Annotated in this window: 52 protein-coding genes and 1 tRNA gene (2 of these 53 only partly in view); 21 read left to right on the top strand and 32 right to left on the bottom strand. The window is 64.4% G+C overall.

The features are described from left to right. On the top strand, positions 1-609 hold the 3' portion of the coding sequence (locus AC1DF4_RS06010) for a toll/interleukin-1 receptor domain-containing protein (protein WP_476912021.1). It extends 96 nt beyond the left edge of the window; 609 of the gene's 705 nt are visible here — the last part of the coding sequence; its start codon lies beyond the left edge, outside the window; it ends in the stop codon at positions 607-609. 127 nt (positions 610-736) lie between these two features. On the opposite strand, the gene AC1DF4_RS06005 is transcribed toward AC1DF4_RS06010, so the two are convergent. Further along, positions 737-1,387 (bottom strand): helicase associated domain-containing protein, encoded by a 651-nt coding sequence (locus AC1DF4_RS06005; protein ID WP_476912020.1) that lies wholly within the window; start codon positions 1,385-1,387, stop codon positions 737-739. A 1,153-nt stretch (positions 1,388-2,540) separates the two neighbouring features. Between AC1DF4_RS06005 and AC1DF4_RS06000 the strand changes: the two genes are divergently transcribed. After that, positions 2,541-3,296 carry a hypothetical protein gene (locus AC1DF4_RS06000; protein WP_476912019.1) on the top strand — a complete coding sequence of 252 codons (756 nt, stop codon included), beginning with the start codon at positions 2,541-2,543 and terminating at the stop codon, positions 3,294-3,296. Between the two features lie 175 nt (positions 3,297-3,471). Here AC1DF4_RS06000 and AC1DF4_RS05995 read toward each other — a convergent pair whose 3' ends face one another. After that, positions 3,472-4,365 (bottom strand): DNA/RNA non-specific endonuclease, encoded by an 894-nt coding sequence (locus AC1DF4_RS05995; protein ID WP_476912018.1) that lies wholly within the window; start codon positions 4,363-4,365, stop codon positions 3,472-3,474. 112 nt (positions 4,366-4,477) lie between these two features. Further along, on the bottom strand, positions 4,478-4,699 hold the full coding sequence (locus AC1DF4_RS05990) for a helicase associated domain-containing protein (RefSeq protein ID WP_476912017.1): 222 nt from the start codon (positions 4,697-4,699) through the stop codon (positions 4,478-4,480). A gap of 788 nt (positions 4,700-5,487) precedes the next feature. Here AC1DF4_RS05990 and AC1DF4_RS05985 point away from each other — a divergent pair. The 4 genes from AC1DF4_RS05985 to AC1DF4_RS05970 all read left to right on the top strand — a co-directional run bounded on the left by AC1DF4_RS05985 (position 5,488) and on the right by AC1DF4_RS05970 (position 12,439). After that, positions 5,488-7,428, top strand: coding sequence for a type I restriction-modification system subunit M (locus AC1DF4_RS05985; RefSeq protein WP_476912016.1), 1,941 nt, complete (start codon positions 5,488-5,490; stop codon positions 7,426-7,428). After that, positions 7,425-8,684 (top strand): restriction endonuclease subunit S, encoded by a 1,260-nt coding sequence (locus AC1DF4_RS05980; protein WP_476912015.1) that lies wholly within the window; start codon positions 7,425-7,427, stop codon positions 8,682-8,684. Before AC1DF4_RS05985 ends, AC1DF4_RS05980 begins: the two co-directional genes overlap by 4 nt. Then, positions 8,681-11,620: a type I restriction endonuclease subunit R gene (locus tag AC1DF4_RS05975; RefSeq protein WP_476912014.1), complete on the top strand. Its 2,940-nt coding sequence runs from the start codon at positions 8,681-8,683 to the stop codon at positions 11,618-11,620. Before AC1DF4_RS05980 ends, AC1DF4_RS05975 begins: the two co-directional genes overlap by 4 nt. Before the next feature lie 108 nt (positions 11,621-11,728). Beyond that, positions 11,729-12,439, top strand: coding sequence for a hypothetical protein (locus AC1DF4_RS05970; RefSeq protein ID WP_476912013.1), 711 nt, complete (start codon positions 11,729-11,731; stop codon positions 12,437-12,439). A gap of 193 nt (positions 12,440-12,632) precedes the next feature. Here AC1DF4_RS05970 and AC1DF4_RS05965 read toward each other — a convergent pair whose 3' ends face one another. The 6 genes from AC1DF4_RS05965 to AC1DF4_RS05940 all read right to left on the bottom strand — a co-directional run bounded on the left by AC1DF4_RS05965 (position 12,633) and on the right by AC1DF4_RS05940 (position 17,741). Further along, positions 12,633-13,307 (bottom strand): recombinase family protein, encoded by a 675-nt coding sequence (locus tag AC1DF4_RS05965; RefSeq protein ID WP_476912012.1) that lies wholly within the window; start codon positions 13,305-13,307, stop codon positions 12,633-12,635. A 26-nt stretch (positions 13,308-13,333) separates the two neighbouring features. Beyond that, positions 13,334-14,653 carry a hypothetical protein gene (locus tag AC1DF4_RS05960; RefSeq protein WP_476912011.1) on the bottom strand — a complete coding sequence of 440 codons (1,320 nt, stop codon included), beginning with the start codon at positions 14,651-14,653 and terminating at the stop codon, positions 13,334-13,336. A 374-nt stretch (positions 14,654-15,027) separates the two neighbouring features. Continuing rightward, positions 15,028-15,543 carry a hypothetical protein gene (locus tag AC1DF4_RS05955; protein ID WP_476912010.1) on the bottom strand — a complete coding sequence of 172 codons (516 nt, stop codon included), beginning with the start codon at positions 15,541-15,543 and terminating at the stop codon, positions 15,028-15,030. Beyond that, the gene (locus AC1DF4_RS05950) at positions 15,527-16,687 is read right to left on the bottom strand and encodes a relaxase/mobilization nuclease domain-containing protein (RefSeq protein WP_476912009.1); all 1,161 of its coding nucleotides are present in this window, start codon (positions 16,685-16,687) and stop codon (positions 15,527-15,529) included. The genes AC1DF4_RS05955 and AC1DF4_RS05950 overlap by 17 nt, the downstream gene beginning before the upstream one ends. Before the next feature lie 41 nt (positions 16,688-16,728). After that, positions 16,729-17,358 carry a plasmid mobilization protein gene (locus AC1DF4_RS05945; RefSeq protein WP_476912008.1) on the bottom strand — a complete coding sequence of 210 codons (630 nt, stop codon included), beginning with the start codon at positions 17,356-17,358 and terminating at the stop codon, positions 16,729-16,731. 74 nt (positions 17,359-17,432) lie between these two features. Then, positions 17,433-17,741, bottom strand: coding sequence for a helix-turn-helix domain-containing protein (locus AC1DF4_RS05940; RefSeq protein WP_476912007.1), 309 nt, complete (start codon positions 17,739-17,741; stop codon positions 17,433-17,435). Between the two features lie 205 nt (positions 17,742-17,946). Here AC1DF4_RS05940 and AC1DF4_RS05935 point away from each other — a divergent pair, with 205 nt between their 5' ends. Both AC1DF4_RS05935 and AC1DF4_RS05930 read left to right on the top strand, forming a co-directional pair. Next, positions 17,947-18,462 (top strand): helix-turn-helix domain-containing protein, encoded by a 516-nt coding sequence (locus AC1DF4_RS05935; protein ID WP_476912006.1) that lies wholly within the window; start codon positions 17,947-17,949, stop codon positions 18,460-18,462. Further along, positions 18,459-19,580 carry a tyrosine-type recombinase/integrase gene (locus tag AC1DF4_RS05930; protein ID WP_476912005.1) on the top strand — a complete coding sequence of 374 codons (1,122 nt, stop codon included), beginning with the start codon at positions 18,459-18,461 and terminating at the stop codon, positions 19,578-19,580. The genes AC1DF4_RS05935 and AC1DF4_RS05930 overlap by 4 nt, the downstream gene beginning before the upstream one ends. Before the next feature lie 168 nt (positions 19,581-19,748). Here the strand turns inward: AC1DF4_RS05930 and AC1DF4_RS05925 are convergent, their stop codons facing one another. The 3 genes from AC1DF4_RS05925 to AC1DF4_RS05915 form a co-directional block, all read right to left on the bottom strand. Then, complete coding sequence (locus tag AC1DF4_RS05925; RefSeq protein ID WP_476912004.1) at positions 19,749-20,696, bottom strand: uracil-DNA glycosylase; 948 nt, start codon at positions 20,694-20,696, stop codon at positions 19,749-19,751. Positions 20,697-20,972: 276 nt separating this feature from the next. Next, on the bottom strand, positions 20,973-21,542 hold the full coding sequence (locus AC1DF4_RS05920) for a GNAT family N-acetyltransferase (RefSeq protein ID WP_476912003.1): 570 nt from the start codon (positions 21,540-21,542) through the stop codon (positions 20,973-20,975). A 413-nt stretch (positions 21,543-21,955) separates the two neighbouring features. Beyond that, positions 21,956-22,324 (bottom strand): cupin domain-containing protein, encoded by a 369-nt coding sequence (locus tag AC1DF4_RS05915; protein ID WP_441404752.1) that lies wholly within the window; start codon positions 22,322-22,324, stop codon positions 21,956-21,958. A gap of 114 nt (positions 22,325-22,438) precedes the next feature. Between AC1DF4_RS05915 and AC1DF4_RS05910 the strand changes: the two genes are divergently transcribed. Next, positions 22,439-23,353 carry a DMT family transporter gene (locus AC1DF4_RS05910; RefSeq protein ID WP_476912002.1) on the top strand — a complete coding sequence of 305 codons (915 nt, stop codon included), beginning with the start codon at positions 22,439-22,441 and terminating at the stop codon, positions 23,351-23,353. A gap of 24 nt (positions 23,354-23,377) precedes the next feature. Here AC1DF4_RS05910 and AC1DF4_RS05905 read toward each other — a convergent pair whose 3' ends face one another. Beyond that, entirely contained in the window at positions 23,378-24,253 is an 876-nt protein-coding gene (locus AC1DF4_RS05905; protein WP_476912001.1) for a glycosyltransferase family 2 protein, read from the bottom strand. 154 nt (positions 24,254-24,407) lie between these two features. Beyond that, positions 24,408-25,388, bottom strand: coding sequence for a hypothetical protein (locus AC1DF4_RS05900; protein WP_476912000.1), 981 nt, complete (start codon positions 25,386-25,388; stop codon positions 24,408-24,410). Between the two features lie 156 nt (positions 25,389-25,544). Between AC1DF4_RS05900 and AC1DF4_RS05895 the strand changes: the two genes are divergently transcribed. Next, complete coding sequence (locus AC1DF4_RS05895) at positions 25,545-26,090, top strand: peptidylprolyl isomerase (protein WP_441404756.1); 546 nt, start codon at positions 25,545-25,547, stop codon at positions 26,088-26,090. Positions 26,091-26,099: 9 nt separating this feature from the next. Further along, positions 26,100-26,978, top strand: coding sequence for a rhomboid family intramembrane serine protease (locus AC1DF4_RS05890; protein WP_476911999.1), 879 nt, complete (start codon positions 26,100-26,102; stop codon positions 26,976-26,978). Positions 26,979-28,280: 1,302 nt separating this feature from the next. On the opposite strand, the gene AC1DF4_RS05885 is transcribed toward AC1DF4_RS05890, so the two are convergent. Beyond that, positions 28,281-28,886 (bottom strand): DNA-3-methyladenine glycosylase I, encoded by a 606-nt coding sequence (locus AC1DF4_RS05885; RefSeq protein ID WP_476911998.1) that lies wholly within the window; start codon positions 28,884-28,886, stop codon positions 28,281-28,283. Between the two features lie 119 nt (positions 28,887-29,005). Further along, a complete protein-coding gene (locus AC1DF4_RS05880) occupies positions 29,006-29,257 on the bottom strand; it encodes a cell division protein CrgA (RefSeq protein WP_476911997.1) in 252 nt (83 codons plus the stop codon). A 285-nt stretch (positions 29,258-29,542) separates the two neighbouring features. Here AC1DF4_RS05880 and AC1DF4_RS05875 point away from each other — a divergent pair, with 285 nt between their 5' ends. Then, complete coding sequence (locus AC1DF4_RS05875; RefSeq protein WP_476911996.1) at positions 29,543-30,184, top strand: aminodeoxychorismate/anthranilate synthase component II; 642 nt, start codon at positions 29,543-29,545, stop codon at positions 30,182-30,184. Here AC1DF4_RS05875 and pknB read toward each other — a convergent pair. Genes pknB through AC1DF4_RS05840 form a run of 7 tightly spaced genes read right to left on the bottom strand, consistent with a single transcriptional unit; the run spans position 30,181 to position 39,862 of the window. After that, positions 30,181-32,157 carry a Stk1 family PASTA domain-containing Ser/Thr kinase gene (pknB, locus tag AC1DF4_RS05870; RefSeq protein WP_476911995.1) on the bottom strand — a complete coding sequence of 659 codons (1,977 nt, stop codon included), beginning with the start codon at positions 32,155-32,157 and terminating at the stop codon, positions 30,181-30,183. The two genes, AC1DF4_RS05875 and pknB, sit on opposite strands and share 4 nt — an antisense overlap. A 6-nt stretch (positions 32,158-32,163) precedes the next feature. After that, the gene (locus AC1DF4_RS05865) at positions 32,164-33,984 is read right to left on the bottom strand and encodes a protein kinase domain-containing protein (RefSeq protein WP_476911994.1); all 1,821 of its coding nucleotides are present in this window, start codon (positions 33,982-33,984) and stop codon (positions 32,164-32,166) included. Then, a complete protein-coding gene (locus tag AC1DF4_RS05860) occupies positions 33,981-35,438 on the bottom strand; it encodes a peptidoglycan D,D-transpeptidase FtsI family protein (protein WP_476911993.1) in 1,458 nt (485 codons plus the stop codon). Before AC1DF4_RS05860 ends, AC1DF4_RS05865 begins: the two co-directional genes overlap by 4 nt. Continuing rightward, positions 35,435-36,886, bottom strand: a complete 1,452-nt coding sequence (locus AC1DF4_RS05855) for an FtsW/RodA/SpoVE family cell cycle protein (RefSeq protein WP_476911992.1) — start codon at positions 36,884-36,886, stop codon at positions 35,435-35,437. The genes AC1DF4_RS05860 and AC1DF4_RS05855 overlap by 4 nt, the downstream gene beginning before the upstream one ends. Beyond that, positions 36,883-38,637: a PP2C family protein-serine/threonine phosphatase gene (locus AC1DF4_RS05850; RefSeq protein WP_476911991.1), complete on the bottom strand. Its 1,755-nt coding sequence runs from the start codon at positions 38,635-38,637 to the stop codon at positions 36,883-36,885. Before AC1DF4_RS05850 ends, AC1DF4_RS05855 begins: the two co-directional genes overlap by 4 nt. A 2-nt stretch (positions 38,638-38,639) precedes the next feature. Next, a complete protein-coding gene (locus tag AC1DF4_RS05845; RefSeq protein ID WP_224048084.1) occupies positions 38,640-39,119 on the bottom strand; it encodes an FHA domain-containing protein FhaB/FipA in 480 nt (159 codons plus the stop codon). Next, positions 39,116-39,862 carry an FhaA domain-containing protein gene (locus AC1DF4_RS05840; RefSeq protein ID WP_476911990.1) on the bottom strand — a complete coding sequence of 249 codons (747 nt, stop codon included), beginning with the start codon at positions 39,860-39,862 and terminating at the stop codon, positions 39,116-39,118. Before AC1DF4_RS05840 ends, AC1DF4_RS05845 begins: the two co-directional genes overlap by 4 nt. Positions 39,863-40,261: 399 nt before the next feature. Here AC1DF4_RS05840 and AC1DF4_RS05835 point away from each other — a divergent pair. Beyond that, positions 40,262-40,344 (top strand) — tRNA-Leu (locus AC1DF4_RS05835). An 80-nt stretch (positions 40,345-40,424) separates the two neighbouring features. Here AC1DF4_RS05835 and AC1DF4_RS05830 read toward each other — a convergent pair. Then, positions 40,425-41,114, bottom strand: a complete 690-nt coding sequence (locus AC1DF4_RS05830) for a TetR/AcrR family transcriptional regulator (protein WP_476911989.1) — start codon at positions 41,112-41,114, stop codon at positions 40,425-40,427. A gap of 184 nt (positions 41,115-41,298) precedes the next feature. Here AC1DF4_RS05830 and AC1DF4_RS05825 point away from each other — a divergent pair, with 184 nt between their 5' ends. The 4 genes from AC1DF4_RS05825 to AC1DF4_RS05810 all read left to right on the top strand — a co-directional run bounded on the left by AC1DF4_RS05825 (position 41,299) and on the right by AC1DF4_RS05810 (position 45,787). Then, positions 41,299-42,702, top strand: coding sequence for a flavin monoamine oxidase family protein (locus AC1DF4_RS05825; RefSeq protein WP_476911988.1), 1,404 nt, complete (start codon positions 41,299-41,301; stop codon positions 42,700-42,702). Between the two features lie 48 nt (positions 42,703-42,750). Continuing rightward, positions 42,751-43,665, top strand: coding sequence for a universal stress protein (locus AC1DF4_RS05820; protein ID WP_476911987.1), 915 nt, complete (start codon positions 42,751-42,753; stop codon positions 43,663-43,665). After that, positions 43,662-45,182, top strand: a complete 1,521-nt coding sequence (locus AC1DF4_RS05815; protein WP_476911986.1) for an APC family permease — start codon at positions 43,662-43,664, stop codon at positions 45,180-45,182. Before AC1DF4_RS05820 ends, AC1DF4_RS05815 begins: the two co-directional genes overlap by 4 nt. Before the next feature lie 122 nt (positions 45,183-45,304). Continuing rightward, a complete protein-coding gene (locus AC1DF4_RS05810) occupies positions 45,305-45,787 on the top strand; it encodes a pyridoxamine 5'-phosphate oxidase family protein (protein WP_476911985.1) in 483 nt (160 codons plus the stop codon). A 58-nt stretch (positions 45,788-45,845) separates the two neighbouring features. Here AC1DF4_RS05810 and AC1DF4_RS05805 read toward each other — a convergent pair whose 3' ends face one another. Together AC1DF4_RS05805 and AC1DF4_RS05800 are read right to left on the bottom strand one after the other, a co-directional pair. Beyond that, complete coding sequence (locus AC1DF4_RS05805; protein ID WP_476911984.1) at positions 45,846-46,484, bottom strand: NADPH-dependent F420 reductase; 639 nt, start codon at positions 46,482-46,484, stop codon at positions 45,846-45,848. Between the two features lie 67 nt (positions 46,485-46,551). Then, positions 46,552-47,184: a hypothetical protein gene (locus tag AC1DF4_RS05800; RefSeq protein WP_476911983.1), complete on the bottom strand. Its 633-nt coding sequence runs from the start codon at positions 47,182-47,184 to the stop codon at positions 46,552-46,554. 156 nt (positions 47,185-47,340) lie between these two features. On the opposite strand from AC1DF4_RS05800, the gene AC1DF4_RS05795 reads away from it, so the two are divergent. Then, positions 47,341-47,724 (top strand): VOC family protein, encoded by a 384-nt coding sequence (locus AC1DF4_RS05795; protein WP_441404775.1) that lies wholly within the window; start codon positions 47,341-47,343, stop codon positions 47,722-47,724. Positions 47,725-47,782: 58 nt separating this feature from the next. On the opposite strand, the gene AC1DF4_RS05790 is transcribed toward AC1DF4_RS05795, so the two are convergent. After that, a complete protein-coding gene (locus AC1DF4_RS05790) occupies positions 47,783-48,187 on the bottom strand; it encodes a DUF5997 family protein (RefSeq protein WP_441404776.1) in 405 nt (134 codons plus the stop codon). Positions 48,188-48,277: 90 nt separating this feature from the next. On the opposite strand from AC1DF4_RS05790, the gene AC1DF4_RS05785 reads away from it, so the two are divergent. Continuing rightward, complete coding sequence (locus tag AC1DF4_RS05785) at positions 48,278-49,030, top strand: LysR substrate-binding domain-containing protein (RefSeq protein WP_476911982.1); 753 nt, start codon at positions 48,278-48,280, stop codon at positions 49,028-49,030. Between the two features lie 28 nt (positions 49,031-49,058). Here the strand turns inward: AC1DF4_RS05785 and AC1DF4_RS05780 are convergent, their stop codons facing one another. The 5 genes from AC1DF4_RS05780 to AC1DF4_RS05760 all read right to left on the bottom strand — a co-directional run bounded on the left by AC1DF4_RS05780 (position 49,059) and on the right by AC1DF4_RS05760 (position 53,646). Continuing rightward, positions 49,059-49,394 carry a hypothetical protein gene (locus AC1DF4_RS05780; RefSeq protein WP_476911981.1) on the bottom strand — a complete coding sequence of 112 codons (336 nt, stop codon included), beginning with the start codon at positions 49,392-49,394 and terminating at the stop codon, positions 49,059-49,061. A gap of 104 nt (positions 49,395-49,498) precedes the next feature. Beyond that, on the bottom strand, positions 49,499-50,308 hold the full coding sequence (locus AC1DF4_RS05775; protein ID WP_476911980.1) for an ABC transporter ATP-binding protein: 810 nt from the start codon (positions 50,306-50,308) through the stop codon (positions 49,499-49,501). Positions 50,309-50,317: 9 nt separating this feature from the next. Continuing rightward, positions 50,318-51,358: an ABC transporter substrate-binding protein gene (locus AC1DF4_RS05770; protein WP_476911979.1), complete on the bottom strand. Its 1,041-nt coding sequence runs from the start codon at positions 51,356-51,358 to the stop codon at positions 50,318-50,320. Positions 51,359-51,399: 41 nt separating this feature from the next. Then, positions 51,400-52,278, bottom strand: coding sequence for an ABC transporter permease (locus tag AC1DF4_RS05765; protein ID WP_476911978.1), 879 nt, complete (start codon positions 52,276-52,278; stop codon positions 51,400-51,402). A 267-nt stretch (positions 52,279-52,545) separates the two neighbouring features. Further along, the gene (locus tag AC1DF4_RS05760) at positions 52,546-53,646 is read right to left on the bottom strand and encodes a LacI family DNA-binding transcriptional regulator (RefSeq protein WP_476911977.1); all 1,101 of its coding nucleotides are present in this window, start codon (positions 53,644-53,646) and stop codon (positions 52,546-52,548) included. Positions 53,647-53,826: 180 nt separating this feature from the next. Between AC1DF4_RS05760 and AC1DF4_RS05755 the strand changes: the two genes are divergently transcribed. Both AC1DF4_RS05755 and AC1DF4_RS05750 read left to right on the top strand, forming a co-directional pair. Then, positions 53,827-54,996, top strand: coding sequence for a Gfo/Idh/MocA family protein (locus AC1DF4_RS05755; RefSeq protein ID WP_476911976.1), 1,170 nt, complete (start codon positions 53,827-53,829; stop codon positions 54,994-54,996). Next, on the top strand, positions 54,996-55,967 hold the 5' portion of the coding sequence (locus tag AC1DF4_RS05750) for a dihydrodipicolinate synthase family protein (protein WP_476911975.1). 243 nt of this gene lie beyond the right edge of the window; the window shows 972 of its 1,215 coding nt (coding positions 1-972); the start codon lies at positions 54,996-54,998; its stop codon lies beyond the right edge, outside the window. The genes AC1DF4_RS05755 and AC1DF4_RS05750 overlap by 1 nt, the downstream gene beginning before the upstream one ends.

Below are 55,967 nucleotides of genomic sequence, written 5' to 3'. Positions count from 1 at the left end.
CGTCCCTACTACACGCCCCAGCCGACCTACACTCCCCGGAGCAGTAGTGGCGGATCAAGCAGCAGCGGAGGTACGCGTCCGAGGTGGTCACCAAGCACCTCAACCGTCACCTACACCCCGGCTGAAGTGCAGGCCCTGACGCCTGTACGTCGCGCCGTCGAAGCCCGCGCCGGCCGGCCCGAACTTCGAGACGTGTTCCTTTGTCACGCATGGGACGACCGGCGCGGCACCGCCACGGATCTGCATGATCTCCTGGAGGCCGCTGGGGTTTCAGTCTGGTTCAGCGAGAAGGACATCGTGCTTGGGCAGCCGTTCCTGCGGGAAATCGACAGGGGCCTGGCGAAGTCCCGTACCGGCATCGTCCTGGTCACCCCCGCGTTGCTCAAGCGCGTGGATGGTGGCGGGGTGTCCGACAAGGAGCTTTCGGCGCTCCTTGCGCGTGACCTGCTGATCCCCGTTGTGCACGGGACGACTTACGACGAACTGCGGGACGTGAGTCCGTTGCTCGGCTCCCGAAACGGGCTGGACACGGCTGATGATTCGATGGCCGTTGTCGCTGCCAAGATCGCCGAGCTGGTCGCCGTGGAGGACGAGCTCGTAACTGTGTAGCCGCGCGGCGAAAGCATAGACACGACGAAAAGAGAGGGCAGTAGATCAACTGGCCCTCTTCTTCGTATGTTCCTGCAAGGCGCCAGCGAAACCGGCCGCAGCCTTCTAAGGTCGCAGAAGCGCGCTCCTATCGCCGTCGTGGCCTGCCGCGGGTCCTGCCGATCGCCCAGCCGGGAACTGCTTCGTCTAGAAGCTTGATCTTGGTCGGTTCGAGCTCGCCCCGGTGGTGCTTCTGCCGCTGGGCGTGGACCCACACGCCGAGGGTATGTTCCCGCTCAGAATCGCACTTCTTGTGGCGGGGCCAATCGTTGCCTTCCTCGCGGAAGTCCACGAGCTGGGCCAGCCGTCGGTGCCATCTGGCTTCCTCTGCCGCTGTTCTGGGGTTCGAGTCCCACCCGGGAACTCGGGCAAGGCCTTCGCCATAGGCCGAATGAAGGGTGCCTTGGGCCGCCTCGCGCCGACGGTCAGAGAACCACCGCGCCATTGACCGTTCGGACTTGTCCCTTGAGCTGTCACGGGGGAATCGACCTTCGGACGCAACCCACATGATGATCTCTTCCATGCGGGCAAGGGCCGCATGGGAGGGTCGGGGTCCGGTGTCGGCGGCGGCGAGATGTTCAGCCTCGAGCTCCGGGTCCCGGCGGCGAGCTATGACGAGGTGGTAGCCGACGGTGGCGGGCTCGGCGCCAACGAGGTCAGCGATGCGTTTCCGGCCCAGCCCGAGCCGGTACATCAACACCCATTCTGCGTCAGGAGCGCGCCGCAATTTGCTGTCCATGATGGGTGTCATCCTGCCACAGTGCCGGCTCGAAAGGCCCCCGGCGGGGGAGTGTTCTGATGCCACAGGGGCGTGAAGTGGGCGCTGAGCACGTTGTTCAGCATCCACCCCCGTCCGGCAGGGACGTCCAAACGAGTAATCGTCGACCAAACCAGCACCGCCCTGAGACATTCCCAGTCCCCAACTTTTGCCACTTATTCGGAGTTCTAGGGGGTTCTAGGGAAAACCGTAGAACCCCCTAGAACTTTGTATAACTGAGGGCTTGAACCCCGCGAAACCCCTACGGCCCCGCCCAGGTGAATATGGCAGTTTGATTCAGGACAGGTGAGACGGCTGGAACGACCGATGCCGCACCTCTTCGGCTTGGACCAAGACCCAGGAACGGATGCTCGCGAAACCGTCCCACAACTTCAGAAACGCGACACTAGATCCGAAGGATCAACCATTCTTGAACCGTATGCGACATATGCGGTTGTTGTTTACGTGACACACAGCTGCCCTCGTCGGGTGTGCGGCCGCTCCCATGGCCGTCGCGGCCGTCAGCTACAACGCGCCCAGCGCCGAGAAGTAGGGCCTCCCGAGGCAGGGCCGTTTCTGCGGGCTCCTAGGGACTGGGCTCCCTCCAGAACCAGGAGGTCCTCAAGCTTTACTCGACATCAGAACCGTCGACCCGTATTCGATTTCTCAGTCAATGGAGCGCAGCCGCAGAAGAAGGGCCTGAGTTCGTGATCGATCTCAGACCCTTCGACTTTCCGCTAGTTCAGGAAGCCAGTAGGCCACCAAGGCTCCGGCGCCAATCGCCCAAATTGTTTCGTATAGGTACTGCACGAACGTTCTCTGGTCGTTTTTACCGTTTTTGCTTGCTCCGGTCATAGTGCCCCCTTCCTTCTGCTTAAACGTCCTTAAGTGGATATTTCTCTCACTGAGAAGGCGTAGAAGCGTCAGAGCCAGGATTGCCACGGCCATCCCCAAGAGAGTGCCGAACTGAACGGCACCTACTAGCAGGCTCAGCCAGCGGAAATCAGATAATAGCAAGAACCGCTCGGTTGTAAAAGCCGTATATGCGCTCTGCGTCCGCATCTAGAGGGCTATCATTTTCCGAAGACGACTGCACGAATGTCATTTGCTGCATCCGAGTGCGAGCATGGGGTGCATGGCAAAGCAGGTGCGTGTCCCGAGGTCCGAGGTCGAGATCTGGTCCACCGGACTCATGTGGGTCGAGGCGGCGCAGATGCAGTGCGCAAGGTTCCGCCGTGTCTCGGCGTTCAACACGATCGCGCGGGTGGAGGCTGACTCGCGATCGCTGGCTGCTGTTCTCCCCGAGATGCGCAAGGGCCCGAATCCGCCGGTGCTGGTCCCGACCGTGGCGATGCACATGCAACAGAGGATCGAGAGGACGTTCCTGCTCTCTGCGATCAACAACGTGTTCCGTTCGCAGGACCGGCTCCTGGAGAAACCGAAGACCGCGATGAAGGAGGAGTCAGTACTGAGGGACCTCCGGAACATCTCCGAGCACTGGGACGAGCACGGGCGGTCAGCTAAGAACCTCTTGGAGACCGAACACGCCCAACTGTTCTTCAAGATACAGGAGAAGCTCGCCGCCATGCGCGGGCTCGAGGAGCTTTCGCGGTTTCGTACGCTGGCTGAGGAAGACCTGTGGGCGGTGTTCGAACTGCCGATGCCAGACAACAACGAGGTGTGGCTCTCGGGCATCCCGCTCACGCAAATCGAGGTCTGGCTCACCGATGTCAAGCAGTGCTTGGAGCGGGCACTGCGCGCGGCGGGCGAGCACGTCCCGGACATGATGGATTCGCATATTGACCGTGACGATGCGACCCCGTGGCCGGAGAAGAGGAGGCGGTACCGGCTCTGGCGCGAGGACATGAGGCGCGTGCCGGATTGGCGTTAGGACCTTATGGAGCAGGGCCGGTGCACCGCTAGTCCCGTGGTGTCGCTTTCCGAAGTAGTTTGCACCTGATCTCAGAAGCCGCCTGCACGGAACCCTGCTTCATATGCGATGCCCAAGGTGCAGCGACGATCGAAGATGCTGGTACCTCGCAGAAACCACTGGCAGAGCCGTACTCTTACTCGTTTAGCTCGAAGTCGAGATCAAGGTCCCGTGGTGTTCTCAAACGCCGCCACGTTGAAGCGACCCGGGCTGTGGGCAGGGTCGAAGCAATGGGCATCCGGTCCACGGCAGACAGTTGTTCCAGGTCCAGCCCGGTCAGCACCGCGATATCTCTGATGGGTACCTGGAATGTTCGGAACGGACCCAGTGGCGGAGTTTCGTCCAGTGCTCCTGGTCGGGGTACATCCGGAAGGTCCGCCAACTGGGGTGACTGGTCCACGACGTATCCGGTAGCGGCGAGGGAGCCATTGTGCATGAATGCGGCAACTTTGAAAAACTTCAGCGGAATCTGCACGCCGCGGTAGACGGGGTCGGTGTCATCGAAGATCGGGCCCGTGAAGACGACGAGGCGCCGGCTGTTGTCGGCTGCGTTGTCCTGCAGGTAGGACTCCAGGCCGAGCCAGAGGTCCATTCCCTGGTTAAATTTGGCCGCCTGCGGGGCTGCGTTCGTGTAGTGGAACGTGTCCGCGTTGGCCCGGGCGGCTTCCAACCGGGTGTCGCCCCAGACGGCCGATGCCCTGCGGACGAGGTGGCCGCGGTCGATGTCGTTGTGGGCGTAGACCGCCTCGCCGGTCTGCTGGTCCGCGCGCAGCCGCGGATCCAATTTCCACTGGATCCCGGACCGGTCCAGATCGATCAACTTGGTGCCGTCCATTCCGAGCGCAGTAACGGCTGCCAGGCGTTTGTCCAGCCGCATGAGGACGGAAAAGTGTGTGTAAGGGAGCAGGACCGACTCGACGCCGGGGAGGGGGGGAATGCCGACACGGGCACCGAGAAACTGTTCATCGAACCCGGGACGGTCGGAAATTTCCTCCATATTCGATGCGAGCGGGGCTTGCACTTCATCCATGGGCAGACCGTATCAGTGCCCGGCGACAGAAGGAGGTACACCTCCTGACTAGCTTTCTGAGTTTCCCGCGCTCCCGTCCCTAGCTGACAGGCCGGGAGGCGCGACCTTCCGGTCACCGCCGGGGAGGTCGGCCCCTGGTCCTTCCGATCTGCCAGCCGGGAACGGTGGTGTCCAACAGGCTGACCTTCACAGGTTCGAGGTCGCCGCGGTTCCGTTTGTAGCGCTGGGTGTGGATCCACACGCCCAGCGTGTGTTCGCGCTCGGAGTCAGAGTGGTGGTGGCGTGGCCAGTCGTGGCCTTCCTCCAGGAGAGCCGCGAGCTCGTCCAGGCGCACTTCCCCGAGCGGGAGCGGCTCACGCTTCGTTGACGGGAAGCCTTGGCGGGTGTTGCCCTCTCTGGAATGATGAACGCAACCTGCAGAGAGGGCGAGCCAATGTCCGCTGTCAATAGGGAAGCCAGGGCGTCCAGGAAAGTGACCATTCAACGGATTCGAAGCGGTATCCGGGCGGCCCAACTTCGGGTCGCCTTGGACGAGATTCGTGGGCGGGAGACTCCGGAGGCGGTGGTGCGCCTGGCACAGCGAACGCCCCCGACGCTGCCCTCTCCATTCGCGACCTTGAGAACGCCGAACGGGAAGCTCCGGAGGGATCCGGAGGCTCGGAGAGAATTGGCACTACATGTGCGCCGGAATATTCTGGCCGCGCAATTGAGGGTCGCACTGGACGAGGCACGCGGCCGGCCGACGCCCGAGGCCGTGAAGCGCCTGGCCCAAAGAAAGCTGCCGACACTGGAATAGTTTCCCCGCGTCGTGCTTGAGCCAACGGGGCATGTACATCGCACCACGCCGTCCGACATTCACGGCGGCTGCCAAGGCCCTGGGATACAAAGGCAGCCCAAAGGCTGTAACGATACGGACAATCCCGTAAACCCTTGAGCCAAGGGCTGGAAACGGCTCGCGGCTTGACCGTTCAAGGGTGGAACGGCCAGGTCTGAGAGAATATCCGAGGAGCCGTCCGCCTTCGTGCAAGTTCGACGGCTCTCCTACAGCAGATCGTCGCCCGACAGTCTGGTCAAGAGTGAAGGATCCCCGTGCCGCATAGCTCCATCAACCACGCTCGAATCGTGGCGCTCATCTGGAACATCGCTGACGACCTGCTCCGCGACCTCTACGTCCGCGGCAAGTACCGCGATGTGATCCTCCCCTTCACAGTCCTGCGGCGACTCGACAGCGTCCTTGGTCCGACGCGTGAAGCTGTGATGACGATGAAGAAGATGCTCGACGGTGCAGGCATCGCAGATCAGGATGCGCCGCTCAGGGACGCGGCGAAGCAGGACTTCTACAACACGTCGGGGTTCTCGCTGCAGGACCTGCGCCATGTCTCCAACTCGACCCGTCTCCGGCAGAATTTCGAGGCGTACCTGGACGGGTTTTCCCCCAACGTGCAGGAGATCATCGACAACTTTGAACTCCGCAACCAGCTTCCCCGGCTCACGAAGGCCGATGCACTCGGATCATTGATCGAGAAGTTCCTCGCGCCTGACCTTGACTTGTCGCCGGCAGGCCTCGACAACCACGGCATGGGCACCGTCTTCGAAGAACTAGTGCGCCGTTTCAACGAGGAGAACAACGAAGAAGCCGGCGAGCACTGGACCCCGCGCGACGCCGTGCGACTGATGACCCGGCTCATGTTCGAACCGATCGCAGACGCGATCCCTTCGGGCACGTACCGTCTCTATGACGGCGCGATGGGCACCGGCGGTATGCTGACTGTCGCCGAGGAGACGCTGCACCATCTCACGGAACCCGCCGGCAAGAAGGTCTCTACCCACCTGTATGGGCAGGAGATCAACGCCGAGACCTACGCGATCGCCAAGGCCGATCTCATTCTGAAGGGCGACGGCAAAGCGGCCGACAACATCGTTGGCGGTCCCGAGTACTCGACGCTGTCGAACGATGCCTTTGCTGGCCAGGAGTTCGACTTCATGCTCTCGAACCCGCCGTACGGCAAGAGCTGGAAGACCGACCAGGACCGCCTCGGAGGCGCGAAGAAGATCATCGACCCGCGCTTCGTGGTCACGCACGACGGTGACGGTGAGTTCTCCCTCGTGACGCGCAGCAGCGACGGGCAGCTGATGTTCCTGGCAAACCTGATCTCAAAGATGAAACAGAGCACCGAGCTGGGCTCCCGTATTGCGTCGGTCCACAATGGGTCTTCGCTGTTCACCGGCGATGCGGGACAGGGAGAGAGCAACATCCGCCGGTGGATCATCGAGAACGATTGGCTTGAGGCGATCGTCGCGCTGCCGCTCAAGATGTTTTACAACACCGGTATCGCGACCTACGTCTGGGTGCTCTCCAACCGCAAGGAAGGGCGCCGCGAGGGCAAGGTCCAGCTCATCGATGCCACCGGGTGGTCCACGCCGCTCCGCAAGAACCTCGGTGAGAAGGGCGTCGAAGTGAGTGCTACTGACGCCGATAAGGTACTCGAGGCGTTCAACGCGTTTGACCAATACGAAGACACCGATCGCTCCAAGGTGTTCGACGGGGTCGACTTCGGCTATTACAGGATCAACGTCGAGCGACCGCTTCGCATCGCCGGAGTGGATCCTAACCGCGCGTACACCGCGAAGGAGATCAAGCAGCTCAAGGAGGACGGCGTGCGCGAGGAGACTGCACCGCCGGTCATCAAGAAGATGCTCCCGTTCGCCGCTGTGCCCGACCCGCTGCACGGCCGGTACGAAGTGATCATTGAAGGTCGAAAGCGCGTGGTGGAGTACGAGCCCGACGCTGAGCTTCGCGACACCGAGAAAGTCCCGCTGACCGAACCGGCAGGTGAATACGGAGACGGCATCGAGTCCTTCTTCCGGCGTGAGGTCGCCCCCGACGCCCCGGACGCCTGGATCGACGAGTCGAAGACGAAGATCGGCTACGAGATCTCCTTCACACGCCACTTCTACAAACCCGCCCCGATGCGCACTCTGGCTGAGATCCAAGCCGACATCCGCGTTCTTGAAGCAGAGACCGATAATCTGATCGCGGAGATCGCGGGTAAAGCGTGGTGACCGCGGGCATGTTCTCTCCGCCGAGCGTGAACCGTGCAGAGAGTGGCTGGCAGAAGCGTTCATTGCGGTCGTTGTTGAGGCAGCGAAGCGAGCGGAACCGCGCGGATCTACCTCTGCTGAGCGTTGCACGCGAGCGTGGCGTGTTCGTTCGGTCGACGGACGATGCCAATCACAACGTCATTCCCGAGGACTTGAGTAACTACAAGGTTGCTCGGGAAGGTGACCTGGTCATCAACAAGATGAAGGCATGGCAGGGTTCGCTCGGGCTTGCACCGGTCGATGGGATCGTGAGTCCGGCCTACTTTGTCTTTAGCGCTGACTTTGCAGTCCCGCGATTTGGTGAGTATCTGCTTCGTAGCAGGCCCTATGTGTCGAAATTTGGTGGGGCGTCCGACGGTGTGCGTATTGGCCAGTGGGATCTCAACATTCCACGCATGCGCAATATCGAGGTCAACTTACCGCCGGCGGAGGAACAGGCGGCGATCATCAAGTACCTTGCACACGCGAACACCCGCATCGACAAAGCTATCGCCGCCAAGCGCCGCCTCATTGCCCTGCTTGACGAGCAGCACCGCGCTCGGAACATGGAAATCCTCGAGGGTCGTGCTGGGGCCGAGGAATATTCGGATCAATGGCCGAAGAAGCGCCTCAAATGGGTGACGCGGCTCCAGCGTGGTTATGATCTTTCAGCCGAAGAGCGCGAGCCCGGCCCATTCCCAGTGATCTCGTCTGGTGGAACGATCGGGTCGCATCGTGAGTCTCGGGCGGCTGGTCCCGGCGTAGTGATTGGTCGCTACGGTTCGACGGCATCCGTCTTCTTCGTTGAGACAAGCTTCTGGCCACACAATACTGCACTTTTTGTGACGAACTTCTATGGAAACGATCCTCGTTGGTGCTATTGGCTCCTTCGGTCGATTGACAAGACTGTGTATGCGGAAAAGTCTGCAGTTCCAGGTGTCGACCGGAAGGACCTTTACGAAATTGAGGTGACTGTCCCTCCCATCACGGAGCAGCGGCGCATGGTTCGCCTGATTGAGCAAAATGTCGAGGAGCTGGAATCGGTCGTGGGCCGATGCCGTGATGAGATATCGCTTCTCCAGGAGTTCCGCACGCGGCTCGTTGCCGACGTTGTGACAGGGCAGGTCGATGTCAGGGCGATCGCAGCGACGCTGCCTGATGCGCCTGAATCGATCGACGACGCTTTCGCGGGACCTGATGATGATCTTGAGGAAGCATTGGTCGGGAGCGAGGCGTGAGCGTGCGGCGACTGGACGAGGAAGACCTGGAGGCGCTCATCGTCGCCCAGATGACAGACGGCGGCTGGACCGAGGGCGCATCAGGCGACTACGCCGCTTCTTACGCTCTCGACCTCGGCCACTTCGTAGCGTTCGTTGAGGCGACTCAGCCCGATCTCGTCGAACCGCTGGGTCTCGCGACGGAGTCTCCCACGCGCCATAAGTTCCTCGCTCGGTTGCAGGGAGAGGTTACCCGGCGAGGCGTCGTTCATGCCCTGCGCAATGGGGTCGACCACCATGGCTTCCACATCGACCTGTACTACCCGACGCCTGCGGCAGGCAATGCGAAGGCCGCCGTCCTGTTCGATGCAAACCGGTTCGTCATCACCCGACAGGTGCACCACAGCGTCAGCAACAGAGGTGACGCTGTCGATCTCGTGGCATTCGTCAACGGTCTGCCGGTGTTCACGTTCGAGCTGAAGAACAACATCACGAACCAGACGGTTGAAGACGCGGTGCAGCAGTACCAGCGCGACCGCGACCCTCGTGAGCCGCTGTTCGCGTTCGGGCGGACGATTGCGCACTTCGCGCTTGACGATCAGCGCGCGCGGTTCTGCACGGAGCTCAAGGGGGCTTCATCGTGGTTCCTGCCCTTTGATCAGGGGTTCAACGACGGCGCGGGGAACCCGCCAAATCCCGAAGGCGTTATGACGGACTACCTGTGGCGGCGCGTGCTCGCGCCGCAGAGTCTCGCAGGGATCATCGAGAACTACGCCCAGATCGTCGTCGATAAGAACCCGAGGACCGGCAAGAAGGTATCGAGGGCCATCTTCCCCCGGTACCACCAACTTGACGTGGTGCGCCGTCTTCTCGGCGACGTGGAAGCACGTGGTGCGGGTCGCCGCTATCTCATCCAGCACTCTGCAGGCAGCGGCAAGTCGAACTCGATCGCCTGGCTGACTCACCAGCTCACCGAGGCCACGCATGCTGGTCGCATCGCGTTCGACTCGATCGTGGTGGTGACTGATCGCATCATCCTCGACAACCAGCTAACTCAGACCATCAAGTCATTCCTGCAGGTCGGGTCAACTGTGGTCCATGCCGACCGGTCCGGAGATCTCCGGCGGGCGATCACGGCGGGCAAGAAGATCATCGTCACCACCGTGCAGAAGTTCCCGTACGTCTTGGATGACATCGGCGCGGATCACCGCGACCGGACCTTCGCGATTATTATCGATGAGGCGCACTCGTCCCAGGGATCGAAGACCTCAGCGGCCGTCTCGCATGCGCTCGGCGGCGTCGAAGCCGACGAGGAGGACACTGTCGAGGACCGGATCAACCGGATCATCGAAGGCAAGAAGCTCCTGACGAGTGCGAGCTACTTCGCGTTCACCGCGACGCCGAAGAACAAGACTCTCGAGATGTTCGGGGAGCCTGTTCCCAATGCGGACGGGGGCACCGGCTTCCGGCCGTTCCACTCGTACACGATGAAACAGGCGATCCAGGAGGGCTTCATCGTCGACGTCCTCGCCAATTACACTCCGGTCGGCAGCTACTACAAGCTTATGAAGACCGTCGAGGACGATCCTGAGTTCGACGCCAAGCGCGCCTCGAAGAAGCTCCGCGCATACGTCGAGGGCAACGAGCACGCGATCGGACAGAAGGCCGGCATCATGGTCGATCACTTCCTCGCACAGGTGGTTGCGAAGCGCAAGATCGGCGGCCAGGCCCGTGCGATGGTCGTGACCTCGTCGATCGCGCGGTGCATCGAGTACTTCCATGCCATCCGCGACGCACTCACCGCCCGCAAGAGCCCGTACCAGGTAGTCGTCGCGTTCTCCGGCGAGCACGAGTACAAGGGCATGAAGGTGACGGAGGCTAGTCTGAATGGCTTTCCGTCTCATGCGATCGCCGAGCAAGTGAAGACCGATCCACATCGGGTTCTTGTCGTCGCGAACAAGTTTCAGACCGGCTACGACGAGCCGCTTCTTCACACGATGTACGTCGACAAGACTCTATCCGGCGTACTGGCTGTGCAGACGCTGTCGCGGCTCAACCGTTCGCACCCGTCCAAGCACGACACCTTCGTGCTCGACTTCGCCAATGACGCCGACGACATCCAACGGGCATTCGAGCCGTACTACCGCACGACGGTGCTGGCAGAAGAGACAGATGCCAACAAGCTGCATGATCTCGTCAACGACCTCGACGCGTTCGGCATCTACGCGCCGGAGCAGGTCGACGAGTTCGTCCGCCGTTACCTGGCGGGAGAGACCCGTGACCGCCTCGATCCGCTGCTCGACGTCTGTGTCGCCAAGTACATTGAGCTCCCCGAAGAGGACGATCAGGTGACGTTCAAGGGCAACGCGAAGGCGTTCCTGCGCACCTACAACTTCCTGTCCACGGTGCTGCCGTACGGCAGCGCTGAGTGGGAGAAGCGTTCCATTTTCCTTGACCATCTCGTCCCCAAGCTGCCCGCCCCCAAGGAAGAAGACCTCGCCGCCGGGATCCTCGAGAACATTGACCTGGAGTCGTACCGCGCCGAGAAGCTTAACGCGATGAAGATCGTGCTCGACGACAAAGACGGCACTCTCGACCCTGTCCCGGCCGCCGGTGGCGGACATCTCACGGATCCGGAGCTCGAAAAGCTCTCCGCGATCGTGAGGAGCTTCAACGATTACTTCGGCAACATTGAGTGGAATGATGCCGACCGCGTGGAACGCTTCATCACGGAGGAGATCCCGCGGCTTGTGTCTGAGGACGAGGCCTACCGGAACGCACAGACCAACGACGACCCAGTGAACGCCCGCGTCGAGAGTGACCGGGCGCTTAGCCAAGTGATGCTTCGACTCATCGCCGATGACACCCAGCTCTTCAAGGAGTTCCAGGACAACAGCAGCTTCAAGCGCTGGCTCGCAGAGGCTGTGTTCAATGCGACCTACCGGAAGGGCGCATGATCACCGCCGCACACGGGTAGTTGGTCGAGTCACAGCCGGCGATCGAGTCCTCGGGCTCAGCCCGAGCCCATATGCCTCTTGGCCACCAGGATGTGGTGGAATTTAGGCATGAGCAATGGTGCCGGCGCGAAAGCACGCCGCGAAGAAGAGATCGCATTCCTGGTCATGGAACAGGTCCTTGGCGTCGACATCAGGCTCGCGGACGCCGCCGGCGGGGACAAGATGCCCGATGGCGCGTGGGTGAGTGACGACGGCCGAACTCGAGGCATCGTCGAGATCACCTCACCTCCTGCCACGGACCTTTTGGCTGACTGGGCCCGGGCGAAAAAGGAAGGCCGACCGCAGACGGAGGGCGGGCAGATCCCATTGCGCCTGAACGAGCTCGCTGACGTCTGCGACCAGTTACTGGCTGCGGACTGGGCGCTCGAAAACATCGAGAAGTTGCAAGCCCAACCGGCGGATGAGCGTCATCTCTTCCTATTCGGGCGAGGTCACGACGTGAAGCACTACTTCTATCGCCTGTCCGACTCGTACGAGGACGGCTCGATAGAGCCCGTTGAGGATCTCGCCCTGCCGGAGGGCATCTCCGACGTCTGGTTCAGAGGCAGAGCCCGACCCAAGACTCGGCAACTGCTGGGAACTATCGAGGTCTGGTTGGCGAGATACCAAGCCGGGTCCGGATGGCAGCGCCATGTGGTGGAGATTGAAGAGCATGACCTGCCTTCTCCGGCCGCTGGCATAGTAGACGACCCCGTGCCAGCTGAGATGAGGCACCCGAAAGACCGAACCGCCGCCAATGCGACGGCCGACAACCGATAGGACCCTCTGGGCGAAAGTGGCCGGCCGAACCGGCACGGAGGACGAGGAGAGGTTATTTGATTGCTCCACGCCTCGCCATTGGCTGCTCATGTCACGCCAGCCGGCCGATTCTGTTAGCTCAGGTCCCGGGTTCGTAGACAGATCCTGCGACGGGATATGAACAAACCGGGGAGTTCTGTCTTGTGGACATCTCCTATATGAGACGAGACTCGTTCACCGCCAATGGTCCGGTGAACGAGTCTCGGAATGTTGTCTCAGAAGTCGCAGCCCCGGGTGGGGGTTTACGAGACTCCGGCCGCTGAACGGTGCCGGTAGTACGTTGCCTTAGACCACCCGACGGTCCGGGATGCACCTCATCGACTCCGAGTCCCTCCGAGTCGATGAGGTGCTTAACGGTCCTGAGGTTCAGAGCGACTCTCTCGGCGTCCGGGGTCGGATGGCCAAACTTCACGCCCCTGGCCTTGGCAGCGTCGACACCGGCCTGGACGCGCTCCTGGATGGGTTCCCGTTCGTACTCGGCGAACGTCGACATGAGGTTGAGCATCAGGCGTCCTTCACGGGTGGAGGGGTCGATGCCGTCCGAGATGGACCTCACCTCGACTCCCCGGTCGAGGAGGTCCTTCACCGTGGTGACGACGTCGATCATGGAACGCCCGATACGGTCTATACGCCACACGACGAGCTCGTCACCTGCACAGAGCCTTCCCTCGAGATTCATCCATCCCGACCGGGACCTGGCTTCCTTGGAACCGGAGACCTGGTCGGAGAAGATCTGCTTCGTGTCGACGCTTGCATCGATGAGTGCCCGGCGCTGGAGGTCGTCGTCCTGCTTGTCCTTCGTCGACGTACGCGTGTAGCCATACTTCATGGTGGATTCCTTCCTGGAACTGTTGATCAGGACGCAGCCAGGAGCTGCTCGCGCCAGGCTTTCTTGATGTCGGACCGCGGCGGCTGCAGGGTGATGATGTCCGGGTAGCCGCCGTACCTCTGCCGAAGGGACAAGGCCTTTTCGAAATCGTGTTGGCTCCCATCTGCTGCACGCAGTTCGGGGCCGCCGAGGACAAACGTGGCTGATGAGATCGTCCGGCGGTGATCGATGAGGTCCTGCCGAATTTCGGGCATGATCTCATCGGTAACGGCGTCGGCAGGCTCAATGCCAAGCGCTAATTCGGCATAGGTCAAAACAGCACCCAAATAAGTCAGCGTTCTGTCCTCACGGACGTGCGCGGAGGAAGTCAGACCTAGACTGGCGGCGTATCTTCTCGCTTGGGAATTGCGAGCGGAACGACTGCCCTTGGCGTCATTCCACATTGCGATCATGTCGATCAAATCGACACGATCGCTTTCGGCCTGTTGGACGGCGAGACGTTCCTGGTACTCGGGTGTGGCCCGCTCTGCCTCGAATGCGGCTTCGCGAGACGCACTTTCCTCGACCAGCTGGCGGGCTTGTGCATCGCGTTCGGCGTCCCGCTCGACAGCGGCCTGGCGTTCCCGTTCAGCCTGGTCAGCGGCGAGGCGCGCCCGCCCGGCCTGTTCTGCCTCGGCCGCCTGCCGGCGCTCTTCGTAAGCCTTGTGTGCGACTTCTACGGCTATTTGGCGCTTCCACTCGGCAGCCTGACGCTCCAGCTGGGTCCAGTGGCCCGTGCTCTTGGCCAAGTAGATCTTCTTGTTCTGGGCATAAACATCGCGTGCGGTCAGTTCGCCAGCGAGTATCCGCTGAGCGAAGCGGTCGACCGCCGCGAGACGCGCCGGACGCTCAGGATCGACCTTCTCGCGAGCATTGAGCGCGTCGACCTCTGCGCGCCAGTCCCAGCCCGGAGTCGCGATCATCTCGTCATCGCCGTACCGGGCCTTTCCAAGGGCCTGCTGGTCAGGGTGCTCATGCGTGTTGTACCGGGCGCCCCGTGACATTGCGAACTTGCCGCGGTCGGTGCCGGGTTCACCCGGGTGGGCGATGAAGGGCCTCACGATGACCGGCACCGGGAACTTGCGCTGCATCGCCGCGGCGGTCCGCTGGGTCTTCGAGTAGAAGAAGACATGGCCGTGTACTTCGGTGCCGGGGTCACGGTCGTGGATCACGCCGTGGCCGAGATCCCTAGGGTGGCCGGCGACGAAGTCTTCGATCATCTCCCGGGTCAAGGCATTGGAGACGATGGACCAGCCACGACGGCGGGGAGGCCTTGGCGCGGTAGGGTTGGTGGTGTTCTTGGACATGCGCTGATGTCCTCTCCGAAACCCCCGGTTGCCGCCGGGGGTTTCCTCGTTATTGGGACTGCGGGTGGACGACACTGCTGGGGCGTACTCACTTTTTCCTCGGCGTACTCACTTTTCTGGAGGGCTTACTCAGCTTTCGCAGAAAATTTGAGTGCAGATCCAAAGCGGAAAAGTGCGGGAACATCGGGAAATAGGAGGTCCACGAGTACTCACTTTTTCGGCAACCAAATCAAGCCGGGTACGAGCGCGCACGCCCAGATCGTTGTGATTCCGCGGGTTGGTGAAGTTCAAAGGGTGAAACGTACTCAGTTTTCGTGTTTTGCTGTTGGAGCTGGATGCCGCACGCTTCTGTGCGATGGAATCCGTGCTACATGTCATCGCTTCCCCCTCCGCCATCGGGGCCACTGCGGCATCCCGACGCCCTTCCAGGTGGCGACCAGTGAAGTGGTCCACCTGACTCCGGCGAAGAGCCCGTATGCGGACGCGGAGAGGCCACTCACTACGGCCAGCCAGCGCCCGATGCCGAGCCACACGCTGCCGTCAACGTCAGTAGCCCACTGCACCCCCGCGAAGAGGCCGGCGACGACCATCCAGAACCCAGCGACGACGGTTGCCACTGGAAGGAGTGTCAGGAACATCGCGGCAGCCGCAGACCAGAGTTGGCGATCGGCCAGTCTGGCGGTGCCTGCCATGATCAGCTCGGCTCGTTCGTTTGCAGCGGCCAGGTTGGCAGTAACGACCTGGGACGCTTCGCCGGCGATCTGGCTGACCGCCTTTTCAATCTGCTGGCTGGCGCGCTTCTCCATGCGCTGCAGAGCCACTCCGGCATTGCTGTTGAAAGCCCTGTTCTCGTCAGCCTGCAGCTGGAGCCTTTCAATCGCCGAAAACATGCCCTGCCGGTTCCTCTGCGTCTCCAGGATCAAGCTCTTCGAGGCGGCGTTGAAGTTCTTTCCGTCGAGACTGTGCGAGAACTCGGCGATCGTCTTCTCGATCTCGCTCAACCTGTTCCCTATGCTCAAGATCTGTAATGACACGCTGGCGGAGGGCTGTGAGGTCGACGGCAGGATCTTCTGTAATTCGCCCTTGACCGTATCCTCGATGACGATCTGCAGGTACGCCTTCAGACCGTTCACGGCCTTCGTTTGCGCGTTCACCGCGGCGATGACCTCCGCGTTTGACGGCCCCGACGGAGTCGATGATGTCGAGTTCTGCTGCTCCTGACGCAGCCGGTCCGCGAGTTGCATGGGTGGTTCCCTTCTGCTGGTTCTGCTGGTGGATGACGAAGACGGCTGTGGCCCCTTCGGCGGTGAATTCCGGAGTGAGTGCTGAGGACTTCTTGCGTCCTAGCTTCCCGTTGTCCGGGCGCCGCATCTTGTAGCTCCACCCGTCACGGTGGGTGACGGCGAGCGTGACGCCATGTTCTTCGAGCACTCGCTCAAAGGCCTGCTGATCGATCGAGCGCGGATCAGAGAGCGCAATGTAGACCTTGTCGCCAAGAGTTTGTTCGAACCCTCCGGGGGCGAATGCCTCCCGCCGGAGCTCCCAGTCGGGCTTGGGCTCCTCGGGGTTGGGAAGCACTCTCAGACCTTCGTCGCGCATGAGGTCATCGTTTAGCTGGCGGAGGCCGTGCTTCCAGCTGGTGTAGCGCTGGAGAGACTTTCCTGTGAGGGTGTCGTGGTTGGCCACGAGGATGTGCGCATGCGCGTGACCACCTGCTGAATCCGCATGCACGGCGATGAGGTAGTCAGCGGTATGCATCCGGTCAGTGAACTTGACCGCGACGTCCAGAACACGTTCCAGATCGTCCTGGTCGGTGACGTCGAATTCATCGGGCGCGTAGGCGACGACATAGGACTGGAGCTCGATCTTGCGGCCATGGACAGCGGCCATCATCTCGGTTCGTTCGATGAAGGAGGCTGGAGAAGCGCCGTGGTTACCAGCGACAGAGATGGCGAATGCCGCCGCACGGGTCTGACCGGTTTCGATGAGTTCGGCACGCCGCTCCCTCGAGTTCCCGAAGAGGACGTAATTCACGGCGCCTGCGGCGTCGCGGGACGATCGGACATTGACTGTGCTCATGAGGCCGTCCGGTCCCCGAGGGAAGTGCGCACCTCATCGACCGCGACCCGCACCTGGCGGAGCAAAGCCTCATCGACCCCCGGGGCGTCTCCAGAGTGGACGGCCCGGAGGACCTGATTGAGATTCTGACCGACCCGGCGAAGCTGTTCCACCGCCATCACCAGTTCCGGCTGAGGCGACCCCTGGGCCGCCAGATGCATCCGTGAAACCTCATCCCTGCGGGCGTCCAGAGCGTCGAGGACGACCCCGCGCACCCACGCACTCGGCTTGACGCCGAGCACGTGTGCACGGAGACGGATCGCTTCGCGCTCCGTCTCCGTGAGCCGCACGTCCAACGAGACCCGGCGACGCTGACGGATGGTCTCGTTGGACGTACGGCTGTGCCTACGCGGGAGAGACAACGGATGCAGGCCAGCAGGGTTTTTGTCGGACATTTCGCTGGCGCTCATGTCCGACAAAAACCGCTGGCCCTCGTCCTCGGTCGCTGCGCTCCCTGCGGGCGAGGGGGCGGGGAGATCCGCTTCGCGCTCGGTGGGAACGGCAGAGGACCGCTCCGAAAACTGCCTCCGGAGGAGTGCGGCATGCTTCTCAATGAGGAGCATGCCCTCCAGACGGCTGCCAGTCATACGCCGATAGCCTGGCGCCACGGCATCAATTGAACTCTGGGTGCCCGTGCCTCGGCTGGCTTGATCTGCAGCACTCATCGAAGGCCCCGACTAGCGACGCCGACCATGGGAAGGCCCCTCAGCTGGGGGTTCCCTAGGTCGCGCGGCCTGTTCTCACGGGCGCGCATCCAGGCAGCCAGGTCCTCGGGGTCGAGCCGCCAGCGGGCGGCTTTCTCCGGGCCGCCGACATTGATCGCGCGCAAGTCCCCCTTGGCGATGAGCTGGCGGATCCACCAGGGGGTCACGCCTATTACCAGTGCTGCGTCCTTGACTTCGAGGAGTGCGTGGTCGCGCCCGACGCTGTCGAGGATGCTGGTCAGGGTGGTGTGGACGGTGCATTGCATATGGTGGCCTCTCGGACTTCGAGTTGAGAATCCGATGCCGGTACGCATCAGGCGTACCTCGGCCCCGTACGACCTCGTGGCCGGTTTCGCTCGCCTCGTTCGAGACGCGCGCAGCTCAGGAGGCTGCGCCTTGACGGTTCGGCTCGGTGGAGCCTGGCAAAAGCACTGTAGCAGATTGGTAGCAATATGTAGTAGCGTGTGTTGTATGAACAAATCCTTCCACCACCCAGAACTCGACTCGCCGCCCGAGAGTGCAATGCTCAAGGCCGCCTACCGAAATTCCGGTCTCACCGTCGCAGACCTCGCGTCGGCCACAGGACTTAGTGTCGGCACCGTGCACATTGCCCTGAACGGCATCCGGTACCGCGACGGCAAGGCCAGGGTAGCGATCCCGCCGGACCGCACGCTGGTCAAGCTGGCCTCCGCGCTCCGCGTCCACCCGGACGTCCTCCGCGTCCACGATCGAGCCCGCGCCGCAGACCTGCTTGTTGAAGCCAGCCGAGTCGAAGCCGGGCAGGAGGTTTCCTTTGCATCCGAGCGAGAAGCCCAAGCAGCTGTGGCCGGCCGGGCTGTCCTTGCACGGCAGGTCCTGGCAGCGTTTTCGGATGAGGAACTTCGTGCTGAACTCGAGCGCCGTGACCGTAGCGAGCAAATTCTCATGCACCGCCAGGACGAGGTGGACCTAGCTGAGACATTGACGACCGACAGGTGGCCCGAATGACAGTCCATGACCTCTGGGCGGGCCTGTCCAAGGGTGAAGTCGCGCAGAAGCGTGCACGCAATGCACCACGCTGGCAGAGGAGATGGCGGGAGGGGGTCGGCCGGGAAGCGCCCCAGCGCAAGCTGTCGTACAAAGAGCACCAGAAGGCGCAGGCGTTCCAGGACGACGCCAACCAGATGGGCCTCCCTAGGGCTCAGGCCATACGCGCCGCCTCAGTGACTGTGGGCACCCTCCTGGACCGCCATCTGGCAGCCAAGGCGGACCCCGGCAGCTCTCCGAACACAATCAGCACTGACCTTCATCACGCAGGCGTCGTCCGCGAGGCGTTCGGTGACCGCGTCGTCTCGACCCTCGACACCACGGAGATCGAGATCTGGGCGCGGCGCCCTGGCCTGGCCGCATCGTCGCGGAAGAAGCAGGTCGAGATCCTCCGGGCAGCCTTCAAGCGAGGCGTCCACGACAGGCTCGTCGACGCTGACATCACCGACGGCATAGTCGTGTCCCTCGGCCACGTGGAACGCCCCTATTGGCACTCTGAAGAACTCATGGCGGTAATCACTGCCACACCGAAGGTTGCTGACAAGGCGCTCCTGGGGGTGCTGGGGCTGATGGGAGTGCGTTCGGGCGAGGCCCGGTCGCTGCTTGTCGGCCACTTGATCGATGGCAGGCTCTGGGTGCGGAATTCGGGTTCCGGCACGGACACGACCAAGACCCGGGCCAGCCGACGCAGGCTTCCGGTACCTGAGGCCGTGCTGCCTTGGCTGCTTGAACATTCCTACGGGCGTCCCGAGACGACTCCGCTTTTCGAGAGTCCCCGCAAGCCGGGCCTCCCGGTGGGGAAACGGTATGTGTCCGACGTCGTTACCCGCGGCGTCACCCGAGCGAATGCGGGCCGATCCGAACGGATCGCCCGGATCAACGTTCACGGCCTCCGGCACACGTTTGCCGCGATCGCGCTCTCTGAGGCCGGCGGAGATATTCTGTCGGTCAGTCGGGCTCTGGGACACTCCAAGCCGTCGACCACTCTGAACGAGTACGGTCATCTGGCCCCGGCGGGACTTGAGCCGCTCATGGCAAGGATTGATGGCCTTGTTGGCGGAAAGGGGACGTCGGCGTGACGCCAGTCTGACGGCCTATGCCGTCCACAACTACAGCCGATTCACGAAATTGGAAGAGCCCGTTTTCGCGCATTTAATGGCACAAGATCCGGTGGGAGCGCGGACGGAGGGTGCACCTCCGAGGGGCGATCGAGCATCCACGCGAGGCGTTGGATGGACCCGACCCAGCTATAAGGCCCAGTCCACCTCGTCGCGCCCGCGCGAACGCAGGAACTGGTTCGCCTCTGAGAACGGTCGCGTGTCGGCGAAGCGAGGGTATCGAGAGCTCTCCTCGCGCCGCGGGTGCGTTGACCGAATGACGCGATGTCTGCTTTCGTTGATCGGGACTGTGTCTGCCAGCGCAATGGCGTCGTCGCCCCAGAGGAGGAAGACCACCGGATCGATCTTCTCATTGACGACCTCCAACACGCCTCGTGTGAAGCCTCTCCAATAGTCGCTGTGCGAGCCTGGTGCATTCTCTCGCACGGTGAGCGCAGTATTCAGGAGAAGGACCCCATGCTGAGCCCACTGCGTTAGGTCGCCACCGCTCGGGCGGGTGAAGGACGCGGCGTTGTCGGATTCGAGGTTGCTGAAGACTCGGGCGAGCGAGTAGGGAGCCGACGTCCCGGGTTGCACCGAGAACGCGAGTCCGTCAGCCTGGCCTTGTCTGGGGTATGGGTCCTGCCCGAGCACGACGACTTTGACGCTATGGAGGGGGGTGAGCTCAAAGGCGCGGAACACCCGTCGACGGTCGGGCAGTATCTCGCCGGGCTGCCACGTGGCGTATGCGCGCGTCAGGATCTCTTGCACTTCGGAGTTCCCCAGCCCCTTCCTTGCCAAAGCGCCCGACCAGTCGCCGGGCAGAAGCGACCCACTGGTGACTGAACGGGGCGCCGCCTCAGCGCTCGTAACGGTCGGTCGGGTGGCGTTAGCCTCTGCGAGCCCCCATCCTGGGCCGCCGGCAACTCGCCACACGATGAGCGAGCCGACAGTGTAGGCGGCGAGGATACCGATGTCCGCGAACGGGGGATCCCCGGCGAGGACAGGAAGTATCACCATCATCACCCAGCCGATGAGCACTGTCGCGCCGAAAAACAGCATTGCCGCCACGCCAAGACACCCGCGAGCACTCTCCATGTGTGCGCCTTTCTGAAGACATTGGGCGCGCGGACATCACCGGGCCGATGGGTCGATCATACCGAGGTCAATCAACTAGGAGCCGAAGCGCCTATTTCGAGTGTCGCGGTCGGCCCGTCCATAGGGCGCACCTGCTTCACAGCGCCTTGTCCAGGCGCGGGAACCCGCCCGCAGCGACGATCCATCACCGTTCACGAAATTTGTGCCAGAACCCCGATAAATGGCGGCCCTTTCGCGGCGCTATTTGGCGCTTGGTTCAGCCCGCAAGGGGATCGTCTACCGGACTGTGCTCGCCCGGATCGCGGCGTAGAGGACCATGTCACAACGCTCCCCGGCGATCTCCTGATGACTGCGAAGCAGGCCCTCGCGTTCGTAGCCGGCGCGTTCGGCGGTGCGGATAGAAGCTAGGTTCCAAGGCTCGATATATAACTCCAGACGGTGCAGCTGCGCGATTGTCCAGGCAAACGTAGTGAGGGCGCAAAGGGCATCGGATGCAATGCCGTGGCCCCTGTCGTTCGGAGCAACGGCGTATCCAACCTGAGCGCGGCCTGTGTTCAAGTCCTTGAGCCATAGTCCGATGTTTCCCATGGAGCGGTCAGTTTCTAGGTCGGCTATCGAGAAGGAAAATCCTGACCCTTCGACGTGGCGCTGACGCTGCCTCGCAAGCCACGCTAAGGCTTCCACAGGAGTGGAATGCGGTGGGAGGCTTCCCACCGTGGGGACATACGGATCTTGGGAAAGGTCCATCGCCATCCTCGCGTCCAGATTCGTGAACGTGCGCAGCCGGATACGGCCGTGCTCCGGGTCAGAAGACGGCCAGGGGGGAATGTCGCCGCTGATGCTCATATCCCTAAGTGTTGCAGCGAGGCGTTGAGGTACGCTGCGTCGCGTTCTTCGCATCCGCGCGCGCCGAACCCTCGGCGAGCACTCCCGCGGTGGGCGAGAATTGCGCCGTGAGTTGGCTGCCCGGCGGTCGTCCGTGTGTGCGTCTCGACCACATCGAAGCCCGCGGCTACCAGTTGGCCGCAGAGATCACGTACCGGAAAGGCGATGTGCCCGCGACAGGTGCGCCCGAGATGCGCCCCAGGCCGGAAAATTAGACTGATTAAGCAGCCCAAACGCCTCCTGCCGCCATGCTTTGCAAGCAGGGGGTTCGGGGTTCGAGTCCCCGTGCCTCCACCATAGGAAAGGCCCCGGATCGCAGAAATGCGGTCCGGGGCCTTTTGCATGCCCGGCCTGGACTGCCGGGCAGCGGCTTCTCATTCCTTGGGTTTGGCGTAGTCATCCATGCCCTGCCAGTCGATGAAAACGTATGGCTCGTCACCGACGACCCATGCGTCGTGCCCCGGCGGGATGAAGCCGTAGTCGCCCGGGCCGTACTCCGTTTCCTCGCCGTCGTCCATGACGACCTTGAGCCGGCCCGAAATCGTGTAACCCTTGTGGGCAATCATGCAGCTGTCGGTCTGGGCGATCGGCTTGACGTGCTGTGACCACTTCCAACCGGGCAGGAAGGTCGCACGTGCCACGGCGCCGGCGTCGAGGTTTACAAGCTCTACTTGGCCCATCCCGTCTTTGACGGGGCGGGTTTCCTCCGGATTGTCCAGGCTCTTGCGGATGGTTGAAGCCATGATGGTCTCCTTTGCGGATGGTGGTGAGACCGGATTTAAGACTGGCACCGCCATATTTCACCGTCAAGGACCCTTCGTCCGCTGAGCGCGCCTACGCCCCACTACTGTGGGATCGTGAACTTCTTCCTTGCCGCCGTGGGCGTCCTCGGTGTGGCCTCCTCCGGGCCGCTTATCGCCGCTACCCTGGGGGCAACCTCCGTCAGCGCCCTGGCAATCGCCTTTTGGCGCAATGCGATCGGGTCGGTCGTCATGGCCGGGCCCGTACTGGTCCGGGACCCCCGCCAGTTCGGCAGGGTCACCGGCCGGGAGTTCCGCTGGTCACTGGCGGCTGCCGTCGCCCTGGCCCTGCACTTCGCCTGCTTCATCACCTCCCTTCAGCTGACTTCCGTCGCGGCAGCCACTGCCCTCGTCTGTCTGCAGTCCGGCTGGATCGCCATCTTCCAGCTCTGTCGGGGAGTCAGGCACCGCTGGCCGGTCCTGGTCGGGCTGGGGATAGCTTTCGCGGGCGTCATCGCGATCACCGGGTTCGACATGGGCACCTCCCCGGAGGCGCTGCTGGGTGACCTCCTGGCGCTGGCGGGCGGCGCCCTGGCGGGCATCTACACCCTGGCCGGAGGCAAGGCCCGGCAGACCATGGGCACGGGCGTCTACACGACCCTCTGCTACGGGATGTGCGCGGCCGTGGTCGCCATCCTGGCGCTGTTCTCGCAGCAGCCCCTCGCGGGCTTCGAAGCCGCCGGCTGGGTCGGCATCCTGGCGATTACGGTGTGCGCCCAGCTGATCGGGCACACCGCCTTCAACCACCTGCTCGCGACGATGAGCCCGCTGCTGGTATCCATGATCATCCTGCTCGAGATTCCCGGTGCCGCGCTGCTCGCTGCTGCGTTCCTGTCAGAGACCCTGCCGGCCGGTACCTATGCCGGGCTGGCGATGATCCTGGTGGGGCTCGCCGTCGTCGTCGTGGGACAGCGGGGCTCCCGCTCCGTACGGCGCGGTGCGCCGCCTCTGGCCGAGCTCGGGACGGACTGACGACGGCGCCAGCGGCGCCGTGCGCTACTGGCCGCCGCGGCGGGCGGGCTGGGCAGTGTTGACTGTGTGGATCGCGCGCAGCAGCTTGGCCGGAAAGTACACGGAGAAGAAGACCACCATGGGGGCCTTGAGCGCCATCTTCTTGACGTTGTGCGCCTTGTACGTGCGGTCGAAGCGTGTCACGTAGTACCGGTAGTCGCGGGGGGAGTCTTCCAGGCGGCGTGCGGACATGCCGGAGACCATCTGCGGCCAGTACTGGATCCGGAGCTCGTTCTCGGCCAGGTGCAGCGACAAATCGATGTCCTCATGCATCTCATCCTTCTCATCCCGGCACGTCTCCATGCGGATGATTTCCCAGGCGGAGCGGCGGAGGGCCATGTTGGACCCGAAGAGGAAATGGTACTGGTGCTTGGCCAGCCTGAGCATCAGCTGGCGCATCTTATCGTCGGCCTTCAGGCCGAAACGCCGCATGGGCATGTCGTAGTAGACCACCGGACCGGTCGCGGCATGGACGGACTTGTCCCGGAAGGCTTTCTGCACCTGTTCGACCCAGTCGGGCTCCAGCACGGAGTCGGCGTCGATCCGGCCGAGGATGTCCCCGGTGGCATGGTCGAGGCCAAAGTTGCGGGTGGGGATCAGGCCCTGTTGCAGATCCTGGCTGAGCAGGATGATGGGGCTCTCCGGGTATTCCAGTTGCATCTGCCGGACTATGTCGGCCGTGCGGTCCTTCGACATGTTGTCGACGACGATGATCTCGTGGGCCGGGACAGACTGGTACACGGCTGCGATGAGGCACTGCCGGATGACACTTTCCTCGTTGTATGCCGGGATGACGATAGACACAGCCGGCATCTGCACGGCATCGTGTAAGGCATCCTCAGAGGATTTTTCGGGTGACATCCCCCCAAATTTAGCACCACACGGGTTTTTTCTGCCCGATACCGGGCAACGGACCGGCTACGAACTGGTAAACATCGCGCACAAAAACGGGAGGGATCCCGCCTGTGGCGGAATCCCTCCCTCAATGGCTCATGAAGCCGTGGGCGCAAGCTGCTTAGGCGCCGGTGTTTTTGTCCGACCCGTTGTTAAGGCTCGCAGCGATGTTGCGGACTGCGGTCTTCGCGTCGGTGGCAACCTTGGCGGAAGCGTCTTTGATGTCCTCGGCGGCGTCCTCGGCAGCGTGCTTGGCCTTGTCGGCGGCGTCCCCGGCGGACTCGGCGACATCAGTCGAGGCGTCCGTAGCAGCGTCGGCGGCGGCAACTGCGGCCGCGCCAGCCTTGCCGGCAGTCGCCTGTACGGAATCCTTGACATCGTTGACGGTGGTGGCCGGCACGGGGGCGGGCGTTACCGGAGCCGGTGTCTTCCAGGGATCCTCGACCGGTTTGGAAGCCTTCCAGGCGGCGGCAGCGGCGGCCGCGGCCGCGGCGATGATGCCGAAGATCAACCACCCGCGGTGCTTGGACTTCTGCGGCTTGGCTACCTCGATATTGACGGCCTTGCCGGCCTTTTTCGCAGCTACCCTTACGTGGCCCTTTGCGGTCTTTGCCTGCTCCTGGACAGCGTGGATGATTCCAGCGTCACTGAGCTTCTGCGCAACCGCGTCAACGTGGGCCGGAGCACTCTCGAGCGTACGGTGAACGGCGTCGGATGCCTGGCCGATCTGGGTGGAAAGCCTCGGAAGGTATTCGACGACGACCCGGTCCCGTGCGTTGGCGATGACGGGAGTGGCCTTGTCCACGGCCTCATGTAGGCGCGGGGTGGCGCCCTCGACGGCGTCGCTAATTTTCGGTGCGAGGTGCGCCAGGCTGTCCTGGAGACGCGGGGTTACCGTCGCGACGCCGTCGGCAAGGTTGTAGGCCGCGGACTTGAGCCCCTCCTGGATCTTGGGAGAAGCGGTATCCAGGCCCTGCTGCAGACGCGGAACGGCCCAGTTGACTGCTGCTTCAACCCGGGGGGTTGCCCAGTCTTTGGCGTTCTCTACTCCGGTGCTGACCGAATACTCCAGCTCCCGGGCAATACGATCCGTTTTCTTCACAACTACCTCCCGATTAATGTGACGGTTCTGGAGTTAGCCTACGTGTCCCAGACCTCACCGGCTATTCTTCGGGGCGGATTTTAGGCGGATTTCACCCAGCGCGGAACTGGCGGAGGGGCCCTGTGCCCAGGGGCGCGCCGTGGAAGAATGGGGCCTATGACTGCCATCGCAACCGCAAAAGCAACCATCCACACGAGCATGGGCGACATTGTCGTCAACCTCTTCGGCAACCACGCCCCCAAGACGGTCGAGAATTTCACCGGACTGGCCACGGGCGAGAAGGCATGGACCCACCCGGAGTCCGGCGAGGACAAGACCGGTACGCCCCTGTATGACGGCACCATCTTCCACCGCATCATCAAGGACTTCATGATCCAGGCCGGCGACCCGCTGGGCCGCGGCGTCGGTGGGCCGGGCTACAAGTTCGACGACGAAATCCACCCGGAGCTGACCTTCAACGAGCCCTACAAGCTGGCCATGGCGAACGCCGGCATCCAGATGGGCCGCGGCACCAACGGCTCGCAGTTCTTCATCACGACCATCCCCACCGGCTGGCTGCAGGGCAAGCACAGCATCTTCGGTGAGGTGGCGGACGAGGAATCCAAGAAGGTGGTCGATTCCATCGAGGGTGTCCGCACCGGAATGGGTGACCGCCCGGTCGAGGACGTCACCATCAACAGCATTGATGTAGAAAAGCTCTAAGCCCAGCGCATGAGCTACGGAATTCCGGCGGCAGAGCCGTCCGCGCAGATCCCGGTGTGCCCGCGGCACCCGGACCGGCCCGCCTATGTGCGCTGCCAGCGTTGCGGGCGCCCTGCGTGCCCCGACTGCCAGCGGGCGGCCGCCGTCGGATTCCAATGTGTTGACTGCGTCAACGAGACAAAACGTACGACGCCGGACGTCAAGACCGTCTACGGCGGCGCCGTGACCAGCGGCAAGCCCCTGGTCACCTACTTCATTATTGGGCTCTGTGCCCTGGTTTTTGTCCTCCAGTGGCTGGTCCCGAACGACGGGATCTACCGGAACCTGGCCTTCGCCACGGTCTATGCCACCCCGGAGTACGGGGTCTTTGAACCCTGGCGGATGGTCACGTCAGCATTCCTCCATTCCCAGGGGTTCATCCTCCATATCGTGCTCAACATGTACATGCTGTGGATGTTCGGCCAGGCACTCGAACCCCTTCTGGGCCGGATCCGCTTCCTGGCCGTCTACCTGTTGTCCGCCTTTGGCGGATCCGTCGGCTACCTCCTGCTGACTCCGGGCTACGTTCCGGGCCAGCCGCTGAGTGGCGTTGTGGGAGCTTCCGGCGCCATCTTCGGCCTGTTCGGCGCCATGCTGGTGGTCCAACGCCGCCGCGGCGGCGAGACCAAGCAACTCTGGGTGCTGATCCTTATTAACGGCGCTATCGGCTTCATTGTCCCGTCGATTGCCTGGCAAGCCCACCTTGGTGGTGCCGTCACAGGTGCCCTGTGTGCCGCCGTCATTGCGTACACGCCCCGCGGCCCGCGGCAGGGTCTGCTGCAGGCCGGCGGACTCGTCCTGGTGCTCGCCCTGCTGATTGCCATCTCCGCCCTCCGGGTGGCCAGCTAGCCCACCCGGCCCCGCTTCCGGACGGCCAGTTGACCCGGTTGTCTCAGTTTCCCTTCCCTGCCCATCACTGATCCGGCACCCGAAGGAGACGCTCCAGCCCAGTTACCCCGTGCCTGAACAGGTCCCAGCCTCCCTTGAACCCCGAGTTTCCGCGGGTGCGCCGGTGTGGCGCAGGAAGTATCTGGGCAGGAGCGTCGCGCCCGAGCCAGTCCGCAGTGCCGAGCTGCCCTCTGGGTGGCCCGTGCATGAGCCCACTTTCCTGCCTGCCGGCACCCGATCCGGCACCCGTGAGAGACGCTCCAGCCCAGTTGCCGCGTGCCTGAACAGGTCCCAGCCTCCTTGAACCCCGGGTTTCCGCGGGTGTGCGCCGGTGTGGCGCAGGAAGCAACTGGGCAGGAGCGTTGCGCCTCCACGCAGTCCGACCCCAAAGGCCCTCAAGCCAGACCCAGTCGTGCCCTGGAGCGTCGCGGTGGCGAGGGTTTCCCACAGCATTTTCCCGTTTTCCACAGCTCGTCCTGCGCGGCGCGCTCTTTTGCGCGCCGGTAATTGCGGCCCTCCCCGTCCCAAAGAGGTTCCCCGGGCACAGGACCGGTGGAGTTGTCCACAGGGGTTATCCACACTGTTGGTAACTTACAACGCTGTAGTTCACATGAGGGTGCCGGATCTGAGGGCCACAACTGGCGATTTTGCACCGGTCGTCTTGAGAATCTCCACAGTTGTGGATAACTCCTGTGGGTGGTCCTGTGGTTAAGTGGACAACCCTGCCGGTAACGCGGGAAATGACAGTTCCGCGTGGGCGGGGACGCTGACTGCAGCGCGGCCGGGCGCTCTCCAGCGGCGGCGAGGGCCTGTTCAAATCTGATTTCAACAGGGTTATTCACAGTGTTAATAACGTCGCCCTCGATGCGATCCGAGGAGATTTCCCGCCACAGGGCGCCAGGACTGCGTTATCAAGGCTCGGATCGTGCACTTATCCCCACCTGTGGATAAGTTGTGGGTACCGGGGTGTTGTTAAGTGGATAACCCGGCCACGGCGCCCGGCGGACCGAGCTGGACCCCGAAATTCCGCGCATCGGCCCTGGATTTCAGTTCCGGAGGCCAGAACAGGGCCAATCCGTTCACTTATCCACAGTAAATCCACACTGTTAATAACTCACACGCATGTAATTCAGCCGGGATGGCCGGGTGGAGTGTGCTTCTGAGGGCCACAGGGCGCGGGGAAGGTGGCAAACCGCTGTGAGTCCCCAGGGAGTTATCAACAGTGTGGATAACTCCCCGCGGAGTTGTGCACAGCGGACGACGTCAGCGGGGCCACATTCCTGAAGCTCCGCGGCGGTGGCTGTCCAGCAGATGAGTGTCGATCATGCCGATCGCTTCCATCAGGGCATACATCGTTGTGGGGCCGACAAACGCGAATCCCCGCTTCCGCAGCGCCTTGGACAGGGCGATCGACTCTGCCGACGTAGTGGGGATCTCATCGTGAGAGGTCGGCTCAGGCGTGGAATCGGGCTGGAAGGCCCAAACGAAGTCAACCAGTCCGCCGTCGTCCCTCAGCGCAATCGTGGCCTGGGCATTCGTGATGGCGGCCCTGATTTTGAGCCGGTTACGGACGATCCCGGCGTCCAGGAGGAGACGCTCGACATCGGCTTCGGTGAACGCGGCCACCGTCTCGGGATGGAAGTCGTGGAAGGCAGCCCGGAACGCGGGCCTTTTCCGGAGGATCGTGGCCCAGGAGAGTCCGGCCTGGAAGCCCTCGAGGCTGATGCGCTCGTACAGGCCCTGCTCGTCGCGTACCGGAAGCCCCCATTCGGTGTCGTAGTACTCGCGCAGCAGCGGATCCACGGCCGCCCACGGTGGCCGGGCCAGGCCGTCGTCGCCGATCACTGAGCCGATTACTGCCGCTGCCATCCGGGTTCCTTCCCTCGCGTTGTTCTCCGTCCCAGCATTATCGGTCCCCGGTCCGACATCCCGTTAACGCGAAAGACCGGTACACAGGGTGTACCGGTCTTTCTCGGGTTGCGGCGGCCCTAGGAACGCCAGCGGGTGGTCATCAGGAAGCCGATGATGGCGATTCCAAAGCCGGCGATGATGTTCCCGGATCCCCAGGCGGCCACCGGAAGGGTGCCTTCACTGATGTAGAAGGTGATGATCCACAGGAGGCCAATGATCATCAGGCCGAACATCACCGGCTTGAACCAGACCGGGTTGGGCTTATAGGCCTGGGTGGAGGTCTGCGGCGTTGCGTCGCTGGTCCTCTTACGGCGCTTTGACTCGGGCACGGGTCCTCCTGGGCGGCTGGAACAGGAGCGGGACCCTGGCTTGATATCCTGCAAGAAGGAATACACCGGCGGTCAGCGCGCTCTTGGTCATGTATGAGTTCTTATTCGGAGCCAATTCTAGCTGTAGTTCAGGCCACAGTGGTGTCCGCCGCGAACGTCCGGGAGGAGAAGCCACGTGCTGCAGCTGCAGGAGCGATTCTGGGTATTGATGGTTCAGTTCCTTTTTCCCTGGATGGCACAATTCACCCAGTTCACTGATTCAACGATTGGTTCAGCAAGGCATCCATGAGCACAACCAAGATCCTCGTCGTCGACAACTACGACAGCTTTGTCTACACCCTGGTGGGCTATCTCCAGGAACTCGGCGCGGAGACCACCGTGGTCCGCAACGACGACGTCACCCTGGCCGAGGCGATCGAGCTCGCGGAAGCGCGCGACGGCGTCCTCATCTCCCCGGGTCCCGGAAACCCCGCCGGCGCAGGCGTCTGCATCGAGCTGATCAAGTGGTGCGGCAGCCATAACAAGCCGATGCTGGGCGTCTGCCTGGGCCACCAGGCACTGGCGGAGGCCTACGGGGGAACCGTGACGCACGCGCCCGAGCTGATGCACGGCAAAACGTCCCTCGTGGAGCATCACGGCGACGGTGTGTTTACCGGGCTGCCTTCTCCCTTCACGGCGACCCGCTACCATTCCCTCGCCGCCGTCCGGGAGAGCATCCCGGAGGTCCTGGAGATCACCGCGGAGACGGCCACCGGAGTGGTCATGGGGCTCCAGCACCGCACCGCGCCCCTCTGCGGGGTGCAGTTCCACCCGGAGTCCGTGCTCACCGAAGGCGGCTACCAGATGCTCGGCAACTGGCTCGAATCCCTCGGCATGGCCGGCGCGGCACAGCGGGCCGCGGCGCTAAGCCCGCTCATCAAGCACTAGCGGGAGGCCCCGCCCAGGAGCGATCCGTCTTCCTTGGCGCCCTTGGTCGACGTCGGGGTCGGAGTCGGCGTGGGACTCGGCGGGGGCGCGGGGGCCTTCGCGACGGTGATGCCGACCGTCTTGCCCTGTTCGACCAGGGCCTCCGCGGCGTCACCTTGCCCGGTGACCTTGCCCGGTTCCACCTGGGTGTTTTCGACTTCGGTGACATTCATGCCAAGGCCCAGGGCCTTCAGCGCGGCCTCGGCCTCGGCGACGGGGAGGCCGACGAGCTGAGGGACCGCCACCTTCCCGGTGGACACGATGATCTCCACCGTGCTGCCCGCCGCAACGTTCTGCCCCGGCGCCGGGTTGGTGGTGATCACGATTCCGGCCGGGACCGTCGCGCTGTTGGCCATGGTGGTGCCGGGTGCTCCGGCAAGACCCTTCTGGCGCAACACATCGCGGGCGGCAGCCTCCGTCCGCCCGGGAAGGTCCGCGGGGATGGTGATGACGCTGGGGCCCTCGGAGATATTGAGGGTGATGTCCGAATTCGGGTCCAGTGAGGCCCCCGTTGCCGGCACAGTGCCGACGGCGATGCCCTTGGCGATGGTCTCGTGCTGCATCCGGCTGAGCTGGGGTTTGAGCCCCGCGTTGTAGAGCTTCTGGAGGGCTTCACTCTCGGTCAGCGACGTCACCGAGGGCACCAGGACCTTTGCCACGGGCGGCGGAGCCTGGTTCATCATGTTGTAAAGCCACAGGCCGCCGCCTGCCAGCACCAGGACCGTGAGGATCACGAGTGTCGCTATCCATGTCCGACGGCGGGACTTCTGTCCCGGCGTGTGTTCGCGCTCGGGCGGCAGGACCAAAGGCAGGCTGCCGGTATCCGCCGCGTCATAGGCGACACCTTCGGCCGCCAGGGTGTCGTCGTCATCAGCCGATGAATCCAGCGGCGGCCGGAGCCTGCCGGTGGGGGTCTCATCAAGGAACTTGGCGCCGGTGACCGAGAAAGCGGCCGTCGGTGTGCTGTCCGGCGTCGGAATGGTGTTCTGGGGGTCGGTGGCAGCTTCGCTCGCGGCCGGAGGGACCACTCCGACTCCGCTCCGCGCCGCCCGGAGGGCTCGGCGGAATGCCGCGGCGTCCTGGAAGCGGTCCGCCCGGTTTTTCTGCAAGGCCTTCATCAGCACGCTGTCCAGGGCCTCTGAGACGTCCGGATTCAAGCTGCTGGCAAGTTCGGGGATTTCGCGCACGTGCTGATAGGCCACGGAAACAGGGCTGTCGCCGATGAACGGCGGCCGGCCGGCCAGCATCTCGTACAGCAAACATCCGGCGGAGTACAGATCGCTTCGGGCGTCCACGGTCTCCCCGCGCGCCTGTTCCGGTGAGAGGTACTGGGCGGTCCCCACGACGGCCTGGGTCTGGGTCATGGTCGCCGCAGAGTCGGCCATGGCGCGGGCAATCCCGAAGTCCATCACTTTCACACTGTTGGAATCCGGGCAGAACATCACATTGGCCGGTTTGATGTCGCGGTGGACGATCCCGGCCTTGTGGCTGTAATCCAGGGCGGCGAGTACGCCCAGGGTGAAGTCGATCGCGTGGTCGATGCTGACGTCCTTGGCCCTGATCAGGTCCCGGATCGTCTTCCCGGAGACGAACTCCATGACGATGTACGGCACCCGGACCGTGTCCTCGTGGTCACCGGGCACGGCATGGTCGCCGGTGTCATAGATGGCAACGATCGAAGGATGGTTCAGGGCGGCCACCGCCTGTGCCTCGCGCTTGAACCTGGCCTGGAACTGGGGGTCCCTGGCCAGGTCCGGGCGCAGCAGCTTGACGGCAACGGTGCGTCCTAGGCGGGTGTCGATGCCTCGGAAGACATCGGCCATGCCGCCGCGGCCGATCAGCTCACCCAGCTCATAACGCCCACTGAGGACGCGCTGCGTGTTCACGGGGCCGCGGTCCTCCCGGTGTGATGGGGTACGGGGTGAATTGGACATGGTGGCCTACGTTCCCGTTGGGCTCGGGGTGGAGGTTGAAGCAGCTGCGGCGGCCTTGGCCAGGTGGTAGGTCACGAGGGAACCGGCAGGCACCTTGCTGCCGGACGCGGGCTCGGAGCTGACGAAGGTGCCGGCCTTTTCCTTCTTGTTGGTGGGGTCGACAGGATCGCCCTTGGCCCAGCGGAGACCGGCACTCTCGATGGCCTGCTGGACGGCAGCTTCGGTTGCACCGGACTGCAGCGACGGGACCGTCACGGTTTCGGGGGGTTTCGGGCCCTTGGAGTACGACACGGTAATAGTCGTGCCCGGCTGGACCCGCCCGGCCGGGTCGATGTTGGTCACCGTTCCGGGCGCGGAATCGTCGAAGACTTCTGCTCCGGTGACGCCAAGGCCAAGGCCGATCAGTTCGCTGCGGACGTCGTTGTAGGGCCGGCCCAGGTAGCTTTCCGGGACCAGGTTGATGGCCGCCGGTGTGGACTGGGTCGGGGTCGCGGAGGTGCTGGTGGGGCTGGCGCTCGTGGACGTGGGCGAGGCCTTGGTGGTGGTCGGTGCGCTGGTGGTGGCGGCACTGCTCGCCGGGGTCTCCGGGAACAGGATTCCGGCCTGGGTCAGCACGACGCCTACCAGTGAGAACAGCACCAGCAGGATCAGGGCGATCAGTGGCCAGGTCCAGGGGCTGCGGCCCCGGCGTTCGGGCTCATCGACGGGCTCGTCGTAGTCGTCGTCCTCCTCTTGGACCCAACTGCGTTCCGCGGCGAGGGCGTCGGCGCGCGAGAGCGTGTTGCGGGCGCCATACGCGCTGGCCGCCGCGGCTCCGGCAGCGAGTCCGGCCGCGGCGCCCGCGCCGGCGGCCCCCACCACAGGCAAAGCCGACGTGGCCGACGTCGTACGGTCTGCCGCGCCGATGACGCCGGTCGCGGCCGTGGGCAGGTCCACGGGCGCGGTGATGGGACCGGTTGCCTGCTCGAAGAGCAGCATTCCCGGAACGGCGGCGTGCGCTGCGGCAATGTCACCGTTGCGAATGGCCTCGGCGGCCTCGGAGAGTTTGAGCGCGTCGGCCGGGCGGTTCTTGGGATCCTTGGCCAGCATGGACATCAGCAGGGCCCGGACAGGCTTGGGCAGGGTCTCCGGCAGAGGCGGCGGCGCGTCGTTGACCTGGGCAAGCGCGATGGCGATCTGGGACTCGCCGGAGAACGGGCGGTGTCCGGTGAGGCACTCATAGCCGATCACGCCGAGGGCGTAGATGTCCGAGGCGCCGGTGGCCAGCTGGCCGGTGGCCTGTTCCGGAGCGAGGTACTGGGCAGTGCCCATCACCTGCCCGGTCTGGGTGAGCGGGACCTGGTCCGCGAGGCGGGCGATGCCGAAGTCCGTGACCTTGACGCGGCCGTCCGGAGTGATCAGCAGGTTCCCAGGCTTGATGTCGCGGTGGACCAGGCCCTGGGCGTGGGCGACCGACAGCGCGCGCGCCGTCTGGGCGATCATGGACAGGGTCCGGTCCGGGGAGAGCACCTGTTCGTGCTCGATGATGCTGCTCAGCGGCTGGCCCGGAACCAACTCCATGACGAGGTAGGCGGAGCCCTCTTCCTCGCCGTAGTCGAAGACGTTGGCGATGCCCACGTGGTTCAGGAGCGCAGTGTGGCGCGCTTCTGCCCGGAACCGCTGGAGGAAACCGGGATCGCCCGTGTACTCCTCCTTGAGCACCTTGATGGCGACGATGCGGCCAAGGATCAGGTCTTTGGCTTTCCAGACTTCTCCCATGCCGCCAATCGCAATACGGGTGGTCAGCTGAAACCTGCCGCCGAGGGTGATTCCTGATGAAGGCCTCACTTATTCAACACCGCCTCAAAAATCTTCTTCGCATTCGGACTGGTTAGCTTTGCGCCGGTGGTGATGTCTACGCCTTCCATGACGATGGTGACAGCCACCTGCGGGTCATTCGCCGGGGCGAACCCGGTAAACCATGAGTTGTTCAGGCCGTTGCCGAGTTCGGCGGTACCGGTCTTGCCGGCCACCTTGACGCCGGGCACTGCCGCCTTGCCGGCGATGCCGTCGTCGACAACGCTGACCATCCACTCGTTGATCTGCCGGGCAATGTCCGGCGTGGTGGAGGTCCGCAGGGCCCGGGGTTTGGGCTCACTGATCGGCCGCAGGTCCGGGGAACGCACGGCTTTGATCAGGTTCGGCTGCATCTGTACGCCGTTGTTGGCGATCGCAGCGGTCATCTGGTTGATCTGCAGCGGGGTGGCCCGGACGTCCCGCTGGCCGATCGACGACTGGGCCAGGCTGGCATCATCCAGTTTTTCGGTCGGGAAGAAACTCGGCGCGGAGTCCAGCTTCAGGTCCTCGCCCCAGTTCTCCCCGAAGCCGAACTTCTCGGCCTCGTCCGCTATGGCCTGCTGTCCCAGGTCCAGGGCGATGCTGGCAAACGGGGTATTGCAGGATTGCTGCAGGGCGAAGGCAAAAGTCGCGGTGTCGCGGGTGTAGCAGTTGCCGCCGGCGTAGTTGGGCAGCGTGTACTGGATTCCAGGGAAGGTCATCTCCGCCGGGTTGGGCAGGATGCTGTCCTTGTTGTATTTTCCCGACTTCAGCGCCGCGGACGTGTCGATGAGCTTGAAGACTGAGCCCGGGGCCAGCAGTTCCCCGGTGGGTCCGCTGACGTTCTGGTTCAGATTGATTCCGGGAATCTTGTTCAGCTCTGCGAAGTTGGCGGCCTCAGCCACCGGGTCCTGGGTGGCGATCAGGTTGGGATCGTAGGACGGCTTGGACACCATGGCGATGATCGCGCCGGTCTTCGGGTTGGTCACCACGATCGATCCGCGCTGGCCGTCCGGGATGAGGTCGAAGGCGAGCTGCTGGATTTTGGGGTCGAGGGTGAGTTCCACCGAGGCACCCTTGGGCTGGTTGCCCAGGAAGAGCTGGCCCACACGGTCCAGGAACTGCTGGTCCGAGCTGCCCGCAAGCTCCTTGTTCATTGTGCTCTCCAGTCCGGTCACGCCGAAGCTTCTGGAGAAGTAACCGGTGATCCCGGCGTAAGGCTCGGGCTGCGTGTAGGTGCGCTGGAATTTACAGCTCTCCGTGGCCGGCACGGACTCGGCCACCGGGGTGCCGCCGACAATGATCGCGCCGCGGTCGTTGCAGTAGTTCTGCAGGAGCGTGCGCTTGTTCCAGGCGTTGGCCTCGAGGGCGTCGGCGCCGATCACCTGGACGTAGCTGAGGGCGCCGAAGATCAGCACGAACATGGCGATTGAGGCTATCCAGGCATTGCGGATGGCTTGGTTCACAGCTTCACCGCCTCTGTGGGAGTGTCCGGACTGTTCCGTCCGCCGCCGGGAACGGCGGCCGGCTTCGAGGGCATGGCAGGAGCGGCTTTCTGTGCGTCGGGTTCTTCGCCGGGGGCCAGCGGGGTGGTGTCCACCGGGCCGCGCGCCGAGTGCGAGATCATCAGCAGCAGACCGACGATGATCCAGTTGGCCAGCAGAGATGAGCCGCCCGCGGCCAGGAACGGGGTGGTGAGGCCGGTGAGTGGAATGAGCCGGGTGACGCCGCCGATCACGACGAAGCACTGCAGGGCAATGGCGAAGGAGAGCCCGGTGGCCAGCAGCTTCCCGAACGCGTCCCGGGTGCCGAGTGCCGCGCGGAAGCCCCGGGTGAAGAGCAACAGGTACATCAGGACGATCGCGAAGAGACCAATCAGGCCCAGTTCCTCACCAAAGGAGGCAATGATCATGTCGCTGTTGGCGAAGGGCACCAGATTAGGGCGTCCCTGGCCGAGGCCGGTGCCCACAAGTCCGCCGTTTGCCATGCCGAACAGTCCTTCGACGATCTGCAGGCTGCCTCCGAACTCCCGTCCGTAGACCTCGTCGGTGAACGCGTTGATCCAGCCGTCAATCCGGAGTGCGACGTGGGAGAAGACGCGGGAGGCGACGAATCCGCCGACAGCGATGAGACCCACGCCGATGATCACCCAGCTGATGCGGCTCGTGGCGACGTAGATCATCACGAGGAAAAGGCCGAAGAACAGGATCGAGGAACCCAGGTCGCGCTGGAAGATCAGCACGCCGATGCTCACCAGCCAGGCGGCCAGCATCGGTCCCATGTCCTTGAACCGCGGGAACTGGATGGGTCCGACTTTCCGGCCGGCCAGCAGGATGAGATCCCGGTTGGAGGAAAGATACCCGGCGAAGAATATAGCGAGCGTGATCTTGGCTATTTCACCGGGCTGGAAGGTCATGGAACCAAACTTGATCCAGACCCGCGCCCCCAGGATTTCGCCGGCCGAAATTCCCGGTACCAGCGGCAGGATCAGCAGGACCGCACTGACGGCAAGGGAAATATAGGTGAAACGGCGGAGGACGCGGTGGTCCTTGAGGAACCAGATAACGGCGATCGAGACAGCCATCGCCACCAGGGTCCAACGCAGCTGGTTGTTGCCCGTGTCTTCCCCGACCCGGTCCAACCGGTGGATCATCGCCAGCCCGAGGCCGTTGAGGGCCACCACCAGCGGAAGTATTACCGGGTCGGCATATTTTGCACGCAAGCGCAGGACAATGTGGAACGCCAGGGCGGCCGCGGCCAGCAGGCTCGACTGGAACCAGAAATCGGTGTCGAAGGCCTTCTGCTGGTCCACGCCCACCAGGGCGTTGGCGCCGATGCCGACGGCGAGGGCCAGCACCAGCAGGAGCAACTCGATATTGCGCCGGGGTCTGGGAGTGGGATCGATGGGCGTCACTGGCCCACCCCACAGACCGGAGCAGACGGTGAAGGTGTGGAGGTTCCGGCTGCGCCGGGGCTCGCTGTGGCACCCGGACTCGCTGTCGCGGTGGGCGCGGCGGGGGTCCGGGAGGGAGTGATGCACTCGTCCGCCGGGGCGGTGGTGCCGGTGCGCTCGAGGTTCTTGACGATCCGCTGGGCGTCGTAGAGATCGCGGGCCGGGACGGTCTGGCGCACCCGCTGCTGCGAGAATTCGGGGAGATCTGACATCCGGATTTCGGTCTCCGCTTCGAGGGTTGAAAGCTGGATGGGTCCCAAACGCTGGGAGACCCCGTTGAAGATGGCCACGTGCTGGTTGTGCTCCCCGATGTAGTACCGCGTCTGGGTCCACGCGTAGCCGAGCCACAGACCCACCGTCAGTAGTGCCACGATGGCGGCGGCAATGGAGACCGTCACCCAGCGGCGGGGCCGGCCGGCCGGGCTGTACTCCTCAGCCTCTTCCTTCGCCTGCTCCGACTTGTGGGTCAGCACGGTGGCCGCCCGGCGCGCCATGGTGCGTCCCGCGATGGTGGGGATGGAACCGGATTCCGCGGCAGCCGCCGCAGCGCCCACGAGTTCGTGGGGGCGGCCGGACAGTTCCTCGCGGAGCACCTCGGCGGACAGATGCTCACCCAGGTGCGGATCAGTGGAAGTTGCCGGTTCGCCCTTGTCGGCGGCCCCGCCATCCGGATATTCACCCGCCGGGCCGGCCTCGGCTGGAGCGTCCGGTGCCGTGGGCGCGACAGGGGCTGTTGGATCGCCGGCCACGGGGGCCCCGGCGGATCCGCCGGCTTTGCCGTCGTCGGAGGTCTTTCGCGGTGCTTCAACAGTCTTCGCTGCCCCAAAGGTGCTTCCGGTCCGCCGCGGGGTGTCCCCGGACACCGTCGCGGTCACGGTGGAGGCCGGCGTGGGGGGGACAATTTCGACGGCGGCGGTCCGGACGTCGTCGGTCGTCTGTTCGGCGATTTCCAGCATCACAACGGTGACGTTGTCCGGGGCGCCGGCCTCGAGAGTGAGATCAACCAGCAGTTCGACGCATTCGCGCAGGTTCCTGGTCTCCCGGACGGTGCGCTCCACGACGTGGCCGGCCACGTAGTTCAGGCCGTCGGAACAGAGCAGCCAGCGCTCACCCGCTTCCACGTCAAGGGTATCCAGGTCCAGTTCCGGGCTTGCGTCGACGTCGCCGAGGACGCGCATCAGGACGTTCTTGTGCGGATGCGTTTCCGCCTCTTCGGGCCGGAGCCGGCCTTCGTCGATGAGGCGCTGGACGAACGTGTGGTCCACGCTGACCTGTTCGAATTCGCCGTTCCGCAGGCGGTACGCCCGGGAGTCGCCAATGTGGGCGAAGTGCAGCTTGCCTTCGGCCAGGAGGAGGGCCGTGACGGTGGTGCCCATGCCGGCCAGTTTGGGATTGATGTGGACGAGCTCGGAGAGCAGCGAATTGGCGGTCTGGATCTCGTCGGCCAGGACGGTGCCGGCATCGCCGTCGTAGTCGTCGTTGTCGAGATGGATCATGTCCAGCACCGTGGCGGCCGAGGCGACATCGCCGCCGGCGTGTCCGCCCATGCCGTCGGCGACGACGGCGAGGTGGCGGCCGACATACGCGGAGTCGTCGTTTTTCGCACGCACACGGCCGACGTCGGAACGCGCGGCGTAACGCATGATGAGCGGCCGCGACGGGGCAGTTGGTTTGCCTTCGGCCCTGTCTGCGGGAAGATCCGGGGCAGCCATGGCTACGGCCTCAATTCGATGACCGTCTTGCCGATTCTCACGGGGACACCTAGCTCAACGGGCAGTGCCCTGGTGAGCTGCTGATCGGCCAGGTAGGTGCCGTTGGTGGAGCCAAGATCCTCGATGAACCAGCGGCTGCCCTGCGGGAACAGGCGGGCGTGGCGTCCCGAGGCGTAGTCATCCTCCAGCACGAGGGTGGCTTCCTGGGCGCGGCCGAGCAGGATGGGGCTGGCTGCCAGCGGGATCGTGGTGCCTTTGAGGGGGCCTTCGGTCACCACCAGTTGGCGCGGCTGCTGCCTGACGGGGGCGGCCGGTTCGGCCAGCGCGGGGTTCTTGCGGACCTGCCGCGCCGTGGGGGCGCCAGCTGCTGCCTTACGGCCGATCATGAGGTCGCGGCGCATGGCGGCAACAATGCTGAAGATCAGGACCCACAGGAGGAGGAGGAAACCGAAGCGCAGGGCGGTGATGGTCAGTTCGCTCACTGGCGGCCGCCTGGGCTGGCGGGCAAAAGGCGGTAGATAATCTTGGTCCGTCCCATCGTGATCGTGGAGCCGTCGGTGAGTTCCGAGGACCCCACAATCTTGTGGCCGTTGACGTAGCTGCCGTTCGTGGAACCCAGATCGACGGCCTGGGCAGTGCCCGGCCCCGTACGGATTTCCAGATGGCGGCGGGAAACGCCGGTGTCGTCAATGAGGATGTCTGCGTCGGAGGAGCGGCCGAGGACGATCGAGGGCGCGTTCAGCGAATAGCGCTGGCCGTCGATGTCCAACACGGGCTGCATCCGTGAGGGCTGGCGCGTCGGTGCGGCAGGCATCCCGCCGTGTGCCGGCTGCGCCGGCGCGGAGGGGGAGGAGGATTTTTCGGTCCGCGACTTGATCTCGAAATCTCCGGCGCGGCGTTCCTCGTCGCGGCGGAAGCTGATCCGGACGGGACCCTGGAGCGTGTAGCCCTGGCTGCGCACGTGGTTGATGACGACGTCGCACAGTTCCTCGGCAAGCGGGGTGCCCCATTCCTGGGCCCGCTGGAAATCGTCCTCGCTGAGGAAGACGTCGAAGACGTTGGGTGCCAGGGTGCGTCCCGCGGCGATGGTGATGGCCTTGTTGTCCACCTCGCGGCGGAGGTGGCTCGCGATCTCGACAGGCTCAACCTGGGCACGAGAACCGGTGGAGAAGACTCCGCGGACGGCCTTTTCGATGCCGCGCTCGACTTTGTCCAGCAATCCCATGGTCCTTCTCCTTTCGTGACGGCTGCAGGGCAGCATTCGTTCCGGAACTCGGTTTCCCACATCTGCGGGAGCCCGCTGGTAACGGGCACTCCTACATCAGATACTACTGGGCGAGTCTGGGAATGGCCTTAATGCGCGTCGCCACTCCGTGCCGGAAAATTGCGGGGGACCGGCCCTGACATGCGCTGACAGCGCTGCGCCCCGCCGGTCCGGGCAGGCTTTCGTCCGGTCTGGGCGGGGTCCGCTCGCCCACCCTCTACTACCGCTCTACTACCCCCTCTACTATCCCTCCGGGGGCCGATTGGTGTTTTCCCGCAGTTGTCCGTTATGCTTGATCTCGCTGCTTTTACGAGGTTGGCGGTCCGGAATCCGGGCCAATAATTGAGTGGAAGAAGTTGCGCGCGAGTGGCGGAACGGCAGACGCGCTGGCTTCAGGTGCCAGTGTCCGAAAGGGCGTGGGGGTTCAAATCCCCCCTCGCGCACGCATTAGAACCCCGGTCTTCGGACCGGGGTTCTTTCATTTAACATCGGGCCGCTGAGCTGGCCCGGCGTGGCCGCCGGCTTACCCACGCAGGGCCCCGAATCCGGTAATGAGCGCCTCCAGTCCCAGTTCAAAGGCGACGTCGGCCTGGTTTTCGTACCCTTGGTCGGCCAGGCGCGCCACGGCGGCCGTGAAGTTCGGCGTCGATTCCGCCATGCTTCCGGAGTCGAAGATGTCCGCCGGAGCGGTGACGTCGTAGGCCGAGCCGAAGATGAAGGACTCCAGGGCCACGATCGCAGAAATGATGCGCTCCTGCGGGAAACCTGCCCGGCTGAATCCGGCGCTGACGGCCTCATACATGGCCAGCGTCTTCGGCGCATCGGTCACCGGCAGCACGGCGATGACCGGGATCAGCGGCGTGTGCTTGGAAAACACGTCGCGGTAGCTCCAGGCCCAGCTGCGCACCGCCCGGTCCCACGGTTCGGCGTCGAATGCGGACACATCCACGAAGGACGTCAGGTGATCCTGGACCAGGACCAAGACGTCCCGCTTGGACGAGACATGGTTGTACAGGGCCGACGGCGCCACGTTCAGCGTCCGCGCCAGGGCCGCCATGGTGAACCCGTCATAACCGCTCTTCCCGATGAGCTGCAGCGTCGCCGCGGTAATGCCGTCCTGGTCCAGAACGGCGGCGGCCGGCCGGCCCACCCTGCGGCGCGGCTTCGCGTCATGCCGGTGCGGATCTGCAGGGGCGCTGGTTGATGCCGGCATTGCTATGCCCTTTCTGCCGTCGCTGGGGTGCTCCCATTCTGCCCCTACTTTACGGGCACTTTTCCGGCGTAATTTTCTTGGGCAGGGGTCTTCCCTGATGCATCCGAAGGGTCTATAGTCAATTCTAAATGAACGGCATTCATTTAGTGGTCCGCATCACTTTCGCGGCCGCAGAGAGGACATCATGCTGGAACTTGACCGCGACGTCGTCATCGTCGGAGCAGGCCCCGCCGGGCTGACCGCAGCCCGCGAACTGAGGAAGGCCGGCCTGAGCGTCGCCGTCCTGGAGGCCCGCGACCGCGTCGGCGGCCGCACCTGGACCGACACGATCGACGGCGCCATGCTGGAAATCGGCGGCCAGTGGGTCTCGCCGGACCAGACCGAGCTGCTGGCGCTCCTCGACGAACTCGGCCTTAAGACCTACTCCCGCTACCGCGACGGCGAATCCGTCTATATCGGCGCCGACGGCAAGCGCACCCTGTACACAGGCGACTCTTTCCCGGTCAGCGAAACCACGGCAGCCGAAATGGACAAGCTCACCGCCCTGCTGGATTCCCTCGCCGCCGAGATCGGCCCCGCGGAGCCGTGGGCGCACCCCAAGGCCCGCGAACTGGACACCATCTCCTTCCACCACTGGCTGCGCGAGAACTCCCCTGACGAGGAGGCCTGCAACAACATCGGCCTCTTCATCGCCGGCGGGATGCTGACCAAGCCCGCCCACGCCTTTTCCGCCCTGCAGGCAGTGCTGATGGCAGCCTCCGCCGGATCGTTCTCACACCTCACCGACGAGGACTTCATCCTCGACAAGCGGGTCATCGGCGGCATGCAGCAGGTCTCCCTGCTGATCGCCGAAGAACTGGGCGACGACGTCGTGCTTGACAGCCCCGTGCGCACCATCAACTGGCGCGCGTCCGCGCCAGGGGACAACACGGGAGGCCACACCGTGACCGCCGTGTCGGAACGCGCCACGGTGAACGCACGCTTCGTGATCATGGCCGTGCCGCCGAACCTCTACTCCCGGGTCTCCTTCAACCCGCCGCTGCCGCGCCGCCAGCACCAGATGCACCAGCACCAGTCCCTCGGCCTGGTCATTAAGGTGCACGCCGTCTACAGCAGCCCGTTCTGGCGCGAGGACGGACTCTCCGGAACCTGCTTCGGTGCCGGCGCCCTGGTCCAGGAGGTCTACGACAACACCAACCACGAGGACGCGCGCGGGACGCTGGTCGGCTTCGTCTCGGATGAAAAGGCCGATGCCATGTTCGAACTCAGCGCCGAGGACCGCCGCCGGGCCATCCTCGAGTCGATGGCCGGGTTCCTGGGGGACAAGGCCCTCGAGCCGGAGGTCTACTACGAATCCGACTGGGGGTCGGAGGAATGGACCCGTGGCGCCTATGCCGCCAGCTACGACCTCGGCGGGCTGCACCGCTACGGCAAGGATCAGCACGCGCCGGTCGGCCCCATCTACTGGTCCTGCTCCGACCTCGCCGCCGAGGGCTACCAGCACGTTGACGGCGCGGTCCGGATGGGTCGCCTCACGGCGGCCCGGATCGTCGCAGCGGCCGACCGCACTTCCGTGGCCTCCAATTAGCCCGGCGCTTCCAAGTAATCCGCCTAAAGTTCAGAAAGGATCGGCCAGATGCGGTACGTAGTGGGGTATTCAGCCAATGCCAGAGGCCATGATGCCGTCAATCTGGCCGTAGCGCTGGCACGCGGCCGCGGTGCCAGCCTGGACCTCGTATTGGTGGTCCCCGAAGTCCAGCAGTTCGGCGCGGCGCATGCACCCAAAGCCGGTTTCGAGACCGTCCTGAACGAGCAGGCACGTGAATGGCTCGACGAGGCCCTCAAACTGGTTCCGGCCGACGTACCCGCGAAGGCGCATATCCGCAGCGGCGACTCCGACGCGCACGCGCTGATCGAGGCGGCCGAACAACTAGGGGCGGACGTCCTGGTCATCGGGGCAACCAGCAACGGGCTGTTCAAGCGGTTCACCATCGGTTCGGTGGCCAGCGCGCTGCTCCACGCATCCACCGTGCCGGTGGCACTGGCTCCCCACGGCTACCACCGCACGGAGGCGCTGACCCGGATCAGCTGCGGCCTGGGAACCAGGGCAGGGGCCGAGAAGCTGCTCGATTTCGCGATCGGCATGGCGGCGAACCGGAAGGTCCCGTTGCGGGTGGTGTCCCTGCTCGCGCTCGACGGCGGCAACGCCGCCGATGCGGCCGAGGCCGCCCGCGAGTACGCGGAGAAGGCCCTCGCCGCAGCCTCGCCGGTGGACCCGTCCGGCGTCCAGTTGGTGGCCAAGACGGACGTCGCTGTCGCACATGGCCGGAGCATCGAAGAGTCCGTGGACGACCTCGACTGGGAGGACGGCGAGGTCCTGGTGATCGGTTCCAGCCGCCTGGCCCAGGCCCGCTCCATCTTCCTGGGCAGCACCGCGAACCGGATCCTGCGCGCCCTGCCGGTGCCGATGCTCGTGGTTCCCAGCGGTTACGAACTCAAGCACCAGAACCAGTCAACGTCGAATGACACGTCCGGAGAGGCACACCAATGAGCACTGAACACGTGACGGCCAAGGCCTCGCACGACCCCCACGCAGGACTGAGCGCCAAGGGCCTCAAGGCCGGATCGGTGGGCCTGATCGGCGCCGTCGTCATCGGTGTGTCCTGTATTGCTCCCGCCTATACGCTGACCGCGGCCCTCGGCCCCACCGTCGCCGAAGTCGGCGTCCAGCTGCCGGCCATCTTCCTGGTGGGCTTCATTCCGATGCTGCTGGTTGCCTTCGGCTACCGGGAACTGAATAACGCCATGCCCGACGCCGGAACCTCCTTCACCTGGGCATCACGCGCCTTCGGCCCCTGGATCGGCTGGATGGGCGGCTGGGGACTGATCGCAGCGACGATCATTGTGCTCTCCAACCTGGCAGCAGTGGCCGTGGACTTCTTCTACCTCATGCTGGCGCAGCTGTTCGGCAACCCCGAACTGGCGGACCTGACACTGAACCTGCCGCTGAACATCGCCACGACCCTGGTGTTCATCGCGCTGGCCTGCTGGATCTCCTACCGCGGCATGGAAACTACAAAGGGTGTGCAGTACGTGCTGGTCGCGTTCCAGCTCCTGGTGCTCGGCTGGTTCTCTGTCGCGGCTTTCAGCCACGTCGCCAACGGCACGGCCTTCGACGCCACGGCGATCACCCCGGAGTGGTTCAACCCGTTCGCCGTCCAGTCCTTCTCCGCCTTTGCCGCCGGCGTCTCGCTCTCGATCTTCATCTACTGGGGCTGGGACGTCACCCTGACCATGAACGAGGAAACCCGCAACCCGGAGAAGACCCCGGGCCGCGCGGCCACCGTCACCGTGCTGGTCATCGTGGTCATCTACATGACCGTCGCCCTGGCCACGCTGGCGTATGCCGGCATCGGACAGGAAGGCCTGGGAGCAGGAAACCCGGAAAACCAGGGCAGCATCTTTGCCGTCCTCGCGGGACCGGTCATGGGCCCGTTCGCCATCCTGATGTCCCTGGCCATCCTGAGCAGCTCGGCCGCGTCCCTGCAGTCGACGTTCGTCTCACCGGCCCGGACGCTGCTGTCGATGGGGCACTACAAGGCGCTACCGACCAAGTTTGGCAAGATCAGCCCTACGTTCAAATCCCCGAGCTACGCCACCATCGCCGCTGCCATCGCCGCAGCCGGGTTCTACGTCATCACCCGGACCACGTCCGAGAACGCTTTGTGGGACACCATCACCGCGCTCGGCATGATGATCTGCTTCTACTACGGCATCACCGCCCTGGCCTGCGTCTGGTTCTTCCGGGCCGAGGCCTTCAGCGGGGCGCGGGCGTTCTTCTTCAAGTTCCTCTCCCCGCTCCTGGGCGGCGTCATCCTGCTGGTGATGTTCTTCAAGACCGCCTATGACTCCATGGACCCGGCCTACGGGTCCGGATCCTCCGTCGGCGGGATTGGCCTGGTGTTCGTCCTGGGCATGGGAGTGATCCTGCTCGGCGTGGTGCTCATGCTGGTCATGTACAAGATCCGCCCGGAGTTCTTCAAGGGCAAGGTCCTGCCGAGGGGTTAGTAGGTTCCCGCCGCCGCACCAGAAGGTCCTCCTGCCGCCCGCCATTGGAAAGTAAGCACACTTACCAATAGGCTGACGGGAGGGGGACCTTCCCCCGTTCGGAACCAGAACGAGGTGGCAGCATGTCGAACGCAGAGAGCATCAGCAAAGTCACGGACATCATCAACGATTCACGGATCGGGATGTTCACCACCGTCAACGAAGAAGGGGCTCTGGTCAGCCGGCCGCTGGCCGTCCAGGAGGTGCTGGACGACGGCGACATGTGGTTCTTCACGTCCGCCACAACCTCCCAGGTGGCCCAGGTCCGGGCGGACCCGCGCGTCAACGTGTCCTTCGGGAAGCGGACGGAATGGGTGTCGGTGGCCGGAACGGCTCACGTTGTCACCGACCGCCAGAAGATCCACGAGCTGTGGAACCAAATGGTGGAAGCCTGGTTCCCGGACGGCCCCGACACCCCCGAGGTGGTGCTGCTGCACGTCGAGTCCGACTCCGCCGAATACTGGACCAGCCCGGGCGGAACCGCCGCGACCGTGCTGCAGTGGGTCAAATCCAAGGTCACGAACAGCCGGATGAGCGTCGGCGAGAGCGGCACGGTCGAACTCTAGGTGCCGCACCCCGGCGGGGCCCCTATCCGCCCGACCCGCCGGGCACACCGGCGTGGGCCTAATCGATGATCTTCAGCCCGGTGGCCCAGTTGAAATCCGCGTACGTGGGATTGGCCTGCAGAGCCATCACAAGGAGCTGGAATCCCTCCAGTTCCCGGGCATGCCTCAGCCCGCCCACCCGCAGCGGCCGGAGACCGGCGGCTGCAGCGAACGACGCGACCGTGTTGGCTGCGTCTTCGGAGTCCGAGGCGATGAAGACATCCAATGGCATCCCGCCCGTGGCTCCGGCCGTCAGCGGGGCGGCGAACGTGGTGTTGAAGGCTTTGACCACTTGTGCTCCCGGAAGCAGCGCGGCGATTTCCTCGGCGGCCGAGGACCCCGGTTCGACGGTGAGGGAATCGAAGGTTTCCGGGTCAGCCGGGTTGCTGATCTCCACGACGGTCTTGCCGCTGAGGGTGTCGCCGTAGTGCGTCGCGACTTCCTTGGCCGGTCCGAAGTAGAGGGCCAGCACCACGATGTCCCCTTCCGGGATGTCGCCGAGTCCTCCGGAGGTGGCGTCAGCGCCCAGCCCGGCCGCGAGTTTGGCCGCGTGTTCCGGGGACCGGCTGAGGATCTGGAGCGAGCGTCCGGCCGCCACGGCCCGGGTTCCGATCGCCCGGGCCATGTTGCCGCTGCCGATGATGGTGATGTCTGTCATGGGTCTTCCTTCCGGGGCTGACTGTGACATGCAGGGGCGTGGGGATCAGCGCGTGGGGTGCGCGGTGTCAGCCGAGTGCCGGACCCGCAGTGGGAAGTCCGGTGGGCCGGGCCGGGGTGTCGTGCCTGACGCCGGCAGCCCGTTCGGCGTCGGCGAGGGCCTGATCCAGCCGGTCGACGGCCGGGGCGTAGGCGGCGTCAGAGCCGCCGCGGAGCTGCTCCGCGGCCTTCATTGCCCGGATCAGGGCCGCGGTCTCCGGCTGGCGCGGGTCACTCATGGCCGGGTAGTCGATGCTGTGCGCGGGGTCCAGTTCGTAGCGCTGCCATCGGGCCAGGACGCTGCGGTGCCGGGCCGCGGCAGCCTCGTTGCTGGCGGCGATGTCCCGGGAGGCGCGCCGGGCCTCCTGCCGGCTGAAGACCCGGGGCGACCAGAAGTAGGAAGCGGCAGCGGCAGCGGCGGCGAGGACCCCCAGCAGCAGGCCGGCCCACGGTGCTGCCAGGGCGGGAAGGACCACGGCCGGCGCCACGATGGCGAGTCCGGCAAAACCATCCCAGAACACTGAGTCCGGCAGGCCGTCGTTGCCGTCGGCCAAATGCTTCCGGATGAGGTACACCGAAGCTCCGGAAGCGCACACGACGATGACGGCCAGGGCAAACAATTGCCACAGCGGGAATGGGGCGGGCTCGAACAGGAACGGCATTCCAACACCTCCAGGGATCCGGCCCGGGCGGGCGCGGTTCCGCTGATTCCATTGGAATCCATTGGAAGCGGGCCGTCAATGGTCCCGGAACTGTGCGGAGCCCCGTGCGGTGGCTTCGGTTCACACCCGGGTCCGTCCCGGCGTAGCCTAGGGCCCATGCGACTGAAAATGTGCAGTATCCACGTCAAGGACCCCGCCGCCGCCTTCGAGTTCTACACCGGAATCCTGGGCTTCGAGAGCCTTCTGGCCATGCCGGAGCACAACCTGTTCATTGTGAAAGACCCGGCCGGGTCCGGCAGCGGATCAGCCGGGCTCCTGCTGGAACCCAGCGACAACCCGATCGGGGCCGCCTATATGAACGGCTGCCACGACGCCGGGATGCCCGCGATTGTCCTGGGCGTGCCCGACGTCCGGGCCGAGTTCAAGCGGCTTACGGCCAAAGGCGTGATTTTCCAGGGCGAGCCCTCCGACGGTCCCGGCGGCACCACGGCGGTGTTCGACGACGGGTGCGGGAACTTCGTCCAGCTCCACCAGGACTAGCAGGCCAAGGATCGCGCCGGCCGGGAGCCGGGCCGCGCCCCGTGCAGGGCAGCAGCGGCTACTCGGCCGCGGCGCGTGCCTTCTTGGCGTCCTTCTTCGCAGCCTCGTCCTTGACCCGCTGGGCCTCGGCGCGGACGGCGGCGTGGGTGGAACGTTCGGCGACGAGCCAGGCCGGGGGAGCCTGCAGCAGCGCGGTGATTTCCGCCGTCGTGAGCGCTTCCTCAACGCCGCCGCGGGCCAGGCCGCTGATGGAGACGTTGAGCTTCTGCGCGACCACCGGGCGGGGGTGCGGGCCGTTGCGGCGCAGTTCCGCCAGCCACTCCGGCGGGTTGGCCTGGAGCTCGGCGAAATCGGCGCGCGTGATGACCGAATCCTGGAACTCCTGGGGTGTTGCGGGCAGGTAGATGCCAAGCTTCTTGGCAACGGTGGCCGGCTTCATGGACTGGGAGTTTGCAGAGGTCATGCTTCAAGGGTATCCGGCCAGAGGCTGGCTGGGCACCGGCACTGAGCCCTGACACCCGCCATGCACCGGGCCGGGCGGTACTGTGAACATGTGTCCGCAGCAGAAGAAGCACCCCAGACCCCCGACGAAACCGCCGCAGAACCGGCCGAAGCAGCCGTGCGGGAGCTGCGTTTCGCCTACGTCGCCGGCGTCACCCCGGGCAAGTGGGTCCGGCGCTGGGAAGAGCGGATGCTGGATGTTCCGCTGCGCTCCTTTATGTCCGACGACGGCGCGCAGCTCACGGTGCTGCGCGACGGGTCCGCGGACCTGAGTTTCGTCCGGCTGCCGGTGGAGCGCGAGGGCCTGAGCGTCATCCCGCTGTACGAGGAACAGCCCGTGGTGGTGGCGCCCAAGGGACACGAGATCTCCGTGTTCGAGGAGGTGGCCCTGGCGGACCTGTCCAAGGAGACGTTCCTGGACGTGGCTGAACTCGGCGGACCGGAGATGGCGCTGCAGGTGGTGGCCACGGGCGCCGGCCTGGTGATCCTGCCGATGTCCGTCGCTCGGCACTTCAACATCAAGGACACCGTGGCGCGGAAGCTCACCGGCGCACCTACGACCCAGATCGCCCTGGCCTGGCCCAGCGACAGCACGGATGAGGTGATCGAGGAGTTCATCGGGATCGTCCGCGGACGCACAGCTGCGAGCTCCCGGCAGCCCTCCGCCCAGCAGGAAAAGCCCAAGAAGGAACCGAAACCGGACCGGCGCGGTCCCGCTGTCAAGAAACCCAAGGTGGCGCAGCGCTACGCGCCGAACCCGGACAAGGGCCGCGGCAAGGGTTCCCGGAAGAAGGGCAAGCGCTAAGGCGCTGCCCGGCTGGACCTTTGGGCGGCTACTTCGCGCAGGCGTCCTGGAGGGCCTTGACGGAGTCGGCCGGAACCTGGTCGCCGGAGTCGGCGATCTGGCGCAGCGGCGTGGTGATCTCGGCGGGAACACCTGCGGTTTCCGCGCCGGCGACGAGGCCGCCCAGCAGTTCCTTGTCCTTGACGCTGACGAGGCCGTCCTCGACGAGCGTGCAGGCCTGCTTCTTCACTTCGCTGCCGGCCGCCGTGGCAACCTGGGATGCGCCGTCGCTGACGGCCTTGTTCGCGGCATCCTGCACCTGGCCGCAGCCCGTCAGGGCAATCAGGAGGGCGGCAGCGGCAAGGGCGGCGAGGCGAAGTTTCATTCGACCAGCCTAACAAGGGCGGCCGGTGCCGGGTTTCAGGAGGCCCATGGGCTGAGGAACCGCCGCCTGGTGTCGGCGGTTCCTCAGATGAAGCCCCTGGCTGATCAGTCAGCGGCGTGGGTTGCTCCCAATAGGTCACGGACCCGCGCTGCGATACGTACGAAGTCCGGGTTCTCCATGGTTTCCCCGTAGTCGCGGTCGTTGCCGAACGGGACGTCGATCGTCTCGAGGATGCGGCCCGGGCGGGGGCTCATGACGACCACCCGGTTGGCAAGGAACACGGCTTCCGCCACGGAGTGGGTCACCAAGATCACGGTGGTGCCGGTTTCGCGCCAGATCCGGTGGAGTTCGATGTTCATCCGTTCCCGCGTCAGCGCATCGAGGGCACCGAACGGTTCATCCATGAGCAGCACGTCGGGCTCGTGGAGCAGGGCGCGGCACAGTGAGACGCGTTGTTGCATGCCGCCGGACAACTCATGTGGCATCGAATTTTCGAATCCGGCCAGGCCGGTCATCTCGATGAGTTCATCCGCCCGCCGGGCCGCCTTCGCCCGGTCCATTCCCCTCATCTCTGCCTGGAGCAGAATGTTTCCGCGCACATTGCGCCATTCCAGCAGTGCGGCGCGCTGGAACACGTAGCCGATATCCCGCCGCGGCCCCTTCACTTGCTGGCCGCGGAGTTCCACCGTGCCGTCGCTGGCCCGGGTCAGGCCAGCGACGACTTTCAGCAGCGTTGATTTGCCACAGCCGGAAGGGCCGGCGATCGACAGGAATTCGCCCGGCGCGACTGACAGGTTGATTCCCTCAAGGGCAGTAACCGTTCCGCGCTTTGAGGAAAAGGTGACATTCATGTTCTCGATCCCGACGACGGGCGATGTGCCCGTGGCGAGGATCTCCGGAATGGTCGCGGTCATATCGTCCCCCTACTTCGGCTGGTACTGCGCGTCGTAATACTTGGCGGCGTCGCCGGCGCTGCCGAGCAGTCCCGCGCCATTGAGCGTGCTGATGGTCGCGGCCCAGTCGGCCGGATCATTCACCCCCGGCTTCTTGGATGAGGTCGCCGGTGTGTGGAGCAGCTTGATGGTTTCCGTCCACTGTGCCAGGACGACGGAGGCCGGCGGGATCTGAGGGTCCTTGCCTTCCATCGATTTCGCGGCTGCCTCAGGGTTCTTCACTGCAGCTTCAAAGGATTCCGAGACGGCCGCCATCATTTCGGTTGCCAGGTCCTTGTTCTTCGACAGGTACGAGTCGGACGAGATCAGTCCGTTTGAGTAGAAGTTCACGCCTGCGTCGGCGTACTTGAGGTACGTCATCGCCTTGCCGCTCTTATTTGCGATTGTGGGGCCCTGATCGTGGGCGAAGCCGATCAGTCCGTCCACTTTGCCCGAAAGCACGGAGGCGACCTTGCCGGCAGCATCCAGGTTCTGCTGTTTCACGTCGTCCGGGGCCAGGCCTGCCGCCTTGAGGAAGATTGGAAAGGTGACTGTCGGAGCGTCACCGGCTGAGACGGCGATTGTCTTGCCTTTGAGGTCCGCAGGCGTCTTGATTCCGGAGTCGCTAAAGACCTGAACGGCCGAAGGGGTGGTCTGCAGGTAGACGCCCAGACTCTTGACCTTGACGCCCTTGTCGACGTTCGCCAGCACGGCGGGTGTGTCGGCCCATCCGAAGTCCACCTGACCCTGCCCGGTCGCCTGAACTGTTTTGGTGGAACCCTGTCCGGCCTTGATGGTCAGGTCGATGCCGTGCTTCTTGAAGATGCCTTGTTCCACCCCGTAGTAGAAGGCGGCATGTTCGCCGTAGGGGTACCAGTTGAGCATCAGCGTCACCGGCTTGGTCTCTCCGGCGGCAACGGATCCTCCTCCTGCCGTGCCGGGGGCGGCGCCCGCTCCGCCGCCACAGGCTGAGAGCGCTACGGCTGCGGCTGCGATGCCGGCAGTCAAAATGGATCTGCGAACGACGTTCATGTTGGTTCCTTAATACTAGGAGCAAGCAAGGGCTGGGAAGACTAGGAAGTAACGGTGGAGGACCCGAGGGACCGCCGCGAAGCGTGCCACGGGATGAGGAACCATTCGGCGATTTGGATGACTGCGAACAGGAGGACTCCGAGCAGCGACATGATGATCAGTGCAGCAAAAAGCATGGCCGTGTCGATGTTCCCGTTGGCCTGCAGGATCACATAGCCCAGTCCCTCGTTGGCACCGACGAACTCACCGACGACGGCGCCGGTTACTGCCAGGGTGGCGGCCACCTTCAGCCCGGAGAGCAGCTGGGGCAGGGACGCGGGGAGCCGGATCTTCCAGAAGGTCTTCAGCGGGTTCGCGCCCATGGTTGAGGCCAGCTCGAGGATCTCCGGGTCCACGGACTTGAGCCCTGCCATGCCGGAAATCACGATGGGGAAGAAGGCCATAAGCACAGCCACAACCACCTTCGGTTCGAGCCCGAATCCGAGCCAGACGACGAAGAGGGGAGCAATGGCGATCTTGGGGATGACCTGTGCGAAGAGGATCAGCGGGTACATGGTCTTTTCCAAAGACTTGGAGTAGATCATCAGTACCGCCACCAATTCGCCGACGATGAATGCGATGACGAACCCGAGGACTGTCTCCAGCGTTGTCACCCCGGTGTGCTGGAGGAGGTACGCCGAGTGCTCAACAGCCGTGTCCACGGTCGCCTGGGGACTCGGAAGGATGAAGGGCGGCACCAGTTCCTGCGCGGTCACCCACCACCAGGCCGACAACAGTGCGAGCACGAACACCGCGGGCCGCCAAAACTCGGACAGCAACTTGGCCGCGGTGGCTGAGGTGCTGCGCCGGGGACGGCCCTGCCGGACCGGCGGTCCGGACGATCCAGTGCTGGGCTGAATCTCGTTTACCACAACTGTCATGCTGGCTCCGCATCATTGCTGGATGTCTGTCGGTTGGGAAGCGTAAAACCAGTTTGGGAATGCGCTTTCCGCCTCGGTCCAAGCTAAGGTGTCGTGAATCACATGTCAACCCGACGCCGTCGCAAAGTCGTGACATTCACTGGATGGCATCTGACGGCCGGGTGGACGCCGAGGGCAGGGGCCAGCGACGGGTGGTGCGCGACGCTCCGGGACCCCGGCTGGCAGCGTTGCTCCCGGATCCCGTGACGAACTGCCGGGCGATCCGCTCTAGCTTCGGGCTGAGGGTGACGCTTCGGTGCTGCGGCGCAGGGTCACCTGGCCGGCGATGGGTGCGTTGCCGTTCATGTCATCGGCTCCGGTCCACCCGGTGGTGCCGCCCAGTGCGGCGAGCCTGCCGATCTCCTCGAGAGGCAGGCGGACCGTCGAGAGGGGCGGGCGGAAGTCCCGCAATGTTTCGATGTCGTCGAATCCTGCGATCAGGGCATCGCGGGGAATCCGTAATCCCTGAGCGCGGAGTGCCGCCACGGCGCCTATGGCCATGACGTCGTTCGCGGCAAAGATGCACGGCCGCGATACTTCGCCGGCGGGCGCTTCACCGCCCTTTCGCGCATCGATGATGCGCTCGGCAAGCGTGGTGCCAGCCTCGTAGCCGCCGGTGCGGTCAAAGCCGGCGCGGAGGATCTCTGCGGGCGGCAGGCCGGCTGCTTCCAGGCCCTTCTGGTACCCGCGGATGCGGTCGTCGGAGGTGAGCAGACCCTCCGGGCCGCCGAGGATGACGAATTCCCCGCTGTGGACCTGGGCCAGTGCCCCGGCAAGCTCTGCCGCCAGCTCCTCGTTGGGGACCGCCACAACGTGATACCCCTCGTGGGCCGACGCTCCGACGATGGCGTGTCCCAGCACGCCTACCCTCCCGCCGTTTCGGCAGTACCTGTCGAGTTCGGCTGCGAGTTCGGCATTGCTGTTCTGGTCGCCGGGCCGGCTGGAGCGGGAGCCGGCAATCACGATCGAATCTGCCCGGCGGGCCGCGAAGGCTGTTACGGCGGCATGCTCGTCGGCCGGCGTTCCCCCGGTTGTCGCCAGCAGGAGCATCTTGCCTTGCTCCCGGGCAGCCGCCTGAACGCCGCGGGCAATGGCGGCGAAGTAGGGGTCGGCGATGTCGTGCACTATCAGCCCGATGAGCCCGGAAGTGGACCTCGCCAGTCCCTGCGCCTGCGCGTTCGGGACGTAGCCGAGGGAAGCCGCGGCTTGCCTGACCCGGTCCGCTACGTCTGGGCCGGGCTTCCTGGCGGAGCCATTGAGAACCCGGGATGCGGTGGCCGGCGAAACCCCGGCCAGCCGGGCGACTTGGGCGAGCGTGCTTGCGGCCACGGAAACTCCTGTTCTGAACGGCTCTGTTTCAGGCGGGTTGAATCCCCGCCCGGTCTCCCCAGCTTACGCAGGTGCTGGAATGCGCTTGCCATGCCGGGCCCAACAATGCATCATGGGCGGAGTGGGAATGCGCTTTCCCAGATACGCCACTGGCTAGATGCCAAGAACCGTGGAGGACCCGTGGGCACCGATAAAAAGACGATCCGAATCGCCATGAACGGCATTACCGGCCGAATGGGCTACCGCCAGCACCTGCTGCGCTCCATACTTCCAATTCGCGATGCCGGGGGCTTCACCCTTGAGGACGGAACAAAGGTCGAGGTTGAGCCCATCCTGGTGGGCCGCAATGAGACGAAGATCCGCGAGCTCGCGGAGTTGCACAAGATCTCCGAGTGGACCACGGACCTTGAGTCCGTCATCGATGACCCCACTGTTGACGTCATCTTCGACGCCTCCATGACCAGCCTGCGCGCCACCACGCTAAAGCGTGCCATGTACGCCGGAAAGCATATTTTTACCGAAAAGCCGACCGCGGAGACCCTGGAGGATGCCATCGAGCTGGCCCGCATCGGCAAGGAAGCCGGAATCACCGCGGGCGTGGTGCACGACAAGCTGTACCTCCCGGGTCTGGTCAAGCTCCGCAGACTGGTGGAGGAAGGCTTCTTCGGTCGCATCCTCTCCATCCGGGGCGAGTTCGGCTACTGGGTTTTCGAAGGCGACATCCAGGCCGCGCAGCGTCCCTCCTGGAACTACCGCAAGGAAGACGGCGGCGGCATGACCACGGACATGTTCTGCCACTGGAACTACGTTCTGGAAGGCATCATCGGCAAGGTCAAGAGCGTCAACGCCAAGACAATCACCCACATCCCCGCCCGCTGGGACGAGGCAGGCAAGGAATACCAGGCCACGGCTGACGATGCGGCGTACGGTATTTTCGAACTCGAGACTCCGGGCGGTGACGACGTTATAGGCCAGATCAACTCGTCCTGGGCCGTCCGCGTCTACCGCGACGAACTCGTCGAGTTCCAGATCGACGGAACACACGGCTCGGCAGTTGCCGGCCTGAACAAATGCGTCGCGCAGCAGCGCGCCCACACACCCAAGCCCGTCTGGAACCCGGACCTCCCGGTCACCGAATCCTTCCGGAGCCAGTGGCAGGAGGTCCCGGCCAACGCGGAGCTGGACAATGGCTTCAAACTGCAGTGGGAAGAATTCCTGCGCGACGTCGTTGCCGGCCGCGAACACCGCTTCGGCCTGCTCTCCGCCGCCCGCGGGGTCCAGCTGGCAGAGCTCGGACTGCAGTCCTCGGCGGAACGCCGCACCTTCGATGTTCCGGAGATCACGCTCTGATGACTTCCTTAATCCTTCCCACCGCCGACGGCGGAACCCGCCAGTACCGCCTCAGTCCAGCCCCCCGCTGGACCAAGCCCGCCGCTCCCATCACCTCCCGCCGGGCCTACGCCGCTGCGCACGTCATTCCCGAGGTCACCGCCGATAACACACCCGGCGCACCCGCTCAGCTCGATTGGGACGCCACGATGGCCTACCGGCACGAACTCTGGTCCTACGGCCTGGGCGTCGCCGATGCGATGGATACCGCCCAGCGCGGCATGGGCCTGGACTGGGCCGCCACCCAGCAACTCATCAAGCGCACCGGCGTGGAGGCAGCCTCGGTCGCAGCCGGAGGGAACACCGCTACCGCCGGGCGCTCCGTCCGGGACCTCGTCTCCTGCGGCGCCGGAACCGACCAGCTGGACATCGATTCCCTGCCCTCCGGGACAGCCGGTGTGCAGGCCGTCCTGCAGGCCTACCGGGAGCAGATCGCCGTTGTCAGCGAAGCCGGACCCAAGGTGATTTTGATGTCATCACGCGCCCTGGCAAGGGTGGCAAGTGGTCCGGACGATTACCTGCACGTCTACTCCACACTGCTCCGGGAAGTCGATCAACCCGTCATCCTGCACTGGCTGGGCACCATGTTCGACCCTGCCCTGGCTGGCTACTGGGGATCCGATAACATCTCCCGGGCCACCGAAACGTTCCTCACCCTGATCCGCGAGAACGCTGACAAGGTGGACGGGGTCAAGGTTTCGCTGCTGGACGCTGCGCATGAAGTCTCACTTCGGGCGGCGCTGCCGGACGGGGTCCGGCTCTATACCGGCGATGATTTCAACTATCCGGAACTCATCGACGGGGACGGCACGCGCCACTCCGACGCGTTGCTGGGCATCTTCGCGGCGATCTACCCGGCCGCTTCGGCGGCCCTGCAGGCCTATGACAACGGCGAAGCCGCCAGAGGCCGCACCATCCTGGACTCCACCCGC

The sequence above is a fragment of the Arthrobacter sp. 05N429 genome, from assembly GCF_056397045.1.
This window is presented reverse-complemented; position numbering and strand designations above follow the sequence as displayed.

What these genes read in the sequence shown, in the direction of transcription:
- AC1DF4_RS06005 (WP_476912020.1), bottom strand. Translation starts at nt 1,387, where the DNA reads ATGGACAGCAAATTGCGGCGCGCTCCTGACGCAGAATGGGTGTTGATG.
- AC1DF4_RS06000 (WP_476912019.1), top strand. Translation starts at nt 2,541, where the DNA reads ATGGCAAAGCAGGTGCGTGTCCCGAGGTCCGAGGTCGAGATCTGGTCC.
- AC1DF4_RS05995 (WP_476912018.1), bottom strand. Translation starts at nt 4,365, where the DNA reads ATGGATGAAGTGCAAGCCCCGCTCGCATCGAATATGGAGGAAATTTCC.
- AC1DF4_RS05970 (WP_476912013.1), top strand. Translation starts at nt 11,729, where the DNA reads ATGAGCAATGGTGCCGGCGCGAAAGCACGCCGCGAAGAAGAGATCGCA.
- AC1DF4_RS05965 (WP_476912012.1), bottom strand. Translation starts at nt 13,307, where the DNA reads ATGAAGTATGGCTACACGCGTACGTCGACGAAGGACAAGCAGGACGAC.
- AC1DF4_RS05960 (WP_476912011.1), bottom strand. Translation starts at nt 14,653, where the DNA reads ATGTCCAAGAACACCACCAACCCTACCGCGCCAAGGCCTCCCCGCCGT.
- AC1DF4_RS05955 (WP_476912010.1), bottom strand. Translation starts at nt 15,543, where the DNA reads ATGTTTTCGGCGATTGAAAGGCTCCAGCTGCAGGCTGACGAGAACAGG.
- AC1DF4_RS05945 (WP_476912008.1), bottom strand. Translation starts at nt 17,358, where the DNA reads ATGACTGGCAGCCGTCTGGAGGGCATGCTCCTCATTGAGAAGCATGCC.
- AC1DF4_RS05940 (WP_476912007.1), bottom strand. Translation starts at nt 17,741, where the DNA reads ATGCAATGCACCGTCCACACCACCCTGACCAGCATCCTCGACAGCGTC.
- AC1DF4_RS05935 (WP_476912006.1), top strand. Translation starts at nt 17,947, where the DNA reads ATGAACAAATCCTTCCACCACCCAGAACTCGACTCGCCGCCCGAGAGT.
- AC1DF4_RS05930 (WP_476912005.1), top strand. Translation starts at nt 18,459, where the DNA reads ATGACAGTCCATGACCTCTGGGCGGGCCTGTCCAAGGGTGAAGTCGCG.
- AC1DF4_RS05925 (WP_476912004.1), bottom strand. Translation starts at nt 20,696, where the DNA reads ATGGAGAGTGCTCGCGGGTGTCTTGGCGTGGCGGCAATGCTGTTTTTC.
- AC1DF4_RS05920 (WP_476912003.1), bottom strand. Translation starts at nt 21,542, where the DNA reads ATGAGCATCAGCGGCGACATTCCCCCCTGGCCGTCTTCTGACCCGGAG.
- AC1DF4_RS05915 (WP_441404752.1), bottom strand. Translation starts at nt 22,324, where the DNA reads ATGGCTTCAACCATCCGCAAGAGCCTGGACAATCCGGAGGAAACCCGC.
- AC1DF4_RS05905 (WP_476912001.1), bottom strand. Translation starts at nt 24,253, where the DNA reads ATGTCACCCGAAAAATCCTCTGAGGATGCCTTACACGATGCCGTGCAG.
- AC1DF4_RS05895 (WP_441404756.1), top strand. Translation starts at nt 25,545, where the DNA reads ATGACTGCCATCGCAACCGCAAAAGCAACCATCCACACGAGCATGGGC.
- AC1DF4_RS05890 (WP_476911999.1), top strand. Translation starts at nt 26,100, where the DNA reads ATGAGCTACGGAATTCCGGCGGCAGAGCCGTCCGCGCAGATCCCGGTG.
- AC1DF4_RS05885 (WP_476911998.1), bottom strand. Translation starts at nt 28,886, where the DNA reads ATGGCAGCGGCAGTAATCGGCTCAGTGATCGGCGACGACGGCCTGGCC.
- AC1DF4_RS05875 (WP_476911996.1), top strand. Translation starts at nt 29,543, where the DNA reads ATGAGCACAACCAAGATCCTCGTCGTCGACAACTACGACAGCTTTGTC.
- pknB (WP_476911995.1), bottom strand. Translation starts at nt 32,157, where the DNA reads ATGTCCAATTCACCCCGTACCCCATCACACCGGGAGGACCGCGGCCCC.
- AC1DF4_RS05850 (WP_476911991.1), bottom strand. Translation starts at nt 38,637, where the DNA reads ATGGCTGCCCCGGATCTTCCCGCAGACAGGGCCGAAGGCAAACCAACT.
- AC1DF4_RS05840 (WP_476911990.1), bottom strand. Translation starts at nt 39,862, where the DNA reads ATGGGATTGCTGGACAAAGTCGAGCGCGGCATCGAAAAGGCCGTCCGC.
- AC1DF4_RS05830 (WP_476911989.1), bottom strand. Translation starts at nt 41,114, where the DNA reads ATGCCGGCATCAACCAGCGCCCCTGCAGATCCGCACCGGCATGACGCG.
- AC1DF4_RS05825 (WP_476911988.1), top strand. Translation starts at nt 41,299, where the DNA reads ATGCTGGAACTTGACCGCGACGTCGTCATCGTCGGAGCAGGCCCCGCC.
- AC1DF4_RS05820 (WP_476911987.1), top strand. Translation starts at nt 42,751, where the DNA reads ATGCGGTACGTAGTGGGGTATTCAGCCAATGCCAGAGGCCATGATGCC.
- AC1DF4_RS05815 (WP_476911986.1), top strand. Translation starts at nt 43,662, where the DNA reads ATGAGCACTGAACACGTGACGGCCAAGGCCTCGCACGACCCCCACGCA.
- AC1DF4_RS05810 (WP_476911985.1), top strand. Translation starts at nt 45,305, where the DNA reads ATGTCGAACGCAGAGAGCATCAGCAAAGTCACGGACATCATCAACGAT.
- AC1DF4_RS05805 (WP_476911984.1), bottom strand. Translation starts at nt 46,484, where the DNA reads ATGACAGACATCACCATCATCGGCAGCGGCAACATGGCCCGGGCGATC.
- AC1DF4_RS05800 (WP_476911983.1), bottom strand. Translation starts at nt 47,184, where the DNA reads ATGCCGTTCCTGTTCGAGCCCGCCCCATTCCCGCTGTGGCAATTGTTT.
- AC1DF4_RS05795 (WP_441404775.1), top strand. Translation starts at nt 47,341, where the DNA reads ATGCGACTGAAAATGTGCAGTATCCACGTCAAGGACCCCGCCGCCGCC.
- AC1DF4_RS05790 (WP_441404776.1), bottom strand. Translation starts at nt 48,187, where the DNA reads ATGACCTCTGCAAACTCCCAGTCCATGAAGCCGGCCACCGTTGCCAAG.
- AC1DF4_RS05780 (WP_476911981.1), bottom strand. Translation starts at nt 49,394, where the DNA reads ATGAAACTTCGCCTCGCCGCCCTTGCCGCTGCCGCCCTCCTGATTGCC.
- AC1DF4_RS05775 (WP_476911980.1), bottom strand. Translation starts at nt 50,308, where the DNA reads ATGACCGCGACCATTCCGGAGATCCTCGCCACGGGCACATCGCCCGTC.
- AC1DF4_RS05770 (WP_476911979.1), bottom strand. Translation starts at nt 51,358, where the DNA reads ATGAACGTCGTTCGCAGATCCATTTTGACTGCCGGCATCGCAGCCGCA.
- AC1DF4_RS05765 (WP_476911978.1), bottom strand. Translation starts at nt 52,278, where the DNA reads ATGACAGTTGTGGTAAACGAGATTCAGCCCAGCACTGGATCGTCCGGA.